The organism is Fundidesulfovibrio sp. (genome assembly GCF_058402725.1).
In genome coordinates this window covers 1,134-58,598 of record NZ_JBZVFJ010000004.1, presented here as the reverse complement: position 1 = coordinate 58,598, position 57,465 = coordinate 1,134, and the positions used below count along the sequence as shown (strand labels likewise).

At 66.2% G+C, this 57,465-nt stretch carries 48 protein-coding genes and 1 riboswitch (1 of these 49 cut by a window edge); of the genes, 12 read left to right on the top strand and 36 right to left on the bottom strand.

The genetic code is table 11. The annotated features are described in order from the left end of the window. Positions 1-1,963, bottom strand: the 5' portion of a protein-coding gene (tssH, locus tag ACV4UX_RS01385; RefSeq protein WP_491591545.1) for a type VI secretion system ATPase TssH. Its footprint begins 662 nt before the window's first position; 1,963 of the gene's 2,625 nt are visible here — the first part of the coding sequence; it begins with the start codon at positions 1,961-1,963; its stop codon lies beyond the left edge, outside the window. Positions 1,964-2,196: 233 nt separating this feature from the next. Here tssH and ACV4UX_RS01380 point away from each other — a divergent pair, with 233 nt between their 5' ends. Beyond that, a complete protein-coding gene (locus ACV4UX_RS01380; protein WP_491591544.1) occupies positions 2,197-4,146 on the top strand; it encodes a methyl-accepting chemotaxis protein in 1,950 nt (649 codons plus the stop codon). Between the two features lie 3 nt (positions 4,147-4,149). Then, positions 4,150-4,746, top strand: coding sequence for a CBS domain-containing protein (locus ACV4UX_RS01375; RefSeq protein ID WP_491591543.1), 597 nt, complete (start codon positions 4,150-4,152; stop codon positions 4,744-4,746). A gap of 18 nt (positions 4,747-4,764) precedes the next feature. Here the strand turns inward: ACV4UX_RS01375 and tssG are convergent, their stop codons facing one another. From tssG to rsmI, 18 genes are all read right to left on the bottom strand, one after another. Further along, the gene (gene tssG / locus ACV4UX_RS01370; RefSeq protein WP_491591542.1) at positions 4,765-5,766 is read right to left on the bottom strand and encodes a type VI secretion system baseplate subunit TssG; all 1,002 of its coding nucleotides are present in this window, start codon (positions 5,764-5,766) and stop codon (positions 4,765-4,767) included. Beyond that, positions 5,763-7,496 carry a type VI secretion system baseplate subunit TssF gene (gene tssF / locus ACV4UX_RS01365; protein ID WP_491591541.1) on the bottom strand — a complete coding sequence of 578 codons (1,734 nt, stop codon included), beginning with the start codon at positions 7,494-7,496 and terminating at the stop codon, positions 5,763-5,765. The genes tssG and tssF overlap by 4 nt, the downstream gene beginning before the upstream one ends. A 3-nt stretch (positions 7,497-7,499) precedes the next feature. Further along, on the bottom strand, positions 7,500-7,916 hold the full coding sequence (gene tssE / locus ACV4UX_RS01360) for a type VI secretion system baseplate subunit TssE (RefSeq protein ID WP_173085469.1): 417 nt from the start codon (positions 7,914-7,916) through the stop codon (positions 7,500-7,502). A gap of 62 nt (positions 7,917-7,978) precedes the next feature. Beyond that, positions 7,979-8,209: a hypothetical protein gene (locus ACV4UX_RS01355; RefSeq protein WP_491591540.1), complete on the bottom strand. Its 231-nt coding sequence runs from the start codon at positions 8,207-8,209 to the stop codon at positions 7,979-7,981. A 162-nt stretch (positions 8,210-8,371) separates the two neighbouring features. Further along, entirely contained in the window at positions 8,372-8,551 is a 180-nt protein-coding gene (locus tag ACV4UX_RS01350; protein WP_491591539.1) for a hypothetical protein, read from the bottom strand. Between the two features lie 367 nt (positions 8,552-8,918). Further along, complete coding sequence (gene tssD, locus ACV4UX_RS01345; RefSeq protein WP_173085459.1) at positions 8,919-9,404, bottom strand: type VI secretion system tube protein TssD; 486 nt, start codon at positions 9,402-9,404, stop codon at positions 8,919-8,921. Positions 9,405-9,430: 26 nt separating this feature from the next. Beyond that, the gene (tssC, locus tag ACV4UX_RS01340; RefSeq protein WP_173085457.1) at positions 9,431-10,924 is read right to left on the bottom strand and encodes a type VI secretion system contractile sheath large subunit; all 1,494 of its coding nucleotides are present in this window, start codon (positions 10,922-10,924) and stop codon (positions 9,431-9,433) included. Positions 10,925-10,990: 66 nt separating this feature from the next. Further along, complete coding sequence (tssB, locus tag ACV4UX_RS01335) at positions 10,991-11,476, bottom strand: type VI secretion system contractile sheath small subunit (protein WP_491591538.1); 486 nt, start codon at positions 11,474-11,476, stop codon at positions 10,991-10,993. A 654-nt stretch (positions 11,477-12,130) separates the two neighbouring features. After that, positions 12,131-12,412 (bottom strand): late competence development ComFB family protein, encoded by a 282-nt coding sequence (locus ACV4UX_RS01330; RefSeq protein ID WP_491591537.1) that lies wholly within the window; start codon positions 12,410-12,412, stop codon positions 12,131-12,133. A gap of 1,503 nt (positions 12,413-13,915) precedes the next feature. Further along, positions 13,916-14,893: a UDP-glucose 4-epimerase GalE gene (galE, locus tag ACV4UX_RS01325; protein WP_491591536.1), complete on the bottom strand. Its 978-nt coding sequence runs from the start codon at positions 14,891-14,893 to the stop codon at positions 13,916-13,918. After that, positions 14,890-16,842 (bottom strand): hypothetical protein, encoded by a 1,953-nt coding sequence (locus tag ACV4UX_RS01320; RefSeq protein WP_491591535.1) that lies wholly within the window; start codon positions 16,840-16,842, stop codon positions 14,890-14,892. The genes galE and ACV4UX_RS01320 overlap by 4 nt, the downstream gene beginning before the upstream one ends. 276 nt (positions 16,843-17,118) lie before the next feature. Further along, a complete protein-coding gene (locus tag ACV4UX_RS01315) occupies positions 17,119-18,300 on the bottom strand; it encodes a glycosyltransferase (RefSeq protein WP_491591534.1) in 1,182 nt (393 codons plus the stop codon). After that, a complete protein-coding gene (locus ACV4UX_RS01310) occupies positions 18,297-18,929 on the bottom strand; it encodes a hypothetical protein (protein ID WP_491591533.1) in 633 nt (210 codons plus the stop codon). Before ACV4UX_RS01310 ends, ACV4UX_RS01315 begins: the two co-directional genes overlap by 4 nt. A 10-nt stretch (positions 18,930-18,939) precedes the next feature. Continuing rightward, complete coding sequence (locus ACV4UX_RS01305; RefSeq protein WP_491591532.1) at positions 18,940-20,763, bottom strand: ABC transporter ATP-binding protein; 1,824 nt, start codon at positions 20,761-20,763, stop codon at positions 18,940-18,942. A gap of 101 nt (positions 20,764-20,864) precedes the next feature. Next, entirely contained in the window at positions 20,865-23,651 is a 2,787-nt protein-coding gene (locus tag ACV4UX_RS01300; RefSeq protein WP_491591531.1) for a glycosyltransferase, read from the bottom strand. A 253-nt stretch (positions 23,652-23,904) separates the two neighbouring features. Beyond that, positions 23,905-24,255, bottom strand: a complete 351-nt coding sequence (locus tag ACV4UX_RS01295; RefSeq protein WP_491591530.1) for an Hpt domain-containing protein — start codon at positions 24,253-24,255, stop codon at positions 23,905-23,907. Between the two features lie 275 nt (positions 24,256-24,530). Next, positions 24,531-26,039: a two-component system sensor histidine kinase NtrB gene (locus tag ACV4UX_RS01290; protein ID WP_491591529.1), complete on the bottom strand. Its 1,509-nt coding sequence runs from the start codon at positions 26,037-26,039 to the stop codon at positions 24,531-24,533. Beyond that, positions 26,029-26,892, bottom strand: coding sequence for a 16S rRNA (cytidine(1402)-2'-O)-methyltransferase (rsmI, locus tag ACV4UX_RS01285; protein ID WP_491591528.1), 864 nt, complete (start codon positions 26,890-26,892; stop codon positions 26,029-26,031). Before rsmI ends, ACV4UX_RS01290 begins: the two co-directional genes overlap by 11 nt. A gap of 95 nt (positions 26,893-26,987) precedes the next feature. Between rsmI and ACV4UX_RS01280 the strand changes: the two genes are divergently transcribed. The 3 genes from ACV4UX_RS01280 (at position 26,988) to ACV4UX_RS01270 (ending at position 29,581) form a co-directional block, all read left to right on the top strand. Beyond that, positions 26,988-27,191, top strand: a complete 204-nt coding sequence (locus ACV4UX_RS01280; RefSeq protein ID WP_173085430.1) for a hypothetical protein — start codon at positions 26,988-26,990, stop codon at positions 27,189-27,191. Between the two features lie 46 nt (positions 27,192-27,237). Then, positions 27,238-27,828: an O-methyltransferase gene (locus tag ACV4UX_RS01275; RefSeq protein WP_491591527.1), complete on the top strand. Its 591-nt coding sequence runs from the start codon at positions 27,238-27,240 to the stop codon at positions 27,826-27,828. A gap of 475 nt (positions 27,829-28,303) precedes the next feature. Beyond that, complete coding sequence (locus tag ACV4UX_RS01270; protein ID WP_491591526.1) at positions 28,304-29,581, top strand: AAA family ATPase; 1,278 nt, start codon at positions 28,304-28,306, stop codon at positions 29,579-29,581. An 84-nt stretch (positions 29,582-29,665) separates the two neighbouring features. On the opposite strand, the gene ACV4UX_RS01265 is transcribed toward ACV4UX_RS01270, so the two are convergent. The 11 genes from ACV4UX_RS01265 to ACV4UX_RS01215 all read right to left on the bottom strand — a co-directional run bounded on the left by ACV4UX_RS01265 (position 29,666) and on the right by ACV4UX_RS01215 (position 38,919). Then, positions 29,666-30,067, bottom strand: coding sequence for a YraN family protein (locus ACV4UX_RS01265; protein ID WP_491591525.1), 402 nt, complete (start codon positions 30,065-30,067; stop codon positions 29,666-29,668). Between the two features lie 7 nt (positions 30,068-30,074). Continuing rightward, positions 30,075-30,704 carry a ribonuclease HII gene (gene rnhB, locus ACV4UX_RS01260; protein ID WP_491591524.1) on the bottom strand — a complete coding sequence of 210 codons (630 nt, stop codon included), beginning with the start codon at positions 30,702-30,704 and terminating at the stop codon, positions 30,075-30,077. Positions 30,705-30,839: 135 nt separating this feature from the next. Next, positions 30,840-31,193 carry a 50S ribosomal protein L19 gene (gene rplS, locus ACV4UX_RS01255; protein WP_173085422.1) on the bottom strand — a complete coding sequence of 118 codons (354 nt, stop codon included), beginning with the start codon at positions 31,191-31,193 and terminating at the stop codon, positions 30,840-30,842. A 36-nt stretch (positions 31,194-31,229) separates the two neighbouring features. Beyond that, positions 31,230-32,507: a tRNA (guanosine(37)-N1)-methyltransferase TrmD gene (gene trmD, locus ACV4UX_RS01250; RefSeq protein ID WP_491591523.1), complete on the bottom strand. Its 1,278-nt coding sequence runs from the start codon at positions 32,505-32,507 to the stop codon at positions 31,230-31,232. A 141-nt stretch (positions 32,508-32,648) separates the two neighbouring features. Further along, positions 32,649-33,170, bottom strand: a complete 522-nt coding sequence (gene rimM, locus ACV4UX_RS01245; protein WP_491591522.1) for a ribosome maturation factor RimM — start codon at positions 33,168-33,170, stop codon at positions 32,649-32,651. A 17-nt stretch (positions 33,171-33,187) separates the two neighbouring features. Then, entirely contained in the window at positions 33,188-33,421 is a 234-nt protein-coding gene (locus tag ACV4UX_RS01240; protein WP_173085415.1) for a KH domain-containing protein, read from the bottom strand. 61 nt (positions 33,422-33,482) lie between these two features. Next, positions 33,483-33,728, bottom strand: a complete 246-nt coding sequence (gene rpsP / locus ACV4UX_RS01235) for a 30S ribosomal protein S16 (RefSeq protein WP_491591521.1) — start codon at positions 33,726-33,728, stop codon at positions 33,483-33,485. 72 nt (positions 33,729-33,800) lie between these two features. Continuing rightward, on the bottom strand, positions 33,801-35,264 hold the full coding sequence (ffh, locus tag ACV4UX_RS01230) for a signal recognition particle protein (RefSeq protein WP_491591520.1): 1,464 nt from the start codon (positions 35,262-35,264) through the stop codon (positions 33,801-33,803). Positions 35,265-35,449: 185 nt separating this feature from the next. Next, positions 35,450-36,295, bottom strand: coding sequence for a hypothetical protein (locus tag ACV4UX_RS01225; protein ID WP_491591519.1), 846 nt, complete (start codon positions 36,293-36,295; stop codon positions 35,450-35,452). Positions 36,296-36,437: 142 nt separating this feature from the next. Further along, positions 36,438-37,571, bottom strand: coding sequence for a hypothetical protein (locus tag ACV4UX_RS01220; protein ID WP_491591518.1), 1,134 nt, complete (start codon positions 37,569-37,571; stop codon positions 36,438-36,440). A gap of 184 nt (positions 37,572-37,755) precedes the next feature. Continuing rightward, the gene (locus ACV4UX_RS01215) at positions 37,756-38,919 is read right to left on the bottom strand and encodes a diguanylate cyclase domain-containing protein (protein WP_491591517.1); all 1,164 of its coding nucleotides are present in this window, start codon (positions 38,917-38,919) and stop codon (positions 37,756-37,758) included. Between the two features lie 62 nt (positions 38,920-38,981). Next, positions 38,982-39,061, bottom strand: a riboswitch (cyclic di-GMP riboswitch). A gap of 168 nt (positions 39,062-39,229) precedes the next feature. On the opposite strand from ACV4UX_RS01215, the gene ACV4UX_RS01210 reads away from it, so the two are divergent. Beyond that, a complete protein-coding gene (locus tag ACV4UX_RS01210; protein ID WP_491591516.1) occupies positions 39,230-39,781 on the top strand; it encodes a hypothetical protein in 552 nt (183 codons plus the stop codon). A gap of 112 nt (positions 39,782-39,893) precedes the next feature. Here ACV4UX_RS01210 and ACV4UX_RS01205 read toward each other — a convergent pair whose 3' ends face one another. Continuing rightward, complete coding sequence (locus ACV4UX_RS01205; protein ID WP_491591515.1) at positions 39,894-41,090, bottom strand: pyridoxal phosphate-dependent aminotransferase; 1,197 nt, start codon at positions 41,088-41,090, stop codon at positions 39,894-39,896. Positions 41,091-41,203: 113 nt separating this feature from the next. On the opposite strand from ACV4UX_RS01205, the gene ACV4UX_RS01200 reads away from it, so the two are divergent. Then, on the top strand, positions 41,204-42,223 hold the full coding sequence (locus tag ACV4UX_RS01200) for a hypothetical protein (protein ID WP_491591514.1): 1,020 nt from the start codon (positions 41,204-41,206) through the stop codon (positions 42,221-42,223). Positions 42,224-42,229: 6 nt separating this feature from the next. Here ACV4UX_RS01200 and ACV4UX_RS01195 read toward each other — a convergent pair whose 3' ends face one another. Continuing rightward, a complete protein-coding gene (locus ACV4UX_RS01195) occupies positions 42,230-43,066 on the bottom strand; it encodes a hypothetical protein (protein ID WP_491591513.1) in 837 nt (278 codons plus the stop codon). Positions 43,067-43,357: 291 nt separating this feature from the next. On the opposite strand from ACV4UX_RS01195, the gene ACV4UX_RS01190 reads away from it, so the two are divergent. The 3 genes from ACV4UX_RS01190 (at position 43,358) to ACV4UX_RS01180 (ending at position 49,868) form a co-directional block, all read left to right on the top strand. After that, complete coding sequence (locus ACV4UX_RS01190; RefSeq protein WP_491591512.1) at positions 43,358-45,337, top strand: peptidase U32 family protein; 1,980 nt, start codon at positions 43,358-43,360, stop codon at positions 45,335-45,337. A 740-nt stretch (positions 45,338-46,077) separates the two neighbouring features. Continuing rightward, positions 46,078-49,128: a formate dehydrogenase-N subunit alpha gene (fdnG, locus tag ACV4UX_RS01185; RefSeq protein ID WP_491591550.1), complete on the top strand. Its 3,051-nt coding sequence runs from the start codon at positions 46,078-46,080 to the stop codon at positions 49,126-49,128. Positions 49,129-49,142: 14 nt separating this feature from the next. After that, on the top strand, positions 49,143-49,868 hold the full coding sequence (locus ACV4UX_RS01180) for a 4Fe-4S dicluster domain-containing protein (protein ID WP_491591511.1): 726 nt from the start codon (positions 49,143-49,145) through the stop codon (positions 49,866-49,868). A gap of 230 nt (positions 49,869-50,098) precedes the next feature. Here the strand turns inward: ACV4UX_RS01180 and ACV4UX_RS01175 are convergent, their stop codons facing one another. The 3 genes from ACV4UX_RS01175 to ACV4UX_RS01165 form a co-directional block, all read right to left on the bottom strand. Beyond that, complete coding sequence (locus ACV4UX_RS01175) at positions 50,099-51,268, bottom strand: methyltransferase (protein WP_491591510.1); 1,170 nt, start codon at positions 51,266-51,268, stop codon at positions 50,099-50,101. 112 nt (positions 51,269-51,380) lie between these two features. After that, positions 51,381-51,623, bottom strand: a complete 243-nt coding sequence (locus tag ACV4UX_RS01170) for a hypothetical protein (protein ID WP_235957049.1) — start codon at positions 51,621-51,623, stop codon at positions 51,381-51,383. Then, positions 51,620-52,396 carry a glutaminyl-peptide cyclotransferase gene (locus tag ACV4UX_RS01165; RefSeq protein WP_491591509.1) on the bottom strand — a complete coding sequence of 259 codons (777 nt, stop codon included), beginning with the start codon at positions 52,394-52,396 and terminating at the stop codon, positions 51,620-51,622. The genes ACV4UX_RS01170 and ACV4UX_RS01165 overlap by 4 nt, the downstream gene beginning before the upstream one ends. Positions 52,397-52,635: 239 nt before the next feature. Here ACV4UX_RS01165 and ACV4UX_RS01160 point away from each other — a divergent pair, with 239 nt between their 5' ends. Then, a complete protein-coding gene (locus tag ACV4UX_RS01160) occupies positions 52,636-53,205 on the top strand; it encodes a hypothetical protein (RefSeq protein WP_491591508.1) in 570 nt (189 codons plus the stop codon). Between the two features lie 161 nt (positions 53,206-53,366). Continuing rightward, the gene (locus ACV4UX_RS01155) at positions 53,367-55,658 is read left to right on the top strand and encodes a DEAD/DEAH box helicase (RefSeq protein WP_491591507.1); all 2,292 of its coding nucleotides are present in this window, start codon (positions 53,367-53,369) and stop codon (positions 55,656-55,658) included. Positions 55,659-55,711: 53 nt separating this feature from the next. Here the strand turns inward: ACV4UX_RS01155 and ACV4UX_RS01150 are convergent. Further along, the coding region (locus ACV4UX_RS01150) for a methyl-accepting chemotaxis protein (protein WP_491591506.1) at positions 55,712-57,465 on the bottom strand (1,754 nt) is incomplete at its 5' end.

Sequence of the window (57,465 nt, the reverse complement as noted above, 5' to 3'; positions counted from 1 at the left end):
GCGACACCGTGTGCTTTTCCTGGAATTCGCTCATGTTGATGGAGACCACGTTGCGCTCGCTGCCGAAGAGGATGTCGGCCAGGGTCAGGGCGGTCTCGGTCTTGCCGGTGCCCGAGGGACCCACCAGCAGGAACACGCCCATGGGCTGGTCGGGGTTCTTGATGCCGGACTTGGCGGCCTTGATCACCTGGGTCACCACGTCCAGGGCCATGTCCTGGCCCTTGATGCGCTTCTTGATGCGGTCTTCCAGGTTGGCGATGGTGGCGGCCTGGTCGCGGGCCACCTTGCCCATGGGGATGCCGGTCCAGTCCGAGACCACCTGGGCCACCAGGTCGGGGTTCACCTCGATCTGGATCATGGGCGTTTCGCCCTGGAGGGCCTTGAGGGCCGCGTCGGCCTCGTCGAGCTCCTTTTCCAGGGCGGCCTTGTCGTCGCCCTGGGCCTCGTGGACCTTGGCGCGGATCTCCAGCACCTTGTGGGCGGCCTCCTTCTCCTTCTCCCAGGCGACGGTGAGGTCGGCGGCCTTCCTGGTGTTCTCCTCGATGAGGGCCGTCACCTGGGCCAGGCGCTCCTCGTCCACGGGGATGCGGTTGTCCTTGTCGCGCTCGATGGCCTTTTTCTCGCGCTCCAGGGCCTGGATGGAGCGCTCGGCGTCCTCCAGCACGGCGGGCTTGGCCGTGAGGTCCACCTTCACGCGGGCGCAGGAGGTGTCCAGCAGGTCGATGGCCTTGTCGGGCAGGAAGCGCGCGGCGATGTAGCGGTCGGCGTACTCGGCGCAGATCTTGATGGCGTCGTCGCGGATCACCACGTTATGGCTCTTCTCGTAGCTGTCGCGCAGGCCGCGCAGGATGAGCGTGGCGGACTCCACGCTGGGCTCGTCGAGCTTCACCATCTGGAAGCGCCGGGCCAGGGCGGGGTCCTTCTCGAAATATTTCTTGTATTCGCTCCAGGTGGTGGCGGCGCAGGTTTTCAGCTCGCCGCGCGCCAGGGCGGGCTTGAGCAGGTTGGCCGCATCGGAGCCGCCCGCCTGCCCCCCCGCGCCCACCAGGGTGTGGGCCTCGTCGATGAACATGATGATGGGCTTCTCGCTGGCCTTCACCTCGCTGATGACGCCGCGCAGCCTGTTCTCGAACTCGCCCTTCATGCCCGCGCCCGCTTCCAGCAGGCCCATGTCCAGGTTGATGAGCGTGACGTTCGCAAGCGACTCGGGCACGTCGCCCAGGGCGATGCGCAGCGCAAGGCCCTCGATGACGGCGGTCTTGCCCACGCCGGGGTCGCCCACGAGGATGGGGTTGTTCTTGCGCCGCCGGGCCAGGATGTCCACGATCTGGCGGATTTCTCCGTCGCGGCCGAACACGGGGTCGATGCCCCCGGCCTTGGCCTTGGCGGTGAAATCCTGGCAGAAGCGGGCGATGAAGGAGCCCTCGCCCGAGGGGGCCGCGCCGGGCGCTCCCGCCGGGGCCATGGGGCCTGCCGTGGCCTGGGCCGCCTCGGAGGAGGCCTTGGTGGCGTTCCAGAAGTCCTTGAGCAGGGTCTCGCGGTTCAGGGTGGACAAAAGGTCCAGGTAGGGGCCGGAGCCGTAGAAGTTGGGCCGGGCCAGGAAGGCCAGGAGCAGCGCGCCGGAGCGCACGCGCGAATCGCCCAGGTCCACGGAGCCCACCACCCAGGCGTCCTCGATGAGTTCGATGAGGAGCGGCGAGAAGGTGGGCTTTCCGGCGTTGCCGGTCTTCAGATCCTCCAGGGAGTCCGTGAGCCCGGCCGCGAGGCGTCCGCCGTCCACGCCGCCCGCGCGCAGGATCACTGGGATGTCGGAGCCCGTGTCCTCCAGGCACTTGAGCAGGAAGTGCTCGACCGTCACCTCGTACTGCGCGCGCGAAACCGTGAGCCCGGCGGCGTTGTGCAGCGTGCTGGTGCAGAAGGCGTTGAGCTTGGACAACAGGGACTTCATGTTCACGTTGATCATGGGCTCGCTCCAGGCGGACGGATGGTTTTTTGATACTGGCCAGACACTACACAAACCCTCCCGGAATGGGAAGGAACCTCGCGGGGTTTCGCGGGAAAATCACGATTCCTCCGGGGTTGGAACGCTTCGCGACCCTATGGACTTTACGAGTCCTGCCGATTCCGACTATAAATTCCTGGTTGACCGCCAGCCGGTCCCGCGACCGCTCCTCAGCCGCACTTCAGGAGAGCGCCATGAAAAACGTGAAATTGCCGGTGAAGCTCATCGGCGGGTTCGTCTGCACCGCCCTTGTGGCCCTGGCCGTGGGGCTCGTCGCCCTGCGCCAGATCGGCAACGTCACGGACAACGCCATGGACCTGGGCTCGGTGCACCTGCCGGGCGCCGAAAACATCCTGCGCGCCATGAGCGAAGCCAATGCCGCGACGTGCGCGGTGCGCTCCCTGGCCAGTCCCTTCCTGGACAACGAGCGCCGCGAGACGATCCAGCGCGAAAGCCGGAACGGGCTGGACCAGATGCGCCGGAGCCTGGCCGCCTACGCGGGCCTGTCCAAAAGCCCCGGGGAAGAAGACATCTTCAAGGCCGTGGGCCCCCTGAGCGACGCCTTCGAGCGCCTGGCGGGCAAGGCCGTCTCCCTCTCGGGTTCGCTCATCCAGGTGGACGTGCCCAATCCCGACGCCCTCATGACCAGCATGCAGCTCTTCCGGGGCGACCATTACAACCTGGAATCCAAGACCACCCAGCTTATTCTGGAGAACACGCGCTTCGAGGGCGGCGAAGACCCCGCCGCCTGCAACTTCGGCAAGTGGCTCTCCGGCTATTCGACGCGCAACCCGAAGCTTGCGTCCATCCTCAACGAGGCCAGGCCCCACCACGACCGCTTCCACGCCGCCGTGGCCCGCATCAAGCAGGCCCAGGCCCGGGGCGAGACGGCCGAAGCCCGGGCCCTGCTGGTTCGGGAGATGATCCCCAGCGCCCAGAAGGTCTTCGACGCCTTCCGGGAGATGCGCGCCGAAGTGCAGCGCTCCGTGGACATCTTCGGAGAACTGGGCCGACTGACCTCCACCGAGTTCGAGGCGGCCCGGGGCAATCTGTTCGGCCAGATGGACAAGCTGGTCGAAGAAAACAGTAAAGAGGCGGCCCGGGCCGTCAAGGAGGCCGAGGCCTCCGCCTCCACCGCCCGCGCGGCCACCCTGGCCGGGTGCGCGGCGGGCGTGCTGGTGGCCCTGGCCCTGGGCGTCACGCTCTCGCGGGGCGTCACGGTCCCCGTGGCCCAGGGCGTGGCCTACGCCCGGCGCATGGCCCGGGGCGACCTGGCCAGCCGGCTCGACGTGCGCCAGCAGGACGAAATCGGACAACTGGCAGACGCCCTGCGCGACATGACCGGACGCCTCTCAGAGGTGATCGGCGAGGTGATCGAGAGCGCGAACAACGTGGCCTCGGGCTCGCAGCAGCTTTCGGCCACCTCGGAGTCGCTTTCCCAGGGAGCTTCCGAACAGGCGGCCAGCGTGGAAGAGGTCTCCTCCTCCATGGAACAGATGGCCGCCAACATCCAGCACAACGCCGAGAACGCCGCGCAGACCGAGGCCATGGCCCTCAAGGCGGCCCGGGAAGCCGAGACGGGAGGCCAGGCCGTGGCCCAGACCGTGGCCGCCATGCAGGCCATCGCCGGGAAGATCACCATCATCGAGGAGATCGCCCGACAGACCAACCTCCTGGCGCTCAACGCCGCCATCGAGGCCGCCCGCGCGGGCGAGCACGGCAAGGGCTTCGCCGTGGTGGCGGCCGAGGTGCGCAAGCTGGCCGAGCGCTCCGGCCAGGCCGCCTCGGAGATCTCCGTGCTCTCCAGCGACTCCGTGACCCTGGCCCGTCAGGCCGGGGAGATGCTCGCGGCCATCGTGCCCGACATCAGGAAGACCGCCGAACTGATCCAGGAGATCGCCGCGGCCTCCCGCGAGCAGAACGCCGGGGCAGGCCAGATCAACAAGGCCGTGCAGCAGCTCGACCAGGTGATCCAGCAGAACGCCTCGGCCTCGGAACAGATGGCCTCCACGTCCGGGGAGCTCTCCAGCCAGGCCGAACAGCTGCTCTCCGCCATCAGTTTCTTCAAGACCGCCCACGGCGAAGAATCCCGGGCGCGACGCCACTCGAAGCCCACCCTGCCCTCCCCCGCCAAACGGAGTTGATCCATGCCCGATCGCGACCTGCTCGAACCCAGCGAGGAAGACGTCCGGGAAGCCCTGCGCTCCATGGCCCCCTCGGCGTCCATCTCCCCAGCGGACGCCAAGGCGCTCTTCAAGGCCGCCCAGGTCCGCAGCCTGGCCCGGCTGCGCGCCGCCGTGCTTGTGCGGGACCTCATGTCCCGCGAAGTGACCGTGCTCGCCCCCGACACCCCGCTGGACCGCGCAGCCGCACTGCTGGCCCGGGCGGGTATTTCGGGAGCGCCGGTCTGCCAGGGGGCGCGGCTGGTGGGAGTGGTCTCTGTGAAGGATTTTCTTTGCGCCCTGGGCCTGCCCAAAGACGCGCCCCCCGTTGCCCTGGCCGCGCGGGTGCTCTCCGGCGGCGCGGCCGTGCCCGCCTCCCTGCCCGGCGGACCCGTGAGCCGCATCATGACCGCGCCCGCCCTGAGCGTGTCCCCGGAGCTGCCCGCAGCCGACGCCGCCGGGCTCATGGCCCGCGAGGGCGTGCGCCGCCTGCCCGTGGTGGAGGGCGAACGCCTCGTGGGCATCATCACCCGGACGGACCTTTTGGAGGCCTTCGGCAATCTTCTGGGCGAGATGGCCTGAAGCCCCCCCCCGCGCCCCCTACGCCGGCACGCCGCTGGCCCCCTGGAAGGTGGCTTCGGCCGCGCCGTCGTAGCCGTCGTTCAAAAGCCAGGTGTCGTAGCCCAGGCGCGACCACAGGGAGCCCCCCAGCTGGGCGCGGCGCACCTCGCCCGGCCTGAGCTTCAGGCGCAGGTCGTGCTCCACGGGCTCCACCAGGTACATGCCGATGAGGCTTTCCACATGGTAGTTGAGCTCCCTGCCGGGCAGCAGCTCGTGGAAGCGGTCGGCCTCCAGGTCGGCGAATTCCACCACCACCTTGCCCATGCGGTCTTCCACCAGGTGTCCCACCCAGCAGTCTTCGCCCAGGGCGCAGTTGGCCAGGCCCACCACGTTGCGCTGGTCCTCGGGAATGGGCACCCAGCGGTGCACGCACTGCTCCACGCTGACGCGCGAACCCTCCACGGCGTCGGCCAGCATGGTGCGCAGCCCCAGGGCCGAACGCGGATACTGCGTGAAGAGCCCGATGTAGCGCAAAGCCGCCGATGGGCGCGACAGCCGGGAGCGCAGCTCCTCGTGGCCCAGGCCCAGCAGGCAGTAGAGGCGGTCCAGGTAGTCCGGGTCCGCCTCCTCGAGGGTCTTCACCATGAGCCGGTACTTGGACCAGACCCTGTAGAAGTGGACGTAGGAGCGGTCGCCCAGGATATCGAGGAAATCCCTGGAGACGCTCTTGTCGTCGGAGCGTTCTTCGAGCAGCTCCTCGGTGTAGAAGGTGGGCAGGGGCGAGCCCGTGCCGTAGAGCCCCAGGAAGGTTGCGGTGATTTCCACGCGCGGCTCTCCGCCCTCCTCCTCCGGGGGCGAGATGACCACGTCGGTCATGTCCGTGGCGGGGAACGAGAGCGAGAGGTAGGGGCGCACGCGCAGGGCGGCGTCGTAGAACTCCTCGGCGTCGTCCCGGGAGGTTTTGCCCGCCCAGAGCTTGAGGAGCCTGACGGCCTGGAAGTAGGAGAAAACCTGGGGCTTGGCCTCCAGGGTTTCGATCACAGCAGGTAGCGTTCCCCGATCCGGGCCGGCCATTCGTAGCGCTCCTTCTTGAAGACGTCCTCCACGGCCAGGCGCGTGAAGCAGTTCACGGCCGCGTATCCAGCCAGGAAGCAATCCAGCACGGAACCGAAGAGGTACATGTCGCCCATGCTGGCGAAGCCCGTGGGGTCGAGTCGCATCTCGATGAGCTGCCCGCGCATCATGATGCCGCCCACGAGGCGGTTGGTGGTTTCCACTTTGAGATCGTTGACTGCCTCGGCGCGCTTGATGCCCGCGAGCACCCCGGCGCGGTCCTTGGTTTCCGGAAAGATGTAGAGCTTGACCAGGGCCTTGAGGTTCTCGGTGTCGGCCATGGGCAGGTAGTTGAGGTAGAGGTGCGAAAGGAGCCGCCAGAGGCTTTCCTTGCCGATGGGGGGCTGGCGCGTGGCCGTGGGCGGGCGCAGGTTGGAGAAGTCCGCCAGCACGGGCGAGGTCTCGGTGGGTTTGGAGATGTCGCCGATCTGGAGGTTCTCGGGCAGCGTGGCGTTGGTGCAGCGGATGGAGAGCGAGAGGGTCTCGGTCTGCGGGTCGCCCGCGCCCTTGGGGTAGGCCACGGAAAGGAAGAGGTCGGTGCGCTCGGTCAGCGCGCTCTGGCGGTGGTTGAGCGAGTAGACGGGGCGGGCCTCGCTCATGGGGTTGAACATCTCGAAGGGGTAGTACTCGCGCTGGCCCACGGAGCCCTGCATGAAGCCGATCACCTTGTCCACGGAGTAGACCTGGTAGTGCCCCGAGGACTCGCCCGCCGGGATCACCCGGTATTCGGGCATGCGGTGGTCCAGGAGCACGGGGTCGGCCTCGTGGGGGAAGAGGTTGATGGCGGGGGTGGCGAAGAGGGCCAGGCTGTCCTTGGCGAAGGCCGGGGGATCGGTCACGGGCTTGTCGAACTCGAAGACGATCTCGAAGGTCTGCCCGGTGCCGCGGTCCTGCCAGGCGTCGAGGCCCGTCACGTCGAAAAAGAGGAACTTCTCTGGCAGGGTGAAGTATTCCTGCAGGATGCGGTAGCCCGGGTAGGACTGGCGCGGATAGGGGATGGCCGCCTCGTTCTCGCCGAAGCCCACGGGGACCAGATTCCTGCGCCCAAGCACCACCTGGCCGCCGCCCTCCTTGGCGCGCACCACGATGCGCGCGGTGCGGCGCATGAGCAGCAGGAAACGGTCGGCCGCGTGGCCGTAGTCTCCGGCCAGGTGGAAGCGCAGCGCGGGCGGCTGCCACTTGGAGAGCTGCATGCCGCTCATCTCCAGGGAGACGCGCAGGGCGGAGGAGCGTCCGGCAGAGGTGACCAGGGCCGTGTCGGTGATGACCAGGGGGTAGAGGTCCACGTCGTAGCAGGTGGTGAAGGTGCAGCTGGTGCCCTCCACGGGGATGGACGCGGCGTGGGACCCGGCCTGCACGGTCAGGGGCTCCATGAGCGAGCGCTTGGGCGTGTACTTGAGGATGGTCATGGAGGGCACGGGGCTCAGGTAGTGCGGGAAGACGAGACGCATGAGCCCGTGGATGATCTCGGGAAACTCGTCGTCGAGCTTCTGGGCCAGCAGGCCCGAGAGGAAGGCGGAGCCCTCCAGGAGGCGTTCCACGTCCGGGTCCTGGGAGGGGCCGGAGAGCATGGGGGCCAGGGCGGGGTGCTTCTTGGAGAACTCGACGGCCAGGGTGCGCAGGTTGGCCAGTTCGCGCTGGTAGTAGCGGTTGATCACGGGCTATTCCTTCACGCTTACCTTGCCGTCGGGGTCGATGACGGTTTCGAAGACCACGGGCACCTCGCGGGATTCGGTCTGGATGGTGGCTTCGAGCTTGAAGGCCACCTGGAGCACGTCGTCGCTCTGGGGGATGTAGGTGACGTTGACGTTTTTCAGGCGCGGCTCGTACTTGCGCACCACGTCGGCGATGGAGCGCTGGATGTCGGGGATGGTGTCCTGGCCGAAGGTGGAGCCCAGGTTGGTGAAGTCGGGCACGCCGAAGTCGTCGTCGATGGGCGCTGTGCCCTGCTTGGTGTTGAGGATCATGCGCAGGTGGCGCATCACCGAGGCCACCACCACCTCGGGGTCGGGGTTGCCGCGCAGCTCCGGGTGCTTTTCCATCTCCCGGATGCGTTCGAGGAGGCGCTGCTGGTACATGGAGAGTCCTTCTTCGCCCAGGAGTTAGAGCAAGCGCGGCATCGCGTCAACGCGGGGCCCGTTCAGGAGGGATCGTCAGGGTCCGGGTCTCCCCCCGGGTTGCCGGAAGCGCGCACGCGCCAGTCGTCCCCCGGCTTCATGCCGATGGACTCCCAGAACATGACGGCCACGTCGCGCCCGGCGGGCGGGGTGACCAGGTCGGGCCGGGCCTCGTCGGAGCGCGGGGGCGGGGTCTCGTGGTGCACCGCGCCGCGCTTGCGCGCGTTCTCTTCCTGGATGTCGTCGCCTCGCATGGGGCGACCTTGGCCCGATCGGGGGCGCGAGGTCAAGGCCGGACGGGAGATGCCGGGTGACGTTCGGAGACGCGCGGGGGCTTGGGCCGCCCGGAAAACAACGCGCGTGCGCGGTCGGCCCGGCTCTTGCCGGGGGCGCGGAGCGCGTGCGTTGGGATCGGTTCAGCCTTTGGGGGCCTGGGCCGCGTCCTGCCCGGGCTGCGCCTCCGCTCCGGGCGCGCAGGCGTCCGGGAGGTCCGGGCCAGGGGGCGCGTAGACGGGATCGCGCAGGGGGTCTTGCGGCAGCTGGTAGAGGCTGTCGTTTGGCTCCACGTCGTTGAAGAAAGATGCGCTCTCGGCCATGGGACACCTCGTGTGGGGTGTGGGGGGGGGTGGGGCTGTGTGGCGCCCCCGCTCCCGGGTGAGCTTCTATTCCTCGGGGAGCCCGGTGATGGGGTCCACGAGGGGGTTGACGATGGGGTCCTTGAGGGGATCCTGGAGGGGGTCTTTCAGCGGGGCCAGATCGGCAGCGTCGTCGTTCATGGGGCCTCCCGGTGGGACGGTCCGGCTCCGGCGGCCCGCCTGGGCCGCCGGTCCGGGAAGCGCTTGCGCGCCCTGCATGTTGTCGGACCCCGCAGCAGGGGTCCTTGGGGGTCGCTGGCGGGCGGCGAGGCCGCCCTGCCCTGGCTACGGGGCGCCCGCACGGGGGGATGCCCTCGCAGCGCCGCGCCTACGCGCCCTTCCAGTCGTCGGTGTATTCGATGTTGCCGTCGTTGTAGGTCCAGGTGATCTTGGAATAGGTGAAGCTGAATTCTTCCATGTCGTGGAAGGGCTTGTTGTCGGGCAGGAAGGTCATGGGGGTGTATTCCCGCATGGTGACGATGATGGCGTCTTCCATCTTCACGGTGTAGTAGTTCTCTTCCTTTCCGTCGGGCTTGATGCGGAAGTAGTTGATTTCCACGGTGCACTGTTCGCCCTTGCAGCAGGCCTGGGCCATCTTGGGCGAGCCGGGGTTCTTGTGCACGGTCACGGTGAAGGGATGGTGGATGCGCTGGCCGGTGGGCAGACCGGTGTGGGTGTCCTTGGGGATTTCCACGTTGTGGTTGGTCTGGTAGACCAGCATGGTGTCCTTCTTCTTGGAGTCGGACTGGTCGCAGTCGCCCTTGATCTGTCCCTGAGTCTTGCCCGTGACCTTCATGTAACCGGTAAGAGCCATGTCGAGACCTCCGTGTTGATGCAGGTTTATTTCTTATCGAGCTTGCCGACCAAGGACAGGGTGAACGAAGCGCCCATGTACTTGAAGTGCGGCCTTGCCAGCAGTGTGACGGAGTAGAAGCCGGGATCGCCTTCCACGTCGTGCACTTCGATCTTGGCCATGCGCAGCGGCCTGCGGGAACGCACGCTGGGGGCCGGGTTGTCCATTTCCGTCACGTACTGGCTGATCCACTTGTTCAGTTCGTCTTCCAGGTCGGAGCGTTCCTTCCAGGTGCCGATGTTTTCGCGCTGGATCACCTTGATGTAGTGTGCCAGGCGGTTCATGATGAACATGTAGGGCAGCTGGGTGGAGAGCTTGTAGTTGAGTTCGGCCTCCTTGCCTTCCTTGGAGATGCCGAAATACTTGGGCTTCTGCACGGAGTTGGCGGAGAAGAAGGCCGCGTTGTCGGAGTTCTTGCGCATGGTGAGGGCGATGAAGCCCTGCTCGGCCAGCTCGAACTCCCGGCGTTCGCTGATGAGCACCTGGGTGGGGATCTTGGTCTGGATCTCGCCCATGGCCTCGTACTGGTAAAGTGGCAGGTCTTCCACCGCGCCGCCGCCCTGGGGGCCGATGATGTTGGCGCACCAGCGGTACTTGGCGAAGGAGTCGGTGAGGCGCGAGGCGAAGGCGAAGGCCGCGTTGCCCCAGCAGAAGTCGTCATCGCCGCCGGAGGTGTCTTCCTTGAAGTTGAACGACTTGGTCGGCGCGGTGTCCGGCCCGAAGGGCAGGCGCAGCAGGAAGCGCGGCAGCGTGAGCCCCAGGTAGCGGGCGTCTTCCGATTCGCGCAGGGAGTTCCACTTGGTGTACTGGGGCATCTCGAAGATGGACTGGAGGTCCTTGAGGTTGGGCAGGTCCTCCCACTTCTCGATGCCGAACATCTGCGGCCCGGCGGCGGCGATGAAGGGCGCGTGGGCCATGGAGGCCACGGAGGCGCAGTATTGCAGGAGCTTCACGTCCTGCGGTCCCGCGCCGAACTCGTAGTTGGCGATCATGGCCCCGAAGGGCTGGCCGCCGAACTGGCCGTACTCGGCCGTGTAGACCTGCTTGTAGAGGCCGGACTTGACCACCTCGGGGGCGTCCTCGAAGTCCGAGAGCAGGTCCTCCTTGGTGGCGTTGATGAACTGCAGCCGGACGTTCTCGCGGAAGTCGGTGTGCATCACCAGGTATTTGAGGGAGCGCCAGGAGCTTTCGAGCTTGCGGAAGTCCTGGTTGTGCATGATCTCGTTGACCTGGCTGGAGAGCTTCTGGTCGAGCTGGGAGATCATGTCGTCCACGAGCGCGCCGGAGACGCGCGCGCCGGAGCGCTCGGGCTTGACCAGCTCCTCCAGGAAGGCCTGGAGGCCCTGCTTGGTGGTGGAAAAGGCGTCGTCCGAGGGTTTGAGCTTGGTCGCCTCGACGATATCGTCCAAGAGCGAGGAATCGGCCGCGGCCGCCTGAGCCTGGGCCGGCGCTTCCTGGGCCTGGGTCGCTTCGTCAGCCATCTGTGGTCCTCCTTGAAAGGCCTTGCCGGACGTCCGGCATGCAAAACGGCGGAGTGGTCCCCGCGCCTAGGCGTTGAATCCCAGTTCCTTGAGCAGCCTGTCGCGCAGGGCTGGGTCCTGCACCATCTCCTGCACCTTCTTGCGGAACTCGGGCACGTTGGAGAGGGGGCCTTTGAGGGCCTTCAGGGCCTCGCGCAGCTCCATGAGTTTTTGCAGCTCCGGCACCTTGGCCACGATGGCGTCGGGTTCGAAGTCTTTGAGCTTGTCGAATTTGAGCTTCACGCCCATCTCGTCGCCGTCCTTCCCCGAGACCTTGTTGGGCACGGAGATGTTCAGTTCGATGTTCTGGGCCTTGAGCACGTCGTCGAAGTTGTCCTTGTCGACGCTGATGGGGTCGCGGTTCTCCACGGTGCGGTCGTCGGGGCGATTGGTGAAATCGCCGAGCACGAGGAGCTTGAGCGGAAGTTCGACCTCTTCCTTGGCGTCGCCCGTGGCGGGCTTGTAGACGATGTTCACGCGCTCCTTGGGGGCGACGGACGCTTCCTGAGCCATTGGGACCCTCCTGAACGATAAGTGGGAGCTTCGGCTCTTTCTCTACCAGAATCAGTCTGAATTGAAAGCGTTATTTTCGTGGCAAGCAACTCGGCAGGCGGGGCCGGACCGACGTTTGGACCGGGTGAAGCCGATCGATGGACGCCCTTTCCGCCCCGAACGCGCTGCTCCGGCCCGTCGCGGCGGCCTGCGCGCCGCCCTGGAGCGTTCGGAGGGGGGCTTCGGGAGCTGCGGGAAGGATTTCGCGTCCCCCGCTTAGAGCCTGGGTGACGTCGGCTGGATCACGCCGGGCAGGCCGGACCCCAGCGGAACGGGCGGAACCCGGCGGGCCTTCGCCGGGCCTCGCCGGACCTGGGCGGGCTTGACCGGGCTAAGGCAGGACTTGACGGGTCATGCCGGGCTTGGCCGGGCCTTGCCTGGACCGGGCCGGGCCGGGTCGGGCCGGGTCGGGCCGCGCGGGACTTGCCGGGCCAGGGCCGGACCAGGGCCGGACCAGGTCGCCTCGTCCGTCCGAGCGGGTCGGGGCAAACCGGGCCAGGCCGGACAGGACTTGGCGGGGCTTCAACAGGTCTGATCAGGGCCTCGCGGAACCTGCCACTCTCCAGGCGTCGGAAGTCCTCACGGACCCGGGCGGGCCGGGTCGACGTCCGGCGCTTAGTGCCCGGGACGCTCCTTCACGGAGCGCATGGCCCGTCGGATGGCCGACTCGATGTGCGCGTCCTTGACCGGCTCCGAGAGCACGATGGAGCCCTGCTGGCGGTAGCGCGCGGGCAGGAGGTTCAGGGCCAGGGCGTAGATGTCCTGGATGTCCAGGGAGTCGAGGGGCTCGGCCTCCTCGCCCAGGATTTCCTCCAGGATTCTGGCCACCCTCCCCTCGTTCTTGTTGCGGATGCTGGAGAGGTCCACGCCGCGCGCGGCGAGCTTGTCGTCCTTCATGGGGGCCTCCGTCGACGGCGGTTGGACAGGGCTAAGAGACGAGTACTTTCTAGCAGAGAGCGCAGCTTCGTCAAAGGGGGATTTCCGGAAGGGGGAGGGGACGCGCGATCACCCCAAGAGCCGCATGCATTGAGAAAACGAGGACACAAACCTATCGTACACTACACAATATAGTATAGCTCAAGATATATTGCATAACATCTCCCCATGCCGTATGGTAGCTAACATATGCCCATGTGCGTTTCCAGGCAACCTGCTCAGACCGTATTGTCAGCTCGCATTGCCGCTACAATATCGTAGCAATGCGCACTTCCGCGCCAGAAGCGCTGTTGGCCATAACAGCTTAAACAACTAACGGAACCGACTTTACACTACCATGAAAAGAGAACACAACATCCACATCAATATTTATCCTGGACCTAACAGTAGCACCACATTTAAGACTCACCAGACGGATGACCACGAAGACTCACTCAAACCTGAAGACGCAAGAAAGCGCATCGAGAAGGAAGACGATCTTATCAACCACCGGATGACGTGGTGTGTTGCATCAAATTCATTCCTATTAGGTGCCCTTGTCCTAGCATCGAACGACGCAGTCAGCCACATATCAGGACGAATTGTTCGTATAATTATCCCATACGTAGGGGCACTTCTCTCATTCATTCTCCTTGCATCAATCATCGCCGCTTACAACGCGATTTGGACGTGGCGACTCAAATCCAAAGGTCATGGAAGCAAACTCGTTTTTTCCCAACTGACGATCGCACTGTGTGGCAGCTTTGGCTCGATACTAGCACCAGTGATCTTTATCGCCGTATGGTCAATAATGATCAACTTTCAGTTGTCGTGCCAAGCATTCTCGCCGGCCAAACTGGAGGACATCGGCAAGACAAGCATCCTACGATTCTGCGCACCAACCGTACTGTATTATACTACAATTGCATCTGCGCTTTGGGCTATATTTTTCACATACAAGGAAGTCGAGTATGTCACCATATCAAGCAGCTTCAAAAAATCAAAACTTAAGAAAAAACTTCCAAGTATCCGAAATGGCATTATATTTCAAGTAACAACACTTGCAGCGTTTATGGCTACCATGCCATTCTACACACAGCAATATTTCGAAAACACACATTACTTATTAAAAACCGAACTATTTCTGTTTCTTATAGCATCATGGGTTCAAATGCACACAGCAGATGGCGTCTCCAAACATCTGAATATGACGAGTGGAAAACCCTTGGAATATACAAGGCCACTCATCGCCTCAACATGCACCACAGCATTCATAGCGATAACGACTTTCACGCTAGCCATGTATGCCCTTCCAGACAAGATACAACCACCATGTAATGAACTTCTGTCTTTGGCCTCCAGGAATACGCCACAAGTCCATACCCCGTGTTTCATATGTCATTCAAGACGAGGGGCACTCATGTGCCCCTCATCTTGCCTGCTCTTCCCTCCGTATCACATCACTGAGTACTCCAACAAACCGCCCTACCCCTGCTTCTCGTGCCACTTCCAGGCGGTTCCGACGATGGTCTCCACGTCGCCGAATTGAGGCTTCCAGCCCAGCAGTTCGTAGGCCTTGTCGGCGCGGGCGTAGAGGCCCGGCGGGTCGCCGGGGCGGCGTCCGCCCTCTTTCACCGGCGTGGTCTTGCCCGAGACCTTCTCCACGGCCCTGATCACCTCGCGCACGGTCTGGCCGTTGCCGGTGCCAAGGTTCACGGTGAGGCTCTGGTCCTTGTCCTGGATGCGGCGCAGGGCCAGGATGTGCGCGTCGGCCAGGTCGGTGACGTGGATGTAGTCGCGCACGCAGGTGCCGTCGCGGGTGTCGTAGTCCGTGCCGTAGATCTCCACGTGGCCGCGCCTGCCCTGGGTGGCGTAGACCACCAGGGGGATCAGGTGGGTCTCGGGGTCGTGGTCCTCGCCGATCTCCCCGTCGGGGTCGGCCCCGGCGGCGTTGAAGTAGCGCAGGCTGGCGTGGCGGATGCCGTAGGCGTGGTCGAAGTCGGCCAGGGTCTGCTCCATCATGAGCTTGGTCCAGCCGTAGGGGTTGATGGGCTTCTGGGGATGGTCCTCGCGCAGGGGCAGCTCCTGGGGCACGCCGTAGGTGGCGCAGGTGCTGGAGAACACGATGTTGCGGCAGCTGGCCCGGCGCATGGCCGACAGAAGCGACAGCGTGCCCACCACGTTGTTGCGGTAGTACTTCTCCGGATCGGACACGGACTCGCCCACGTAGGCGAAGGCCGCGAAGTGCAGCACGGCCTGGGGCTCGTACTGGCGGAACACGGCGTCCAGCTTTTCGCCGTCCAGGATGTCGCCCTTGATCAGCGGCCCCCACTTCACGGCCCACTCGTGGCCGTAGACCATGCTGTCGAAGGTGACGGGGTTGTATCCCGCCGCCTTGAGGGCCTTGCAGGTGTGCGAGCCGATGTAGCCCGCCCCGCCCGTCACCAGGATGTTCGCGCTCATTGCTTTTCTCCGGCGTTGTCCAGGGCCTGTCCCAGGACGACGGTCCGTCCTGCCCAGGCCATGGTCAGTTCACGATAGAAGTTCTCGGCCTCCACGCCAAGGCGGATCTCCTGCCCGGGCCTGAGGGACTGCACGCCCAGCAGCCCGGCCGGGAGGAAGCCCTCCACCTGGATGTGGGGCAGGGGCTTGTCCAGGGCCTTCACCAGGTCCGGGGCCTCCACGCGCTCCGCAGGCTTGCCGTTCTCGTAGCGCCACAGCTGCGGGACCAGCTCGTAGCGTCCGGGCCACACCGAATGGGGCCTGGGGGCCAGGTGTACGCCGAAGGTGCGCGGCCCGGCCCCTGCGTCCACGGTGAAGCGCAGCTGGAAGGTCTCGGAGAGGGGGAAGTTCTCGGCGTCCATGAGCGAGAGGTCCACGTAGTTGCCCGCGATGGTGAAGAACGAAAGCCCTTCAGGCGACCAGGCCACGTGCACGTCGCCGAAGGGCGCGTAGGGCTTTGGGGCCTTGAAGCCAACCAGACGCGTCCCGGCCTTGTCCTTCCAGTCCAGGAGCGCGCCGTCCGTGGCCGAATGCCCGGGCGCGGCGCGCAGAAGCACGGGGGCCACGCCCTCGGCCGGGGCCGGGGTCCAGCGGCTGGCGGCGTGGATGGCCGGGGCCTGGGCGTTGGCCTGCGTGAGGGCCTGGGTGAGCAGTTCGTAGGGCTTGTCGTGGATGTCCACGAGGCCCATGTTGAAGTCCTCCCCGTCGCCGCGCCCGCCGGTGGGCTCGTCGTTGTACTGGAACCAGTGCACGCCCGCCACGTTGGGGAAGGCCGCGAAGTTGCGCACGGCGGCGGCAGCGCCCCGGGCGCGCTCGGCCTGGGTGGCCACGTGCATCAGGTGGCCGTTGTTGGTGTTGCCGCTGCGGTTCTCGTCGGCGGCGAAGAAGAACTCCGAGATGAGCACGGGCGCGGGCGAGAGCTCGCGCAGGCCCTCGAAGTAGTACGGGGCCACCCAGCCGTCCTCGCAGTCCACGTTGTAGTTGCTGGAGAGCACGTCCACGAAGCCCTTCTGGGCCAGGACGGCGTTCTGGTCGTAGTAGAGGGGCAGGCGGTCGCCCACCACCAGCAGCTCCGGCGCGGCCTTGCGCATGGCCCGGAAGACCAGCTCGTAGTAGCGTCCGGCGATGCGCCGCGTGAACTGCCCCACGGCCTGGATGCCCCGGCCGCCGGGACGCAGCTTGAGCGCGGCCCCGCCCTCCTTGAGCTTCTCGAAGGAATCGAGCCCCTCGGTGGCCGGGACGAAATCCGCCAGGAGTTTCTCCCACTTGCCCTCGTAGCGCTCGAAGAGCATGCGCCAGAGCACGCGCTTGGAGTGGATGGCCCAGGGCCGCTCCAGGTGCCAGGAGAAGAGCGGCGCGTTCCACCAGCCCACTTCGTTGTCGGTGAACACGCCCAGCACGCGCGGGTTGTTGCGTGTCCAGCCCATGATCTCGCGGGCCATGGCGTCGGCGTCGTCCTGCATGGAGGGGGCGAAGATGTCGTACCAGTGGAGCTTGGCGTTGCGGCCCAGGTCGATCTCGGGGATGAGCGGCAGACTCATGACCGCCGACGGCTCGGACCAGCCCCCGGCGGTGTTGAAGCCCCAGGCCGTCAGGCGCTCCTGGGCCTTGGCCCCCCAGGTGGCGAGGTCGGGGTAGAAGCGCGTGAAGTGGTAGGCGTGGTCGCCCTTCTCCAGGTCGAACCTGGAGCCGCCGTTGGTGGTGTTCACGCCCAGCGAGAAGAAGCGCTCGCCCTGGGGCGTTACGAGCCAGCGCGCGCCGTCGCCGGTTTCGACGGACCAGCCGCGCGCGAGGCACACGGCAGGCGCGAGCAGGAAGACCGCCAGAAGGAGAGCGGCCAGGGCGAGGAAACGCCGTGCGGCGTGGGGGCGTCCCGGACAGGGACTCGTCATGCGATGCGAAAGGCTCACGTCTGCGTCCTGTGATCTGTTGCTTGTTCCACGGTGGCCTGCGGGCGCGACGCCGTTGCCGGGAGACGGGGCCGGGGCCTGCCCTGCGGGAGCCGATCCTCCGACCGCACGGACCCGCACGGACCGGCATGAACCGGACCGGCGGGGACCGGATTTCTCCGGTCCTGCGCGCACCGGGCCTGACCTCTCTGGTCTCGCCCGGTGCGGCAAGGCCGACACGGGACAGGACCGCCGGTCAGCGCCGGTCCGCACGGCCTCCGCGCGGGACCCTCCGCCCTACTCCATCGCTTCCCTGAGCAGCTTCGAGAGCACCGCGTCGGAATCGAACCACTCTTTCGCGAACTTCTTCGCGGCCCGGGAATGCCTGTCCCAGTCGGCGCGCACGGCTTCGATACCAGCCAAAGCTTCGTCCTCCGTGGAGAAGGCCAGCACGCCCTCGCCCGTGGGCATGAAGTCGGAGAAGCCCGTGTCCTGCACCACGCAGGGCCGGCCGGCCGCCAGGTAGCAGGTGCTGCGGCAGGAGAACCACCCGGAGCGCGAGGCCACGTAGGCGTTCTTGGCCATGGAGAACTCCGCGAAACTGTCCTGGATGTAGTCGCGGTAGAGCCAGGGCGTGGTGGACTTGGCGAAGCCGTCTTCGAGTTTCCAGCCCTTCTCCTCCAGCATCTCGCGCGGGGGCCTGCCCTGGCCCAGGGCCAGCTCCAGGGTGGCGGAGGTCTTTTGGGGCAGGTCGATGAAACGCAGGAACTCCATGTTCTTGCCGCCGTACTGCACGCCGCCGATCACCGGGCCGGACTCCTTGGGCTGCCAGGAGAGCACCGTGGTGAAGGCTTCGGAGGCGGGCTTGCGGGGGGTGTCCCAGCACTCCAGGACCATGGGCTGCCGGGTGGGCCGCCAGTCGAAGACGCCCCGGGGGATCAGGCAGCCGGGCTTGCCGAAGTTCTCGGCGAAGCTGAAGAAGCGGTCGTGCAGCTTCATGTGCTCGATGTTCTTCACGTCCTTCTCGGAGGCCGTGCCCGCCAGATAATCGGGGATGCCCGCCTGGGTGTACATGGGGTCGGAGTCGATGAGCACCTTCACGGGGATGCCCTGGTACTCCTCGCGCAGCCAGAGGGTGGTGGAGATGTTGAACACCACGTCGGCGCGCTGCACCACGTCCGTGAGCTGTTCGCGCGAGAGGCCGTGGAAGTTGTCGGCCGGGTCGCGCACGCAGAAGCGCCTGGCCAGGTCCGGGTCCAGGGCCGCGAGGTAGTCCGTGAGGTACTTGATGTGGTAGGAATAGTCTTCCGTGAAGGTGACGTTGAAGGGGTCGTAGGCCCAGCCGCCGGTGTCCTCCAGGTAGTAGACGTCGTGCCCCAGCTTGTGGAAGCCGTGCAGGTACTGGATGTAGTCCCAGGCCACGCCACCCAGGGGGTAGGTGCAGGCCAGTCCGGAGACGATGATGGTGCGTTTGTTCATGGCCTCGGGCCTTTTGAAGGTTTGGGGGCCGGTTTCACGGGCCGGATGGTGAAGTCGGAATCAACTTCCACGGACACGTCGCCGCTCTTGCCCGCGTATTCGGCGATGGCCGCCGCGAAGTAGGGCATGGACTTCTCCATGCCGGAGGTGGGCCCGGTGGAGATCACGTGCATGCGCCAGACAACGTTCCTGGGGAGGTTGGCCTTGAAGCGGGCCATGTCCACGGCCTCCACGGAGAGTTCCCGGGTGTAGTCCAGGAAGGCCAGCAGGCGGGCATTGTGGCCCGCGAAGCCCTGGGGCATGGATTCGGCCGGGATGTGGCGGTTCTCGGTGACGTTCCAGGCCAGGTAGACCACCAGGTCGGCCTCCTCCAGGGAGGCCGCCCGGGTGTAGCCCTTGGGCTCCAGGGCCTTGGCGAGCATGTCCGCGCAGGCCAGGAAAGTCTTGTCGTCGGGCGCGATGTCCATGAACCCGGGGCGCACCACGAAGCGTTTGCCGTAGGGCACGTGCTCTGCGTAGGCGTCCAGGCGCATGGTGTAGAGACCCGAGGCGCCGAAGCAGCCCGTGCAGAGGGCGGCCAGCAGAAGGGCCGCAAACAGCGCCGGAAGTCTGGTGAAGCGGCTTGGCATGGACGCCTCCTTACGGTGCCTCGGCCACGATCTCCTGCCCCTGGGCGTCGCGGGGGCGGCGCTCCTTGAGGGGCGCGAACTGGAGGGCGTGGAGACGGGCGAACTCGCCTCCCTTGTCCAGAAGCTCCTGGAACGTGCCCATCTCGCTCACGGTCTTGTCCTTGATCACCAGGATCAGGTCGGCCCGGCGCATCATGGACATGCGGTGGGCGATCACGAAGGTGGTGCGGTTCTCCATGAGCCGGTCGAGGCCTTCCATGATCAGGGCCTCGGTGCCCGCGTCCAGGGCCGAGGTGGGCTCGTCCAGGATGAGCAGGGGCGCGTCCTTCAGGAGCGCCCGGGCGATGGAGAGGCGCTGGCGCTGTCCGCCCGAGAGGTTGGAGCCGCGCTCGTCGAGCACCGAGTCGTAGCCCTGGGGCATGGCCTCGATGAACTCGTGGGCGTTGGCCAGTGTGGCTGCGGCCACAACTTCCTCGCGGGTGGCGGTGCGTTTGCCGTAGGCGATGTTGTCGTGCACGCTCATGGGGAAGAGGTGCGTGTCCTGGAGCACGATGGCCACCTGCTGGCGCACGCTCTTCAGCGTGACGTTGCGCAGGTCCTGCCCGTCGATGGTGATGGAGCCCTTCTGGGGGTCGTAGAAGCGCAGGAGCAGGCTGATGAGCGAGGTCTTGCCCGCGCCGGTCTGGCCCACCACGGCCACGGTGGCCCCGCCCCGGGCCTTGAAGCTCACGCCGCCGAGCACCGGGCGCGCGGGGTCGTATCCGAAGGTGACGCCGGAGAACTCCACCGCGCCCTTGGTGATTTCCAGGGGCTTGGCGTCGGGGGCCTCGGGCACGGCCTTGTCCTCGGCGAGCACGTCGAGCACGCGCCGGGCCTGGGCCAGCGAGCCCCTGATGGCCCCCATGGTGTTGGCGATGTTGTTCAAGGGCGTGTAGAGCGAGGCCAGGTAGCCCAGGAAGATGAGCAGGTCGCCCGTGGAGAGGTCGCCATCGAGCACGTGGCGCGCGCCCACGTAGAGCACGTAGGCCGTTCCGGCGGCCGTGATGGCCCCCACCAGCCAGCCGTAGGCCGTCTGCACCGAATAGAGCGTGAGCTTGCGGTCGAAGCTGTGCTGGCTTTCGGTCACGAAGCGCCTGCGTTCCTCGTCCTCGCGGGCGAAGGCCTGCACCAGGGAGATGGAGTTGAAGATGTTCTCCACCGTGGAATAGACCTTGGACTCCTTCATGTGGGTCTCGTAGGTCAGGTTGCCGATCTTCTTGGTCACGCTGGCGATGGCCAGGATCAGGAGCGGCACCACGGCCATGGCGTAGAGCGTCAGCTCCCAGTCGATGCCCAGGAGCACGAAGAACATGCCCATGAGGAGCACGATGCTCGTGAGCGTGGTGAACACCCCGTTCATGAGCAGCGTCTGCACCGAGTAGGTGTCGCCCATGAGCCGGTAGAGCAGGTCTCCGGTGGGGCGGGTCTGGTGGAAGAGCAGGGACTGGCGCTGCAGGTGGTCGAAGAGTTCGCAGCGGAAGTCCTGCACCATGTCCTGGCCCATGCGGATGGTCAGGTAGTTGTTGGCCAGTTGGACGAAGCCCGAGAGGAAGTGCACGGCCACCAGGGAGAGGGCCACGATGGCAAGCTCCGTCCCGGTGGAGAACACGTTGGCGGGCAGGGTCCACCCCCAGAACTCCAGGGGCTGGCGGGCGATGATCTGGTCCACGCAGAGCTTGAGCGGCCAGGGCTTGAGCAGTTCCAGGGCGCTTTGCACCCCCACCAGGCCCAGACAGAAGGCAAAGAGGAGTGCATAGGGCCGCAGGTAGCCGAGGAGCTTGAGGAAAACTGCCATGGTATCCGGGTGGTTGGATGGTTGACCGCAAGCGGGCCGGGAGGGCAGGGCTGCCCCCCCGGCCCGGTCCGGGTCTTACGCGATGGCGTCTGTGATGTCGACTACTGAAGGGGCGCGTCCACGGCGGCGCGGGCGGCCTCGGCCTTTCCGGCCTCCAGGGGCTCGTCCTCTTCGGCCGGGGCTTCGGCCGGGGCGTTCACGGGCTTCACGGCGATGGCCTGATCTTCCCTGGCGGCCTTGGCGGCTTCCTTGGCGGCCTTCTTGGGGTCCTCGGGTTCGGTGAGGGAGCTGCCGTGCTTGCAGGTCATCAGGTGCTGGGCCAGCTTGGTGACCATGGCCGCCGAGGAGGACATGCCCTTGGCCGTCCAGAGCACGGCCGTCAGGGCCACGCCGCCGCAGGCGGCGGCCGGGATCAGCCCGCCCAGGGCCAGGCAGCCCAGGCCCGCGGCCAGGGAGAGGCCGGTGAGGGCCACGGCCAGGCCGGTGGGGGCCACGGAGCCCGCCAGGCGCACGAAGCGCTTGTCCCCGCCGTGGTGTTCCACGGTGACGCGCAGCATCAGGGCGCTCATGAGCCCGGGCTGGATGCGCAGGTCCCAGGGCGCCGCGTTGGAGGAGGGGGCGTAGCCGGTGCCTGCGGTGTGGCTCACGCCCAGGGTGCGCAGCACGCGCAGGATGTGGTCGAGCACGTCCTCGCGCTCCAGGGACGCGCCGTTCCAGAAGAAACGGTGGAACTTGAGGCCCCTGCGGAAGATGGAGCAGGTGTCCTTCACGCGGGTCCAGAGGGTGTACTTGGGCAGGTTGGCTTCCTCGGGCAGGCCCAGCACGGCCAGGCTGCCGCTCTTGAGGCCCCTGCGACCCTGGCGGCGCAGGTCCATGAGGGTCTGGTAGCGGGCCTTGCCGCGGATCCAGGGCTGGGCCAGGGTGAGCAGGAAGATGGTCAGCCGGGCCAGGAAGGTGTCGTGGGCCTTGGGGAGCTTGGCCTGGGCGGCGCGGTGCCCCACGAAGGCGAAGGTGACGCCCAGCATGGCCGCGCCCAGGGCGAAGAGGGGCGCGAAGGCGAAGCCGGAGGCCAGCACGGCCACGGCGGCCAGCATCCATTCGAAGCTCATGGGCAGGTAGGCGGTCAGGCTGCCCTTGGGCTCGTAGAGGGTCTGGAAGAGGCCGGAACCGAAGACGCCGTGGTAGATCACCGGGCGCGTGGAGAGCAGCGCCCCGGAGATGTCGCCGTAGATGCGCCCGGCCCAGCGGGAGTTGCCCAGCACGTTGAAGCGCTGCGGGTGCTTGGGCATGAGCAGGGCCTCGGCGCGGCCGTAGCCCTTCTGCTGCTTCAGGTACGCCTTCACGGTGTTGCGGCGGTGGTGCCAGACCATCATGCCCGCGTGGAAGCCGATGGTGTGGCCCATGTCCATGAGCCTCCAGCAGAGGTCCACGTCGTCGCCGGCGGCGCGGTAGGTCACGTCGAAGCCGCCGGTGGCAAGGAGGTGTTCGCGGCGGTAGGCCATGTTGCAGCCCGGGATGTGCTCGGCGATCTCGTCGGTGACGAGCACATGGGTGGGCGCGCCGGGGGAGACGGCCACGCAGGCGGCGGTGCGGTTGTCTTCGGGCGGGGGCAGGTTGGGTCCGCCCACGGCGGCGAAGCGCTGGTCGCGGAAGGCCCAGGCCATGTAGGTGAGCCAGTGGGGGTCCACGTAGCAGTCGGAGTCGGTGTAGGCGATGATCTCGCCCTGGGCGGCGTGCATGCCCACGTTGCGCGCGGCGGAGAGGCCCAGGTTGGGCTGGTGGATCACGTGGATGAAGGGGAACTTGGCCGCGTAGCGGTCGGAGATTTCCCCGGTCTTGTCGGTGGAGCCGTCGTCCACCACGATCACTTCGAAGTTGGGGTATTCCACGTGCTCGAAGCTGGCCAGGCAGCCTTCCATGGTGGAGTCGGCGTTGAAGGCGCAGACGATCACGGAGATCATGGGCGCGTGGGGCGGCAGGGGCGGCAGGGGATTGGCGTAGGCCTTGGCCACGGCGTGGAAGGCGGCCTTGGGCTGGCGCTCGGCGTCGACGATGCCGAACTTCCAGTCTTCGATGAGGTGGCCGCCGGTGTACCACTCGTCGGTCCAGGCGAAGACCATGGTGCCCGAGACGCCCTCCTCGAAGGCGGCGCGCACCTGCCACTCCAGGAACCTGGCCTGGGCGTCGTCGCCGTGGCGCAGGGAGTCCATGCCGAACTCGGAGAGCACGAGCGGGAGGTCGCCGGCCACGTTCTGGAGGCGCTTGACGTAGGCGCGGAAGCTCGTTTCCTCGTGCAGGTAGACGTTGACGCACAGGAAATCGAGGAAGGGGAGCTTCAGGTACTCGGTGGAGGGGTAGTTGGCGTAGGTCACCAAGCCCGTGGGGTCTTCCCGGCGGACGATGGAGGCCAGCTTGGCCAGGAACTTCTCCACCTTCTTGGCCCCGGACCAGCGCACGATGTGGCTGGGGATCTCGTTGCCGATCAGGTAGGCCAGCAGGGCCGGGTGCCCGGCGCAGGCGCGGGCGGCCTCGCGCATGGCGTCCTTGATGGCCTCCTTCACTTCCCACTGGTCGAGGAAGCACAGGTGCTGGGGCCAGGGGATGCCCACCATCACGTGGATGCCGTGGGTTGCGGCGGCGTCCAGGAACCACTTGGGCGGCACGTAGTAGACGCGGATGGTGTTCACGCCGATGGAGCGCATGAGGCGGAAGTCTTCGGCCACGCGCTCGGGTTCGGGCAGGGGTTCGCCGTTTTCGTTCTCGGGGAACGGGCCGTAGGTGACGCCCTTGATGAAGAACTTCCTGTCGCCCAGGAAGAGGAAGCGTCCGTGGACGCGGGGGCGCTCGAAGATGGCCGGGGAGGCGCTGCCGCCTTCTAACTGGAACATGATGCCCTCACCTTTTCCGGCGCTTGGCCGGTTGATCGCGCTTGGTGATCTCCCGGAGCGGGCCGCGTGCCCGGCCGGGGGAGGCGCCTGACGGCGCGGGCGGGAGAAAGCAAGGCCTGTGCCATGCCCCGACGCGGCCGGGAAGCCGCGCCGGGCATGCATGTGAAATGCGTGACGCGTCCCGGTTACGAAAACTGCGCACGCGGCGGTTACGATAATTTCCCTTGACGGACTTTGACGGAACCGCGCGGGTTCACGCCTCCTGCCTGCGATACGCCGCCATCCAGGCGGCGGTCTTTTCCAGCAGTTCCAGCACGGGCGGCGTCAGCGCCGCCAACCGGTCCGAGTCGGCGGCGCGGGCGGCGTGCTCCAGCTCGAAGCAGGCCTGGCGCAGGGGTTCGCAGTGCAGGGTGCCGCTCGCGCCCTTGAGCGAATGGGCCAGCATGACCATGGCCTGCACGTCCTGGCCCGCCAGGGCGGCCTGGAACTTCACGCGCCGCGCCGGGGCTTCCTCCACGAACATGTCGAAGACCTCGTTGATGAGGTCCTGGTCCCCTTCCATGCGCTCCACCAGCTTGGCCATGTCCACCAGGTTCGCGTCCATTCCCTCTTCCTCATGTTTGCTTGTCCGGCCCGCTGCGGTCGGCCCCTGGAAGGGCCTCGGCGGCGGGATGAACGGCGACTTCGCGGACGGTTGACGCGCCACGGCCGGCTGCCGGGAACGAACCTGGCAGTCCGTTGAAAAAGTCGATTCATGCAGCCTGTTCAAAAAACTCGCTGGCAAGGCGCAGGGAAAAAGCCAAGCCCGAAGCGTATTTCTCATACGTGAGGGTTTGGCTTTTTCCCTGGAACGCAGCCAGCGAGGATTTTCACAGGCTGCTAGGGCAGGGCCAGGGCGGGCGGCAGCACCAGCGACACCGTGGTGCCCGCACCTTCGCGGCTGGCCACTTCCACCCGGCCTCCCCAGTCCTCCACGGCCTTGCGGATGAGCGCCAGGCCCAGGCCGTAGCCCTTGCCCTTGCCCAGCCCCTTGCCCGTGAAGAACGGGCTGAACACCCTCTCCAGCGTCTCCTGCGACATGCCCCGGCCCGTGTCGCGCACGGAGAGCACCACGTTCCCGCCCGAGAGCCCGGCCGACACCTCCACGAGGCCCGGTCCGTCCATGGCCTCCAGGGCGTTGGTCACCAGGTGCATCACGGCGCGGCGGAGCGTCTCCTCGTGGGCCTTCACCCGGGGCAGGGCCTCACCCAGGCGCAGGGCGATCTCCACCCCGGCGGGCAGGAAGCCGGCGCGCAGCACCTCCACGGCCTCGCGGGCCACGTGCGCGGCGTCCACCTCCCCGGGCTGTTCCGAGCCGGGCCGGGAGAACCCTATCATCTCCTTGAGGATGCGGTCCAGCTTGGCCGTCTCCTCCAGGATGATGCGCACCTTCTCGCGCTCGCGCTCGCTCAGGTTGGGCGATTTGAGCAGGGAGTTGGTGAATCCGCCGATGGCGAAGAGCGGATTGCGGATCTCGTGGGCCATGTAGGCCGAGAGACGCTCCACCACGCCCACCTTCTCGGTCTGCTGGGCGCGCTTCTCGGACTCGGTGCGCGAGGTGATGTCGCGGCGCATGACCAGCACGTGGGAGATGCCACGGGAGGCGTCCAGGATGGGATAGGCGTACTCGCGGAAATAGAGGAGCCTGCCCTCCTTGCTCACCCTGGTCTCCAGGGATTCGGCCTTGCGGCCGGTGCGCAGGGCCTGGTGGAAGGGGCAGTCCCTGGTTTCGGGATGGCAGAAGGGCATGTCGTCGCGCACGGCCTGCACGTCCCAGCATGGCTTGCCCAGGAGTTCCTCCTTGGGAACGCCCCGGCGAAGGGCCACGTTGCGGTTCACGTCCACCACGCGGCCCTGGCGGTCCAGGAGCAGGATGTCCTCGGGCACCTCGTCCAGCACGGCCTGCACGAGCACCCGCTGGTTGTCCAGGTTGAGCTGGCAGCGCGCGCTGATGGCCGCGAACTTGTTGAGGGCGCACAGGAAGAAGGAGGCCGTGTGGTCGATGAAGCTCACGTGGCCCGGCAGCCCGGCAACGATGGACTTCACCTTGTGGCGCTTGCCCACCAGTTCGATGAGCAGGTTGATGTCCGGGTGCGCCTGGAGCATCTCCTGGTGGGTTTCGTAGACCGGCAGGCCCTCCACGCGGGGGTCGCGCAGCTTCTCGCGCTCCGGGCCGGGCTCGGCCAGGGCGGCCAGGGTCATGGGCGGCAGGAAATCGGCCACCGCCGGATTGAAAACGATGTCCAGGATGGAGAGAAAACCCGGCCCCGTGCCCATGATGCCCACGCAAAAGGCGCTGTCCTCCAGCTCCCACAGGCAGTATCCCTCTGGCAGGCGATCAGGCGCCATGCTCTCCTCCCCTTCCCTGGCCCAGGAGCGCGTAGAGCTCCTTGGCCGTGCGTCCCGGCAGCCTGGCGGCCGCGCGTCGGGCCACCTCGCGCGGCCTGCCCCCGGCGCGGGCCTCCTCCTCCAGCACGCGGCGCACCAGGTCGGGGTCCGCCGCCGCCTGCTCCAGGGCGGGGCCCAGCACCACGGTGATCTCGCCCAGGAGTTCTCGCTCCAGGACGGCCATCTCCGAGAGCCTGCCGCGCAGGAATTCCTCATGGGTTTTCGTGAGCTCCCTGGCCACCACGCAGTCGCGCTCGCCCAGCACCTCCAGGGCCAGGGCCAGGGTCTTGGCCAGGCGGTCCTTGCGCTCGAAGAACACCAGGGTGCACCCGGCGGGGGCGAAGCGGGCCAGAGCCTGGCGCACGTCGCCGGACTTGCGCGGCAGGAAGCCCAGGAAGACGAAGGGTTGGGGCGCAAGGCCCGAGACGCACAGCGCGGCCATGACGGCCGAGGGTCCGGGGGCCGGGCGCACGCGGAGCCCCGCCTCCAGGCAGGCGCGCACCAGGAGGTATCCGGGGTCGGAGAGCACGGGCGTGCCCGCGTCGGAGACGAGCGCGGCCTCGCCGCCCTGCTCCAGGTGGGCCAGCACCTGGGGGATGCGCCCCTCCTCGTTGTGGTCGAAGAGGGAGAGCATGCGCCGCCCCTCCGGGGGCTGGACGATGCCCTGATCGGCCAGGAGCCGGATCGCGCGGCGGGTGTCCTCGCAGAGCAGCAGCCCCGCACGCCCGAGAATGTCGCGCGCGCGCTGGGTCAGGTCCCCCGCGTTGCCCAGGGGCGTGGCCACCACCCACAGCGTTCCCGGCTCACCCTGCATGGAAGGGCTATCCCATGGCCCCGGGCCGAATGCAAGCGGGGCCGAAGGGCGAGCGGGCCATTGACAGGCCGGGACGCCGGGCATACGTCTCAATCATGGCTGATCCCGCTTACGACGTGGGCTCCAACGGCCCCATCTCCATGGCCAACTCCAACGGCCTCATCACCTTCGACCCGCAGCAGGTCGCCGTGGAGAAGTTCGCCCAGCGCCCCGCCGAGCCGCCGGTCTCCGTGAACGCATGGACCGGCGTCTACGACCACGCCGAAAAGGGCCGCATCATCGGCAACGTGGTCATCTAGGCCGCATCCGCCCCCGCATCCCCCCCGTTTTATCCAGGAGGTCGCGGTGTTCCACAGCATTCCCGAGGCCGTGACCGAGCGCATGGCCCTGCTCGCCGCCCTGCACGAGGCCGACAAGACCGACGGCACCCCCCGCTTCGACCGCCTGCGCCAGATCCCCCCCGAGACGGGCAAGTTCCTCTGCCTGCTGGCGGCCAACGCGCCCGAGGGCGAATGGCTGGAGGTGGGCACGTCGGGCGGCTACTCGGCCCTCTGGCTGGCCCAGGCCGCCGGGCTGCGCTCCACGCGGCTCACCACCTACGAGATAAGCCCCCGCAAGGCCGCCCTGGCCCGGGAGAGCTTCGCCGCCGCCGGGGCGGAAGACCGCGTGCGCCTCGTGGAGGCCGACGCCGTGCCCCTGCTGGCGGGCCACGGCCCCCTGGCCTTCTGCTTCCTGGACGCCGAGCGCGCCATCCTGCGCGCCTGCTACGACGTGATCGTGCCCAAGCTCGTGCCCGGCGGCCTGCTGGTGGTGGACAACGCCGTCAGCCACGCCCACGAGATGGCCGAGTTCCTGGAATACGTCCCCACGGACCCGCGCGTGGATTCGCTGGTGGCGCCCATCGGCTCCGGCGAACTGGTCTGCAGGAAGCTGTAAACTTCGCTCTCGTTATTTTCTTGTTTTAATTCCAGCCCCCTACCAGAGGCACAGTTGGTGCGAGCCATAGAACCTTGAGAATCATTCACTTCAGCATTGCTCCCTCTGTATTACATGAATAATTTCGGCATGCTACGACACAAACTCATGTCTCGTTCAACAAACTCGACTGTTTTCATAGTGGCAACATATTTCCGGGTGTCGCGAGATGAGGCTAGACCCTGCCTCAAAGCACCATGGCAAAGCCTATTGCGCCATCTGCAAGCTTAGCATAGGATGAGTATATTATCTGCGGGCTTGACAACAGCTAGACATTGCCCCCGAGGGTTTTCTTGGCTGCCCCACCCTCAGGACGTCGAACATATAGATGTGTTCGCAACAGCACCAGACCTTCACGAAAAATTGCTGCAACGAGCCACAAGAACAATCTAATCCAACACATCACGACACAAGACGAATCCACAAGGATTGACTCATGAATACTAACACAACTGAAAACAAACTAAAACTACTGAGCACATACCTTTCACCTGAGAGGCCCATTAGAAACTTGGAACACCTCCGTGGACGAACCAAAGAATTCGACACGCTAAAATACGAACTATCCGTCTACAACTCTATCCCCTTTATATATGGGAACAGAGGAGTTGGGAAAACCAGCCTAGCCCGGACTGTTGCCCAGATGACAACAGCATCGGACCGCGAACACATCTATGCGGCCTGTTCTCCTGACTCCAACTTCCTATCCTTGTTTCGATACATATCTCAAGATCTGCTAGATTTAGCTGTCAATTTAAATATGATTGATTTTGACAAGCTAAAAAAGACAGAACTAAACTTCTCCTTGCGCCCAAGCGTGAGACTGACATTTGAGCATGACCGTCCACGGATAGCTCCATTTGAAGACATTGACGACGCCATTAGATCATTTAGAGACATCGACAAACTTTTTGCAGGCGACGACAAGACAGTAATCATCGTAGATGAACTCGAGGAACTCAAGGAGTCAGACCGCAAATACTTAGCCCACCTAGTAAAACAATATGGAGACCAAGAATTCAACACAAAGCTAATGCTTGTAGGCATTGCAAACAGTGTACACGAGTTAATTGGGGTGCACGCTTCAATCCCACGGTACATCCGCGAGGTATGCCTCAATCCGCTGGTTGCCCAAGACTTAATGGACATTGTTCAAGAGGCTGCGAAGGAACTGAACATTAGCGTCCCGAGAGACATTTTAATTCGAATTGCAATCATTGGCAGTGGATACCCACACTTCGCGCACCTCATCGGAAAGGCCCTCCTCCACGAAGCAATAATAAGCGACTCTTCTGAAATCACGAACGAAATTTACTCAGATGCCATAAAAAGTGCTGTCGACGGCAGCATCGAAGAACTAATGAACGACTACCTAACAGCAACACAGCGTGACGATGATGTTTATAGAAACTTAATTTGGTCAATGGCAGATCTAGACTGTGTTGACGTTAGATATGACGATTTATTTGATCACTACAAACTACTTGGAGCCAAATACGGTTGGGACCAACCTGACAATGAGATTCTTTCAAAAAGATTGCAACGACTTGGCACGGCCACCTATGGAAAAATAATAGTCAACACTCCGAAGCGCGGTGGCTCAAATGAAATTCGCTACCGCTACAAACGGTTTGCAAAAAACCTGATGCGTGGTCATGTACGGCTAGTCGCAGAGAATAGTGGAATACGTCTCGGAAGTGCTCCAAGCCTATAAGAGTATCGCAACAAATAAACCACTGGCAAAACCATTGGAGTCTTACCATAGTAACAAGTCTAACATAGTATAAACAAAGACACATCACCAGGGCTGCCAGCCCCGCCCGCCCGAGCGCTCGAACTCGGCCCGGAAGGCGTCCTCCAGGTGCTCCACGCGCAGGGATGCGCCGTGGCGGACCACGCTCACAACGTCGAAGCGGCAGGGCCTGGCCCACAAGTCACCGGCCGAGAGGTATTCGGCCGCCGCGCGCAAAAGCCGGGAGCGCTTGCGGCCGTGCACCGCGTCGGTTCCGGCCGCCAGGCTCCCCTGCCCCCGCGTCTTCACCTCCACGAACACCAGGGTGTCCCCGTGGCGGCAGATCAGGTCCACCTCGCCGCGCGGCGTGCGCCAGTTGCGCTCCAGGACCTCGTAGCCGCTCGACGCGAGATGGGCGGCCGCCGCGTCCTCGCCCTCGCGGCCCAGGAGGAGATGGTCGGCGGTCATGGAGCCCTCACAACAGCGACCCCTGGATTGCCCGCACGGTCCTGGGCTCCGGCAGCACGCCCCGGAACGTCAGGCGGTGCAGCCGACAAGGCCCGAGCCGGACCAGGGCGTCCAGATGGTCCGCCGTGCCGTAGCCCTTGTGACCGGCCAGGCCGTAGCCGGGGTACTTGCGGTCGAGGTGTTCCATGAGCCGGTCGCGGAAGGTCTTGGCCAGGATGGAGGCGGCCGAGATGGCCGGGACGAGGGCGTCGCCCCCCACCACCGCCCGCTGGGAGAGTCCCGGCAGGGCCAGCAGGTGCGGGGGGATCGTCTTGTTGCCGTCCACCTCCAGGCCCGAGGGGACGGCGCGCAGGGCCGCCACGGCCCGGGCCATGGCCCGGTAGGTGGCCTGCAGGATGTTGATGCGGTCGATCTCGGCGGCCCAGACCACGCCCAGGCCCCAGGCTGCGGCCTGGGCCTTGATGGCCCCTTCGAGCCGCGCGCGCCGGGCGGGCGTGAGCTTCTTGGAGTCGGTGAGACCGGGCAGATCGAAGGAGGCGGGCAGGATCACCGCCCCGGCCACCACGGGACCGGCCAGGCATCCGCGCCCGGCCTCGTCAACGCCAGCCAGCACGGGGGCCTCCCGGATGCGCCGCAAGGCCGCGCCGCAGGCGCGCGGCGAACACGACAAGCCGCCGACGCCCGCGCGCCTCCCCCGCTCCGCGCCGGACGGCACGGGAGCGGAGGGATGCGCTGGCGTCGGCGGCCCGAAACGGCATCGCCGGGAAACGGACTAGTTGTTCCAGTCGTTCTTGGACTTGATGCGGGAGGCCTTGCCGCGCAGCTTGCGCAGGTAGTACAGGCGCGAGCGGCGCACCTTGCCCTCGGTGATCACCTCCACGCGCTCGATGAAAGGCGAGTACATGGGGAACACGCGCTCCACGCCCACGCCGTCGGAGACCTTGCGCACGGTGAAGGTGCTGTTGGTGGTGCCCTTGCGCAGGCGCAGCACCGCGCCCTGGAACACCTGGATGCGCTCCTTCTCGCCCTCGAGGATGCGGAAGTGCACCTTCACGGTGTCGCCGGGCTTGAACTGGGGCATGTCCAGGCGGATGTGCTCGTTTTCGATCTGACGGATGATGTCCATGGCCTGTCTCCTTATGTCTGGCTTCGCCGGGAAGCCTCAAAAAATGTCGCCCAGGATGCGGTCCGCGAGGATGGCGAAGGCGGCGCGCACCGGCAGGTGGTTGTAGGCGCCGAAGGGCCTCACGGGGGCCAGTTGGCCGTGCGTGAGGGCCAGCGCCTCGGGGGCCAGCCCCGAACCCGTGCCCAGCGCCAGGAGCACCGGGCGCTCCCGCAGCGTTTCGCGCACCGCGCCGGGGGTCACCCCGCCGTCGGGCCGGGCGCTGGTGGCCAGCACCCAGGGGTCCTGCCCCGCATGTTCCCTCGCCTGGGAGACGGCCTCTTCGAGAGTGGCCGCCACCCGGACCATCCCCATCGCCTCGGCCCTGTCGGGGTTGGCCCGGCCGCCCGCGCCCAGGGTCCAGTGGCCCAGGAGCGTGCGCGCCAGGGCCTGCTGGTCCTCCAGGGGAGTGACCGCGAAAAACCCTGCAAGCCCGTACGTTCGGGAAATGCGGGCTATATCGTGCAGATCGAGGTTGGTCAAGGACACAGTGACCGTGTGCCCCTTTTTGTTGAGCACCGGCCCGTGCACCAGGGCCACGTAGAGTGCGCGCCCCAGGAGCGTGCGCGGCCTGCGGGCCAGGAAGCGCCTGTCCGGCCCCGTGAGAGGGGCCTCGCCCAAGAGGTCGGGCCTCCGGGCCAGGGTCTGGCTCAGGGATTCCTCGCGCCGCCAGGCGGCCACCTTGGCGTGGTCGCCGCCCAGCAGCACCTCGGGAACCGGGAGCCCCTCGTAGACCTCCGGGCGCGTGTACTGGGGGTATTCCAGCAGCCCGGCGGAGAAGCTCTCCTCCTCGCCGGACTCCTCCTTGCCCATGAATCCGGGCACGAGCCGGGCCACGGCCTCCACCAGGCACATGGCGGCCGATTCGCCGCCCGAGAGCACGAAGTCCCCGGCCGAGACGAGCTCCACGGGGAAGAGGTCCAGCAGGCGCTCGTCGATGCCCTCGTAGCGCCCGCAAAGGATGGTCACGGCGGGTCCGGCGGCCAGTTCCCGGGCCAGGGCCTGGGTGAGGGGCTTCCCGCGCGGGCTCATGAGCAGGATGCGCCCGGGGTCCTCCAGGGAGCGCAGGGCGCGCGCCAGCGGGTCCAGGGCCATGACCATGCCCGGACCGCCGCCGTAGGGGCGGTCGTCCACGGAGCGGTGCTTGTTGAAGGCGAAGTCGCGCGGGTTGACCAGGTTGAAGTCCACAACGCCCTGCTCGCGGGCCTTGCCCATGAGCGCACAGGAGAGCGGGGACTCGAAGAATTCGGGAAACAGCGTGAGGAGGTTGAAGCGCATGGTCAGCTCCACAGGGCCGTGACGGGCACGGCCCAAAGGCGGTAGCCGAAGGGGGGTGAAACCGTGACGCGCAGAGATGGTAAAAATTTTACCATGTCATGGTGAAAATTCCACCACGGCCTGGCAGGACAACGACATCCGCTAAAGCTCCAACAGCCCCGGCGGCGGGTCGATCACGATCCGCCGCTGCTCCTCGTCGATCGCCACCACCGATTCGTCATGGGCGGGGAAGAGGATTTCGCGGCCGTCGGCGGCGCGGATCACCCAGAGGTCCTGCCCGGGGGAATCCATGAAGCCTTCCAGCCCGCCCACGGGCGTGCCGTCGGGGAGCACGCAGGCGAAGCCCACGATCTCGTGCAGGTAGATTTCGTCGTCGGGCAGATCCGGCAGGGCCTCTGGGGGCACCACCACCTCCAGCCCGCGCAGGGCGTCGGCGGCGTCGCGGTCCTCCACGCCCTCGATGGTGAGCAGGAGCCGCCCCTGGTGCGGGCGGCACGAGCGCACCGTGACGAAGCGCTCCGGGCGGTGTTTCCCCCGCAGCCCGAGGCGCGCCCCGACGGCGAACAGCCGGGGGGAGTCCGCGTGGCTCTCCACGCAGAACTCCCCCCGGATACCGTGAGGTTTGACCACCTCGCCGATGACGACCAGCTTGGACTTCTCCAATCTCCGGCCCTCCCGGCCTATTCGAGGATCTCCAGCACCGAGCGCTTGCGCGCCTTGGTGGAGGCCGCGCCAAGGATGGTGCGCATGGCCCTTGCCGTGCGCCCCTGCTTGCCGATGACCTTGCCCAGGTCCTCTTTGGCGACCTTGAGCTCGATCACGGACGTCTGCTCGCCCTCGACCTCCTTCACCTGTACGGCGTCGGGATTGTCGACCAGCGACCTGGCCACGTATTCGATGAGGTCTTTCAACATCTGGCGCCTCCGTGTGTCGGGCACGTTGCAGGGCGCCGCATCGAGCCGGCCGGCATCCAGACTAGCTGCTCTTGCCGGCCTTGCGCAGGAGCGCCGCCACGGTGTCGGTGGGCTGCGCGCCGCGTTCGATCCACTGGGCCACCTTCTCGGCGTCCACCACCACCTCGGCGGGGTTCGCCATGGGGTTGTAGTGCCCGATGTAGTCCAGGGCGCGTCCGTCGCGGCGGGTGGCGCTGTCCATGGCGACGATGCGGTAGAAGGGACGCTTCTTGCAGCCCATACGAGTGAGTCTCAGTTTGACGGCCATAATCGTTCACCCCCAGTGAGGATAAGTAACGTGTTTTCTTCCGCTGGCAAGCCCGGTGGGGCTTGGCCGCGCTCAGCGCTTCTTGTTGCGCTTCTTGCGCTTGTCCTTCTTCTTCTTGGTGGACCCGGCCTTGGCCCCCATGGCGCCGGCCAGTCCGGCCATGCCGGGCATACCGGGCATGCCCGGCATTCCGGCGGGCATGCGCCCTCCGGGCATGGACGGCATCTTGGGCATTTTGCCCCCGCCCATCATGCGCTGCATCATCATGCGCATCTGCTCGAAATTTTTCAACAGCGCCGTCACGTCGCCCACCTGGACGCCCGAGCCCTTGGCGATGCGGCGCTTGCGGGAATCGTTGATGATCTTGGGCTCCAGACGCTCGTTCTTGGTCATGGAGCCGATGATGGCCTCCAGGCGGGCCATCTCCTTTTCGGGCATCTGCACCTCGCCAAGCTGCTTGGTGATCTTGCCCATGCCCGGGATCATCTTGAGGATCGACTCCAGCGAACCCAGCTTCTTCACACGGCGCATCTGGGTGCGGAAGTCATCCAGGGTGAACTGGGCCTGGCGGAGCTTGCGCTCCATCTCGGCGGCTTCGGTGGCGTCGAATTCCTCCTGGGCCTTCTCGATGAGCGAGAGGATGTCGCCCATGCCCAGGATGCGCGAGGCCGCGCGGTCCGGGTGGAAGATCTCCAGGTCCGAGGCCTTTTCGCCCATGCCCACGAACTTGATGGGCTTGCCCGTGACCTCCTTGATGGAGAGGGCCGCGCCGCCTCGGGCGTCGCCGTCCATCTTGGTGAGCACAACGCCGGTGATGTCCAGGCGCTCGTTGAAGCTGCCCGCCACGGTCACGGCGTCCTGGCCGGTCATGGCGTCGGCCACGAAGAGGATCTCGTGGGGGTTCACCGCGGCCTTGATGGCCTTGAGCTCCTCCATGAGGGGCTCGTCGATGTGCAGGCGTCCGGCGGTGTCGAGGATGACCACGTCGCAGCCCTGGCGGGCGGCCTCTTCCACGGCCTCGCGGCAGATGTCCACGGGGTTCTGGCCGGTGGTGGAGGGGTGCGCGGGGAAATCGAGCTGGGAGGCCAGCTTGTGCAGCTGCTCGATGGCTGCGGGGCGGTAGACGTCGGCGGGCACCAGGTAGGGCTTGCGCTTGTGGTGGCGGCGCAGCCAGAGGGCCAGCTTGGAGGTGGTGGTGGTCTTGCCGGAGCCCTGGAGGCCGGTCATCATCACGATGAGGGGCTTCTGGCGGAAGTCCAGCGTCTGGGCCTCGCCGCCCAGGAGCGAAAGGACCTCCTCGTGGACGATCTTCACCACCATCTGGCCCGGCGTGAGGGACTTCAGGACGTCCTGGCCCAGGGCGCGTTCGCGCACGCGCTCCGTGAAGGCCTTGACCACCTTGAAGTTCACGTCGGCTTCCAGGAGCGCCAGGCGCACCTCGCGCAGGGCCTCCTGGACGTTGGCCTCGTCCAGGCGGGCGTGGCCGCGAATCTTCTTGAATACGCCTTCGAGGCGGTCTTGCAGGCTTTCGAACATGGTCCCTTCTTTAGGCTTCGTGAAAAAAGAAGCCCTCCCCCTTAGCCAGGGAGGGCCGTCAAGTCAAGGGGTGCCGGGTCGTGGGGAGAGAGGAACGGGCGCGTGCGGGAGATTGGCGTGGCGATTGTGCTTGGTCCAACGCGCTTCAGGCGAACGTCGAGACCTGAGCAGCCTCCACCACGACATCACACCCTCAGCCCGCCGACCCAACCCACCAGCCGCGGGAGGTAGCGGCAGAGGAGCGCCACGATCACGGCGTTTACGTGCGTCCAGAGGAGCATCGACCAGAGCGCGCCAAACGCCACGAACCTCCACGCATCATACATATTTACATTTTCGACAGCACGCCCCCAAAAATACTTCTCTGTATTAATCAAGTACCAGCCTACCTCGACAGCGATACCGACAAATGATGAGACCATGACAACAACCGCCAGCCTCTCCTTACGGACAAAATTGTAGCCCAAATACGCCACTACCCAGAGAGCTATAAAATAAAAAACACCTCGGCATACCAGGTCTGACATTCGCCAATAGCGGAAATAAAAGAGCCCTCTGAGTGGCGTGACCAACATGATGCACGCCCCCAACGCGGTGGCGAGACCGCTCACACAGAGCCTTTTCAGCCGAGTTTCACGCCTTTCGTCGTATCCATCCACAGACAGTACCGTTCCACTCCCAGCCTGGTCCAGCAGAGTGATATGACAGAATTGACCTTCATTTGTTCCATTGACCAGCGCACCAAGATTTTGAAACAATCCCGGGAGTGAGCGATGCACTAGGGCGAGCAGCATGGCATAGCCAAATGCTGCTTTTGCAAACGAATACTCTACTAAAATCAACAGATCCCTCGACCCCGATTCGTACATATACCGTGGGTATTCCCACGGCATGAGCGTATTGGCATAATACAGCACCTCCGCCCCATAGGACGTCCCCATCCCCAAAAACCACATCCCGATCATCACCACCCACAGCCTGCCCTCCCGGATGGGGCGATCGAACAGATACAGCCCGGCCAGCATGAGCACGAAATACGTCCCTGCGACCTCCCAACATTCCGAAACCGGCCGGTAACTCTTAAACAACAACTCCCGCGTGGGCGCGGCAAGCCAGACGCCCGCCGCGACCAACGTCGCGGCGGTGGACCTGCCTAGCCGATTCAGGGGGGATTCATTCATTGCGCCTAGCCCTTTTTGCTTGACCCTGCAATTCTCTCGGTAAGTCTGTGTTGGTAATCCCACAGATTCCAGCAAGTGCCTCTGAAACATACCTAGCGCAGTATGGCCCGGCCGGGTCTCGCATGCTCTCCACTCTCTTGATGATCAGATCTTCTTCACTGAGCGTTGTAGGAATCTTGTCCTGATCAACCCAACCCGTCTTGTTGTGGTACTTGAGGTAGTCCTGTAGGCTCGGAAAATCCTCGTCGCCCTCGTAGAACCACCCTCCAGTTCCCCGTATCCGTTGGTTGTAGGTCCCTGCCGGATCGTAGAGAAAGCCTTTTCCTGGAATGTACAGCGCACTGTGCCCTACTCGCCCAACCCCTTGTTCGTAGGCCGTCAGAAGGATCGTCCCTCCCGGACTCGGGGCTTCCTTGGGCTTTTCTTCCTCCTGATCAGTGCCGCCGCTCTCCTGCCAGCCTTCCGGCGCCCCCTGCCGATCCCACGGCGATGGGACCGTATCGCCCCAAAGCGTGCCGGTCTGGCCGGGTTGCCCCGGTTGTTGCGTTGCAGCGGCCCACCCGAGGAGACCATGCCCGGGCGCAGCCCCTTGCGGCGCTGCCCAGCCCGGGGAGTCCCCCTGGCTGCCCACCGGGATTCCGAGCAATCCCGCAGCGCCTGTATAAACGTTCTGATCGACTGGCGCAACGCCGAACCCAGCACCGCCGCCTGGGGACATGCCCGCCAGCGTCGCCTGCCCGGGACTCTCCGCCGGGCCGCCCGGCATGCCGGAAGAGCCGGTCGGCAGCCATGGAACACCCTGGCCCGGCCAGTTGCCCCCAGCCAATCCAGGCACGTCGTATGACGGCCCCGTGCCCGCGACGCCAGGCAGCAAGCCGCCCTGGGAGCCCCACACGACTCCGCCCGGGGTGGTCGTCCGCCCGGTACTGGAGAGCAATCCGCCGATGCCGGGAGTTGTTGTCGCGGTGTTGTTCGTCCGGCTTGCCTGTCCAGGCCCGGGCTCATCCAGCATGAGCTTCATTCCGTTGGGGTCGATCTGCGAGGGGTCGATCCCCAATTGCCGGGCGTAGGCCCGTCGGGTCTGTTCCGGGGTGAGCGGCGGACGGCCGAAGGGATAGTTCTCCAACGGTCCCGGATCGTCCGGGTGGGGAGTCGAGAAGGTTCGCGACGTGCCGAAACAACACGGCCTCCTTGCTCCGCGCCGGAAAGGCGGGACCGTGGAGGCCGACATGTCCGCGCTTCCCGGGCAGACCGGGACGCCGGACGAGGAACTCTCTCGAACCTGCGCGAATCGGGGCTGTCGCGCCGCTCTACTGCACCGCCGCCCCGGCGCGGTGGATGTCCTTCTGCACGTACATGTTGCGGTCGGCCACGGTGAGCAGGGCGTCCACGTCCTCGCCGTCGTGGGGGAACACGCCCGCGCCCATGCTGGCCGAGAGGCTCAAGGGCAGGCCGTCCACCTCGCGCACGCGGGCCAGGGCCTCCTGGAGCTTGCGCGCCACCTTCTCGCAGGAGGAGCGCTTCTCCACCGCGTTCAGGATCACCGCGAACTCGTCGCCGCCCAGGCGCGCCAGCACGTCGGATTCGCGCAGGCACTCCGAGGCGATCTTCGTGAACGCCTTGAGCACCGCGTCGCCGAACTCGTGGCCGTAGGTGTCGTTGCAGCGCTTGAAGTCGTTGAGGTCGATATAGAGCACGCCGAAGCCGCCGCCGTAGCGTCTGCCGCGCTTGCAGGCGTCGGCGAGCTTTTCGGTGAAGAGCCTGCGGTTGGGCAGCCCCGTGAGGAAGTCGTGGTAGGAGAGGTAGGCGATGCGCTCTTCGTCGCGGCGGCGCTCCGTGATGTCTCGCAGCACGGCCACATGCCCGCGCGCCTCCGTTCCGGCGCCCACGCGCGAAAGCGACATCTGCATCCAGCGCGTCCCGCCGGGCGTCGCCACCGCGAACTCGGACTCGGTCGCCCCGGCCTCCGGGCGGTTGCGGTCCATGGCGCGCAGCAACTCCTCGCAGACCCCGCAGCCCCCTTGCGAGAGATTGCAGACGCTCTTGCCCACCACCTCTTCGCGCGTGCGGCCCATCATCTCCAGGAAGCCCCGGTTGGCGCGCCGCACCGTGAGGGATTCGTCGGCGAAGAGCACGCCGACGAGGGAGTTGTCGAAGATGGCGTCCAACTCGGCCGCAGCGCGCCGGTGGGCGCGGCTGATGCGGTTGATCTTGCGGATCACCCGGCGCATGTTCTTCACCATGCGCGATCGCGCCACCGAGTGGCGGTGCAGCAGGAAGGAGAGGAACAGGGCCGTGCAGGCCGAGAAGGCCAGGCCCTTGAGCATGGAGATGTCCTTGATGGCCTCGGGCGGCCACGCCCCGAACATCTGCCAGGCGATGGCGTCGGAGCCCAGCACCCAGAGCATGGCCAGGAAGAAGTAGATGGCCGGGACAAGGAACAGTTTGCCGTCCGATGCGGAAGGGGTCTTCATGGTCGGTCCGTCTTCTCCCGGGCGAAAAAAGAAAAGCCGGCGCTCCCCCCGTTGGAAGGGAACCCGGCGGCCCGGCTGTCTCAGGTTGGGAGATCCGCGGCTTTCCGTCTCCCGCCTCGCGGCGGGGTTGGCTTTGCGAGTCGGCATAGGCGCTACCGCAGTCCGGCCCCGGGGTCAACCGGCAAGGCGGTTCTTGGCGTCACGGATATCGGTCGGCTCAGGCCGTCACGGCGCATCGCCATCGTTTCTGCAGCCGCGCGCCGCCGCCTCCCACGTTGCGGGAAGGCGCGCGGGGTGGTAGACGAAGGGCATGAGCCGCGTCACCAAGGCAGACCTCGCGGGCGACCACCAGCTCATCGGCTACCGCCTGAGGGGCTTTCCCCTGCGCTGGCTCAAGATCCTGCACGTGTGCTTCGCCGCGCTCTGGGCCGGGGCCACCGTGTGCCTCACCCTGGTGCAGTACGGCTTCGACCCGGCCAACGGCGCGCAGATGCACGCCTACCGCGCCATCGTCTGGATCATCGACCGCGACGTGGTGGCCCCTTCGGCCCTGCTCTGCATGGTCACGGGCTTCTTCTATTCGGCCATGACCCCCTACGGCTTCATGAAATACTGGTGGGTGATCCTCAAATGGGTCGTCACCGTGTGCTACAACCTCGCGGGATTCCTCGTGCTCTCCCCCTGGCTGGAGCGCATGGCCCGCCTGAGCTGGTTCATGGACCCGGCCGGACCGGTGCCGCCCGGCTCCATCCTGCTCTCGGCCCTGCAGGGCGTGGTGGCCGCCGCCCAGCTGGGAGTGGTGGCCTTCATGGTGCTCGTCACGGTGTTCAAGCCGTGGGGGCACACCCGCTGGCACGTCTGAGACCTTGCGCATCGCCCTCCCCTGCCCGTTCCGACGGCCTTGCCCGGACGCGCCAAGGCCCCCGCGCGCCGAATGCTCGCGGGGGCCTTGCGGAAAGGGCGGGAGACCCGGGCTATTCCTTTTCGAAGTCCTGGATGGCGCGGGCGAAGCCTTCGGCGGCGTTCTCGATCACCTTGCGGTCCACGCAGAAGGTCAGGCGGAAGTAGCCGGGCATGCCGAAGCCGGAGCCGGGCACGGCCAGCACGCGCTGGTCGCGCAGCTTGCCCACGAAGGCCACGTCGTCGCCGCCCGGGGCCTTGGGGAAGAAGTAGAACGCGCCCTCGGGCAGGTGGAACTCGTAGCCCGCGTCCGCGAGCACCCTGGCCATGGCGGCGCGGCGGTCCTCGTAGACGGAGGCGTCCACCTGGCTGCCCAGGGCCTTGAGCAGGATGGCCTGCCCGATGGCCGGGGCGTTCACGTAGCCCAGGATGCGGTTGGCGAACACGACGCCCGCCATGAGCTCCTCCTTGCCCGGCATGGTGGGGCACACGGCCACGTAGCCGATGCGCTCGCCCGCCAGGGAGAGGTTCTTGGAGAAGGAGCTGGCCACCACGGTGTAGGGGTAGATGCGCGGCAGCGAGGGCACCGTGGCCCCGCCGTAGGCCAGGAACCGGTACGGCTCGTCGGCCAGAATCAGGATGGGCTTCTCGCGCCTGGCGTTGAGCGCCTTGAGGCCCCGGGCCAGCTCCGTGAGGGCCTCCTCGGAGTAGATGCGGCCCGTGGGGTTGTTGGGCGAGTTGAGCAGGATCACCCGGGTGCGCTCCGTGACGGCCGCCAGCATGGCGGGCACGTCCAGATCGAACGAGGGCAGCTTGGCGGGCGCGGTGACGAGCCTGCCGCCGTGGTTGCCCGCGTAGAAGCCGTATTCCACGAAGTAGGGCCTGGGGCAGAGCACCTCGTCGCCCGGGGTGAGCACGGCCCGGAAGAAGGCGTTGATGCCGCCCGCCGCGCCGCAGGTGAGCAGCAGGTCGTCGGCGGTGAAGGCCATGCCCTGCTCGCGCGAGACCTGTTCGGCCAGGGCCTCGCGCACGTGGGGGTAGCCCGCGTTGGGCATGTAGCCGAAGGCGAAGGGCTCCTGGGCGCGCTGGGCCATCTCGGCCAGGCACTGGCCCACCACGGGGGGCGAGGGCAGGTCGGGGTTGCCCAGGCTGAAGTCGTAGACGCGGTCCGCGCCGTGGAGCTTCTTCATCTCCGCGCCCATCTCGAAAATCCTGCGGATCCAGGAGCCCTTGGACAAGGCGTCCGCGATCTCGGCCGAAAGCAAGGTCATGTGCGTCTCCTTCAGCGTGATGAAAGTCGGCTTCTACCCTGCCGGGGCGCGCACTTCAAGCGTGCGGGAGACGCCTTGACACTTCGGGCGCATCCATCCATAGATTCGCACATATGCTTCGCATCACCGAAACATCAGAGATGCTCGCACGCTGCCTGCGCCCGTTCGCCGCCGCGCTGGCCGTTCTGGCCGTTCTGGCCGCGCCTTGCCGGGCCGGAGGAGCGCCGGACGACCTGCAGCGTCTCATCGGGGAATTGGAGCAGGCGCAACAGGGGTTCTTCCTTGCCTTCCCGGAGAAATTCAGGCGCACGATCCTTGCCAGATTGGCCGAGGTCAAGCCCGGGCCCGGCTGGCTTGATTGGAACGAATCCGACCTTCCATCCTTCAGGCAGAACGATGCAGTGCTGGAACTGCTGCGGGCAGCGGTGGCCCTTGGCTTCGCAGGTCGGGATGATCCTACAGCGCGCCTGGTATTCGCTTCGATCGCAGGACGCCTTCGCGACACTGAGGATTCGGACAGACTCTGGATCGACGCTGCTCGGCGCGGAGTGGGCTCTGTCGCGAAGACGCCTGAGGCGCAAGACATGTTCCGCAATTTCGAAGACCAGAGCCAAACACTCCGGCAACTCCTGACGCAAGCTCGACATATCCTGGCTGTCCGGGCCAATGACGGCGGACCGCCCCCGGGCGGACCGCCGCTATTGGCCGAGCGCTGGCCAGCCTATGAACGGCTGATCCGCGAGGTCGCTACGTTGACCGCCCAGGCCCTTCGGATGGAGACTACGTACGGCCCCCGCATATCCAGAAACTGGCCAGCGCGCCTGCGAACTGTTCACGCCTGGGCAACGTGGCGTGGCGACATTCTTGGCATGGCCTTGGCAGCCAGGCTAACACCCGCAAGCCCGAATCAGGCCTTGGTCTTCGTCGAGTCGTTCACCGGAGAGGCCGGATGGGCGCTGGAAACCGTTCTGCACGACACCTGCTGGGATGACTATGGACACAAGCCGTTCCCACCAGCGGAGCAGTGGATTGCAAAACGCCTCCAACGGATGATTGATCGCTACCACGGAGCCCTGGACAAGCAGAACCATGCCCTCAACAGCGCGGTCTTCCACTGGCTTCATGATCGATGACCAGCGTCATTTGGTGCTGCCATCCCATTGCCCGGGAAACATCTCCTGGACGTACCGCCGGGCTGTTTCCGTCCATGCGTCTCCTCTCTTGATGCCATACGGCCCCTGGTTGTATCCTGCCTCTGACTTGAAAGGATTTCCTTTCTCGACATTGAAGGACATCCTTGAATACATTGAAGAAACCATGCTATTGAAACCTGGGTCCTCCATGGCTTTCCGGAAAGTTTGCACATGTTCCTGCGACCTGAGGTTCCCGTATTTGTCTCGAGGACCAAAGTCGAACCCCGCGTCGTAGGCTGCGTTGGGCCGAACCTGACCTAGCCCTGCCGCCTGAGAGCCAGACACCCAGGCGTCCGCCTTGCCCTTGGACTCCACGGACACCTTGTTGGCGGCGTACTGGTCCGGGAAGCCGAAGTAGCGCGCCCAGTATTCCGCCGCGTCCTTGTCCGACCCTTTGGGCGGGCCGTAGTTGCTTGAGGGGGGCTTCATGTTCTCGTAGACGTCCTTCACCGCCTTGGGCGCCGTCGAGGGGTTCAGCGGATACTTCCTGTTGAAGTCCGTCAGAAAACCCGAGAGCTTCCCCGGGTCTTTCACCCAGCCAAGGTGGTCGGGCAGGATCGGCCCCTTTCCCGCGTCCTGCGGCCCCCTGCCGGACGCGGCGGACTCCTCGCCGCCTCCCTCCAATTGATCCGCGCCGGGGCCTTGCGCTCCTCCGGACCTGTCATACACATGCTCCGCGAAGCTGAAGCCCTCCGGGTTCATGGATGTTCCGTTGGTGGGGTCCTCCCCTCCCTGCCCCTGCCCGGCGGCCTGGCTTCCGTCGTCCAAAGCCCATTCGCTCATGTCGTTTCTCCTTTTGCTTGGTGTGCGTTCCGTTCGGCCTCCCAAGGTCGGCAGCCAGGAACCGAACCGGGGAGATCGTGAAGATTGTATGCACAAAAGAATTTATGTCAACACAATATCTTAAAAGGAATACACACCCTGCCAATTCCCCCTTGCCATCCCGCGCCCGAGGCGCTATAGGCCCTGCGCCTTGATTGAAAACCGCGCCCGTCGGGCGTCCATCATGCGTTGCCGGCCCCGCCGCCTTCGGCGGATTGACGATCGAACCCGCTTCCCAAGCGAGACCAGTCCATGAACCACGTTCCTGAAATTCTCTCCCCAGCCGGCGACGCCCACAGCCTCCTTGCCGCCCTCTCCGCCGGGGCCGACGCCGTATACCTCGGCCTCAAGCACTTCTCCGCCCGCATGCAGGCGGAAAACTTCTCCGTGGGCGAACTGGCCCGCCTGGTGGCCCTGGCCCGCTCCATGGACCGCAAGGTCTATGTGGCCATGAACACCTTCCTCAAGCCCGGAGAGGAAGTGAAGGCCGGTCGCCTCATGGACCGCCTGGCCCGCTCCGTGAAGCCCCACGCCCTGATCATCCAGGACCTGGGCGCGGCCGACGTGGCCCGCCAGGCCGGGTTCGAGGGCGAGCTGCACCTCTCCACCCTGGCCAACGTCTCCTCGCCCACGGCCCTGGCGATGATGCCCTCGCTGGGCATCAGCCGCGTGGTGCTCCCGCGCGAGCTCAACGTGGACGAGATGCGCCAGATGGCCGAGGCCTGCCCCGAGGGCGTTTCCCTGGAGACCTTCGTGCACGGCGCGCTGTGCCACAACGTCTCGGGCCGCTGCTGGTGGTCGAGCTTCCTGGGCGGCAAGAGCGGCCTGCGCGGGCGCTGCGTGCAGCCCTGCCGCCGCGTGTTCGCCCGCAAGGGCATGCCCGGGCGCTACTTCTCCTGCCAGGACCTCTCCCTGGACGTGCTGGCCAAGGCCCTGCTGACCATGCCCCAGGTGAAGGCCTGGAAGATCGAGGGCCGCAAGAAAGGCCCCCACTACGTCTACTACGTCACCACGGCCTACCGCATCCTGCGCGACGCCCCCGACGACCCCCACGCCAAGAAGGCCGCCATGGACTACCTGGGCCAGGCCCTGGGCAGGCCCGCCACCCACTACACCTTCCTGCCCCAGAAGCCGCGCAACCCCGTGGACGCCCTCTCCCAGACCGGCTCCGGCCAGATGGTGGGACGCCTCTCCATGAGCGCCGCCCGCAAATACTTCGTGAACCCTCGCCAGGAACTGCTCCCCGGCGACCTGCTGCGCCTGGGCTACGAGGACGAGCCCGGACACCAGGTGGTGCGCATCTCGCGCCACACCCCCAAGAGCGGCCGCTACGACCTCACCCTGGCCGGAAAGGGCAGGGAGCGCCCCCGCGCGGGCATGAGCGTCTTCCTCATCGACCGCCGCGAGCCCGAGCTGATGCGCCGCATCCAGGGCCTGGAGGACAAGCTGCGCAAGCTCCCCGACGCGCCCGCGCCGGAATCGACCTTCGAGCCCGTGATGCCCAAGCCCTTCAAGCTGGCCCGGGGCGTGAAGCCCGAGGGCGTGCACATCTGGCGGCAGCCCCCCAAGGGACCGGCCAAGGGCGCGGCGGGCGTGTGGGTGTCGGCCACCAAGACCCAGCATCTGCCCCTGGGGCGCGCGGCCTCCACGTGGTGGTGGCTGCCCCCCGTGGTGTGGCCCAACGAGGAAAAGGACTTCCTGGACATCCTGGAGATCATCCTCAAGCGGGGGGGCAAGCGCTTCGTGCTCAACGCCCCCTGGCAGCTGGGGCTCATGGGCCGCAAGCGCCGCGAGATGCTCCTGTGGAGCGGCCCCTTCGCCAACGTGACCAACGTCCTGGCCCTGGGCAAGTTGCGCGACATGGGCTTCGACGGGGCCGTGGTCTCGCCGGAGCTCTCCGGCGCGGAGCTGCTGGCGCTGCCGAAACAGAGCCCCCTGCCCCTGGGCATCGTGACCCACGGCCTCTGGCCCCTGGGCGTGAGCCGCACCATGACCCAGGACGTGAAGTCCTGCGAGCCCATCGTGAGCCCCAAGGGCGAGATCTGCTTCGTGACCCGCTACGGCCAGAACTTCTGGATCTACCCCAACTGGGAGATGGACCTGCGCGACAAGGAAGAGGAACTGGCCCGCGCGGGCTACGTGCAGCTGATCCACCTGCGCGAGCCCATGCCCGCCAGCATCGAGCGCAAGGAGCGCGGCGGCGTGTTCAACTGGGAGATCGGGGTGTTGTAGAGCCCCTCTTCAAACACAAGCCTGCCAGGGAGGTACCGCCTTCCCGGCAGGCCTCCTCACGCGGCCCGCCGGGAAACCGACTCTTGCGGTCCGTTCATCATCCCGCCGACACGGCGCAGTAAAAGTCAAGCCTACACGTATTTGCCATGCGTGGAGGCTTGTTTTTTTCCTGCGGCGCAGCTCGAAAGACATATCAGATCGAGAGGGCCACGATCCTCAGGGGCTGTGCGTGAGCGGCCCGGGCCAGCTGCCAAATCTCGCGCAAGCATCCATCTGTTGCACCAATGCATCGCATTGATACAATCTATGCCCTATGTGTGAATAGGCATAGCCGAACGAAAGGGGGGGGTGATCGCATGCACCGTCATTTCTGAAACCAGTTCGTCTCCGTGACCCCGACGCTTTGATCGGGGCCTGATCGTGCCGTGTACCGGCATGAACCACTGATTGACGAAACCAGAGGGCGCGCCCTCTTCTTCCGTTTTTGCTGGAGGTCCTGCACATGCAGGCAGCAAACGTGTTTGCGTTGCCGTTCTCCGGGTTGGGATTCGACCTGAACCGCCTCCATGCTGCGGCAAGCCGCATGGTCCTTCATGGCGGGCGTCCGCCCGCTGTTTCTTCCCTAGAAAGCATCTTGTCCGATCCTCCCACGCTTCCATACGGCTTCGAATTACACGTACGCCTCTCCAGGGAGACGCGAGGGAGATGACCCGCCTGCATCCGCCACAAGGAGAAGCATGATGGGAATCTGCCGTCGTGATTTCATGAAGATCGCCGCAGCCAGCGGCGCGGTAGCCGCCTTCGGCGGACTGGGGCTCGACCTGAGCCCGGTCCATGCGGCAGCCGAACTGACGAAACTCAAGGGGACCAAGCAGTCCACCACGATCTGCTGCTACTGCTCGGTAGGCTGCGGCCTGATCGTGAGCACCGCACTGGACGGGAAGGGGCGCGCCGTCAACATCGAGGGCGACCCGGACCACCCGATCAACGAGGGTTCACTGTGCGCCAAGGGCGCGAGCCTCTTCCAGCTCACCGAGAACGACCGGCGCATCCAAAAGGTGCTTTACCGGGCGCCCAACAGCGACAAGTGGCAGGAGAAATCCTGGGACTGGGCGCTCACGGAGATCGCCAAGCGCATCAAGGCCACCCGCGACGCAACCTTCAAGGAGAAGAACGCCAAGGGGCAGACCGTCAACCGCTGCGAGGGCATCGCCTCAGTGGGATCGGCCGCCCTGGACAACGAGGAGTGCTGGATTTACCAGACCTTCCTGCGCTCCCTCGGTCTGACCTACATCGAACATCAGGCCCGCATCTGCCACAGCTCCACCGTACCCGCCCTGGCCGAGTCCTTCGGACGCGGGGCCATGACCAACCACTACATCGACATCAAGAACAGCGACTGCGTGCTCATCATGGGCGGCAACTCCGCCGAGACGCACCCCGTTTGCTTCAAGTGGGTCACCAAGGCCATGCGCAAAGGCGCGCCGCTCATCCACGTGGATCCCAGGTTCACCAGGACCTCCTCCAAGGCGGACCTCTACGCGCCCCTGCGCTCCGGCACGGACATCCCCTTCCTGGGCGGCATGATCAAGTACATCCTGGAGAACAAGCTCTTCTTCGAGGAGTACGTCCGCGAGTACACCAACGCCTCCTTCATCGTCTCGCCGGACTTCGACTTCAAGGACGGTCTGTTCACCGGCTACGACGAGGCCGCCAGGAAGTACGACAAGTCCAAGTGGGCCTTCGTCATGGACGAGAAGGGCGTGCCCAAACGCGACATGACCCTCGCCGACCCACGCTGCGTGTTCCAATTGCTTAAAAAGCACTACGCTCGCTACGACCTGAAGACCGTCTCCGACGTCACCGGCACGCCGCAGGAGAAACTGACCGAAGTCTACAAGACCTACACGCAGACCGGAAAGCCCGAAAAATCTGGCACCATCCTCTACGCCATGGGCTGGACCCAGCACACGGTGGGAGTGCAGAACATCCGCACCATGGCCATGATCCAGCTTCTCCTGGGCAACATGGGCGTGGCGGGCGGCGGCGTGAACGCCCTGCGCGGCGAGTCCAACGTCCAGGGCTCCACGGACCAGGGCCTGCTCTACCACATCATCCCTGGCTACCTTCCCACCCCAAGGGCCGCCAACAAGACCTTCGACGACTACAAGGCCCTGATCACTCCCAAGAGCAACGACCCCAAGAGCCTCAACTGGAAGCAGCACCAGCCCAAGTACATGGCCAGCCTGCTCAAGGCCATGTTCAAGCAAGCCGAACCCGCCCAATCCTACGACTGGCTCCCCAAACTGGACGACGGGCAGGACGCCTCCTGGCTGGTGCTTTTCGACCAGATGCTCAAGGGCCAGTTCAAGGGCTTCTTCGCCTGGGGCATGAACCCGGCGGCCAGCGGCGCCAACTCCAACAAGACCCGCGAGGCGCTCACCAAGCTCGACTGGATGGTCAACGTCAACCTCTTCGACAACGAGACCGGCTCCTTCTGGAAAGGTCCGGGCATGGACCCCAAGAAGATCAAGACCGAGGTCTTCTTCCTGCCCGCCGCCGTGTCCACGGAAAAAGAAGGCTCCATCACCAACTCGGGCCGCTGGATGCAGTGGCGCTACGCCGGTCCCAAGCCACTCGGCCAGTGCAAGCCCGACGGCGACATCATCTATGAGCTCTTCATGAAGGTCCGCGACCTCTACAAGAAGGGCAAGGGGGCTTTCCCCGCTCCCGTGCTCGGGGCCAATATCGAGGATTGGGGCGACGGCCACGCCTTCGACCCGCAGAAAGTGGCCCGGCTCATAAACGGCTACTACTTGAAGGATGTGAAGGCCAAGGCCCCGGACGGCACGGAGGTCGTCTACAAGGCCGGAACGCAGGTGGCCGCGTTCGCCAACCTGATGGACGACGGCTCCACCTGCTCTGGCGACTGGGTGTACTGCGGTTCCTACACCGACACGGACAAGGCCAAGGGCAACAAGGCAGCCAAACGTTCCAAGGAACAGACCCCGGAGCAGGAGAAGATCGGCCTGTTCCCCAACTGGTCGTGGGCCTGGCCGGTCAACCGCCGGATCATCTACAACCGCGCCTCGGTCAACGCCCAGGGCGTGCCCTATCAGCCGGACAAGCCCGTCCTGGCCTGGGACGCCGCCGGAAAGAAGTGGAACATCGACGTGGTGGACGGCGGGGGCGATCCCGGCACGCGCCACCCGTTCATCATGCAGCAGCACGGCATGGGCGCGCTCTTCGGGCCGGGCCTCAACGACGGTCCTTTCCCAGAACACTACGAGCCCATGGAGTGCCCCATCAAGGAGCATCCTTTCTCCAAAAGGCTCAACAACCCCGCCGCGCTCATCTTCGCGGGCGAGGAGGCCAAGCGCGCCGTCTGCGATCCACGCTATCCTTTCGTGTGCACGTCCATCCGCGTCACGGAGCACTGGCAGACCGGCCTGATGACCCGCTGGACACCCTGGCTCATCGAGGCCGAGCCCCAGATGTTCTGCGAAATGAGCCGCGAACTGGCCGCATTGCGCGGCATCAAGAACGGCGACAAGGTCATCCTGGAAAACCTCCGGGGCCAGACCTGGGCCATCGCCATGGTCACCGACCGCATCAAGCCCCTGACGGTCATGGGCAACAAGACCCACCTGGTGAGCATCCCCTGGCACTACGGCTGGGTATGGCCCAAGGAGGGGGGCGACTCCGCCAACCTGCTCACCCCGTCCGTGGGCGACGCCAACACCGGCATCCCGGAAACCAAGGCCTTCATGGTCAACGTGAAAAAGGCCTAGGGAGGTAGAATCACATGCCAGGCAAGACGTTTTTCGTCGATCTCTCAGCGTGCACGGCCTGCCGGGGCTGCCAGGTGGCCTGCAAACAATGGAAGAACCTTCCCGCCGAGCCCACCAGGCAGACGGGGTCGCACCAGAACCCGCCGGACCTCTCCGCTGTCACCCTGAAGGTGGTCCGGTTCAAGGAATCCGGCGACGGCGCGGACTTCAAGTGGCTGTTCATGCCCGACCAATGCCGCCACTGCGTGCTGCCGCCGTGCAAGGACGCCGCCGATTCCGTGATCAAGGACGCCATCGCCCTGGACAACGCCACCGGGGCTGTGACCTTCACCGATAAAACCAAAGGGCTGCCCTTCGACGTGGTCAAAGGAGCCTGCCCCTACGACATACCCAGGCAGGACCCCAAGACCAAGATCATGACCAAGTGCGACATGTGCAATGACCGCGTGATCGCCGGGCTTCTGCCCTCCTGCGTCAAAAGCTGCCCCACCGGAGCCATGAACTTCGGGGAGCGCGAGGATATGCTGGCCCTGGGCAAGGCGCGGCTTGAGGAACTCAAAAAGACCAAGCCCAAGGCCGTGCTCGTGGACTGGGATTCCGTCCGGGTGGTGTTCCTGACGGAATATGATCCGCGCGCCTATCATGGTACGCTGATGGCCGACGGCGGAGAGCCCAGAATGTACTCCCGGCTCGCGGCCATGGACCTGCTGCTTGGCCCCCTGCGGCAGGCGCGGGGGTAGATGAAGACCTGAACGCCGCACCCCGGTCGCCTCAGCGGCGACCGGGGCAACGCCCCCACCGTGCGGCGGGACGGTCAGAGGTATAATACTAGTGAAGGCGGGCCGTTACGACCGGAAACCGAAGGGAGCGGACCTCCCCTGAGGACCGGTGGAACGGTCCGCCAACATCGTTCGACGGGGACAGGTCCGAACGTCAAGCCTGCCGACGGTCAATCGCCCGGCCCCCGCCCTCAGCCCGCCTTGACCAGGTGCACCAGCACCCGCTGGCCAACCACGTCGGAGCTGCGGTGGGACTTGAGCGAGCGCGCCCTCTTGAACCCGTGGCCCGCGCTCAGGGCGAAGAGCTCCGGCAGCTGCACCTCGCCCACCTCCACCACGGCCTCCGTGCACGAGGTGAAGATGTTCTCGCACACCGCCCGGAAGTTCGAGACGCGGTGCAGCACGTTGAGCGCGAACACCACGTCGAAGGTCTCGGTGAAGGGGTCCTCGGAGTTCACGGCCTGGAAGCGCGACTCGGAGCCGCGCACTCGGGCGATCTCCTTGGCCACGTCGATGGAGTGCGGGTCGATGTCCACGCCCAGGGGCGACGCCCCGGCCTCCTCCAGCTTGAACGTGTAGTAGCCGTGCATGCAGCCGATATCCAGGGCCTTTTTCCCGGCCAGGTCCACACCCATGGCGCGGATGTTGGCCCAGGACTTCTGGGAGTCCGTGAAGCCATGGATCACCACCGTGCCCTCCACCTCCACGCGCTGGTAGAAGGGGTTGTACGCGCCGGACTCCGCGATGAAGCGGATCAGGCCCTCGTATTTGACGGGCAGTTCCGGGTGCCTGGCGTTTTGCAACTCGCGCGCCCGGGCCATCACGGCCTCGGCGGAGTCCACCACGGCGAAGCCGGGCAGGGGCGGCTCCAGGAAGGCGCAGAAGCCCTTCTCGTACTCGTGCTTGAGCAGGCTCAGGGCCTGGGGGTCGCGGTATTTGGCGGCCTGCTTGGCCAACTGGGCCTGGCGCAGCAGGTACTGGCGCTGGCGCGTCACCTCGTCGGGGTTGAGGTAGAAGCACGAGAGGATCGCGTACTCGCCGTAGGCGCTGAACAGGGCGTGCCGGAAGGCCTCGAAGATGTGGGGGTGGCTGACGCGGCAGCCCTCCAGGAGCAGGTTCCCGTAGCGCAGCTCCCGCACCTGGCGCAGGAACACGTCCTTGAACGCGGCCGTCACGGCGGGCTGGGGCTGGCGCAGGTCCGGGACGGAGAGGCCCAGCCGCCCGGCCACCTCCACGTTGGCGGCGTCGAGGCTCAGGAGCGCGTAGCCCAGCTCGCCCTGCAGGCGCGCGGCCAGGGTGGATTTTCCCGCTGCCGGGGGACCGGCGATCACCAGGGCCTTGGGGGAGTGCTCGTAGCGCATGGGTCAACCCTCCGTCGGTGGGGGCCGGAGCGCGGCCCGTGCTGGCAAGGCCGCCCGGGGCGACCGGCCGTTGCCGGGGAGACGGGGGCCGTCCGCCCGGGGTGTCGCGCGGTCAATCCTTCTGGAGCGGGATCAGGGCGAACTCGCCGCACACGTCCTCGGCCTGGGTCTCGGGCCAGACGGCCACGAAGGACTTGCCCCGCAGGGACTCGATGTTTTCCACCAGGGGCCGGGGCGCGTGGCGCTTGCAGTAGCCCCACTCGCCCTTGGCCATCTCCTCGGGCGGACAGTAGCGGCGCTCGCTGGGGATGGGCCCTTTCCAGTAGCGGCAGTTCTTGCACTTGGTCTTTCTCATGGCGCGGGCCACTCCTCCAGCTTCAGTTGGAACACTGCGGGCCAGTTCTTGCCCGTCACATAGAGCCTTTTGGCCTCTGGATCCCAGGCGACGCCGTTCAAGTCCGACTCCCGGGGCAGGCCCGGCAGGCGCGCCCGCAGGGGCGCGCAGGCGATCCAGGCGGCCACCTTGCCCGTGGCGGGCGAGACGACGGCGATGCGATCATCGTGCCAGACGTTGGCAAGTATCCAGCCTTCGGCCCACTCCAGCTCGTTGAGCCGCTCCACGGGCCGGTTTCGGTCGGTGACGGTCACGCTGCGTCCGGGCTTGAAGGTCCGCGGATCGCGCCAGGTGAGCGTCGGTGTTCCGTCGCTGGTCACCAGTCCGAAGGGGGTGGCGGCAATGCCCCAGCCCTCGGTGTCCAGGGGCAGGGAGCCCCGGGGCTCCAGGGTCCCGGCGTCGTAGAGCAGCACGACGCGCTGTCGCCAGGTGAGCTGGTAGAGCACGTCGCCCAGCAGGGCCAGCCCCTCGCCGAAATGGTTCCGGTCCAGAGCGCGCCGGGCCAGCACCCTGCCGGTGTCCGGGTCCACGCGGCGCAGGGAGGACTGCCCGTAGAGCCCGGTGCTCTCGTAGAAATGCCCCCGCGCGAAAAGCAGGCCCTGGGTGAAGGCATCCTCGTCGTGGGGGAGCGTGGCCGTGACGGTGTAGGGCAGGTCGCGCGCGAAGGCCGGGGCCGCCGGAAGCAGAAGGAGCGCGGCGGCAAGGAGGATGGGAAGGATGCGGACGCCTTTCACGGCTGTGGATGCCTCGTGCGGGGGGAGTCGCCCGGCGACTTGGCGCGGACGCTCCACGGGGGTAGCGCATCCGGGCGTGTCCTTCAAGGACGCCCGCGCGGGGAAATGGCCTCCGGCGTCTTGACTGTTCCGCATTGATGAACATTCTTTCATGAACCGTACAGGTAACGGACAGGACTTCCAACGCGTCGTAGTGCATAGAGCGATGCGTCCGGAAGGCCCGGACAAAGGAGGACACCATGTACGCACTGCTGAAAAAGACCCTGTTCGCCGCCCTGGCCGCCGCGTTGTTGGCGAGCGCCGGGCTGGCCCAGGCGAAAACGTTGGATGCGGGCACGTTCTACCTTGAACCAAAGGTAGGCATCTACGGCAACTCCAACAGCCGCGTGAGCTCCATGTTCACCTACGGCGCGGAAGCCGGGTTCTTCGTCATCGATGGCCTGTCCCTCGGCGTGGAGGGCCTGGGCTACGTGATCACCCAGAAGCGCAACCCCTGGTGGAGCGGCAACGGCACCTACGAAACCGTGAACGCCTTCAGCCCCATCGCCATCGTGCGCTACCACTTCATCAACGAGGACCGGTTCAACGTGTTCGGCGGCATCGGCCTGGGCGGCTTTTTCTCCCAGGTTCCCGTGCCCAGAAACGGCTACTCCTCCAACCTCACGGAGATCGCGGAACTGGGCATGAACATGTTCCTAACCGACCACGTGAGCGTCCAACTGGCCGGACGCTGGCAGCACATCGGCCCCTACTCCAGCCAGGGCTCGGACAACTGGGGCGGCAACCTGGCCGTGAAGTACGCCTTCTAGCACCCCCCATCTCCTCCTCCGCACAGGGGCCGCCCGCCGCGAAGCGGCCCCCCTCCCTCCGAAGGCCCCCGCAAGGGGGCCTTTCGCTTTCACGCGAAAGGCGCTATAAGCACTGCGCCGCTTCGTGCGGTCTGCCCGGAAAACCCTCACAACGGCTGATCATGGACAACACCACAGACACTCCCCAGACCCCGGACGAATTCGAAACCCTCATCCAGCCCGAAGCGCAACTCCCCGAGATCACGCTGGAAGAGCTGCCTGAATCCTTGCGCGCCGCCATGACCCGGGCCGGATGGGAAAAGCTCATGCCCGTCCAGTCCAAGTCCCTGCCCTATCTTCTCCAGGGACAGGACCTCATGGTGCAGTCGCGCACGGGCAGCGGCAAGACCGGGGCGTTCCTCATGCCCATCTACCACCTGCTGGACCAGAACCTGGCCCAGACCCAGGCCCTGATCCTCTGCCCCACCCGCGAACTGGCCAAGCAGGTGGCCATGGACGCCGAGATGCTCTTCGGCGACACGCAGCTCAAGGTGGCCACGGTCTACGGCGGCGTGGGCTACGGCCCCCAGACCGACGCCCTGCGCGCCGGCGCGCACCTGGTGGTGGGCACCCCGGGGCGCATCCTGGACCACCTGCTGCGCCGCAACCTGACCCTGGACGGCATCCGCGTGCTCGTCTTCGACGAGGCCGACCGCATGCTCTCCATCGGGTTCTACCCGGACATGAAGGAGATCAAGCGCTACCTGCCCAAGCGGCGCGTCTCCACCTTCCTCTTCTCGGCCACCTACCCGCCCCACGTGCTGCGCCTGGCCGAAGAGTTCATGGACCACCCCAACTTCCTCTCGCTCTCGGCCAAGCAGGTGCACGTGGCCGACATCCTGCACCAGTACATCGAGGTGCCCGGCCTGGACAAAGACCGCACCCTCGTGCGCCTGATCGAGATCGAAAACCCCTCCTCGGCCATCATCTTCTCCAACACCAAGGCCAACGTCCACTACATCGCCGAGGTGCTCAAGGGCTTCGGCTACGACGCCGAGGAACTCTCCGCCGACCTCTCCCAGGCCATGCGCGAGCACGTGCTCCTGCGCCTGCGCAAGCGCACCCTGCGCTTCCTGGTGGCCACCGACGTGGCCGCTCGCGGCATCGACATCCCCGAGCTCTCCCACGTTTTCCAGTACGAGCCCCCCGAAGACCCCGAGTCCTACGTGCACCGCGCGGGCCGCACCGGACGCGCAGGAGCCTCCGGCACGGCCATCACCCTGGTGAACATCATGGAAGAGCTGGCCATGAAGCGCATCGGCCAGCGCTTCGGCATCGACCTCCTCAAGCGCCCCGTGCCCACCGACGAGGAAGTCTCCGCCGTGGTCTCCGAACGCCTCACGGCCCTGCTGGAGGCCGAACTGCGCGCCGTGCCGGCCCTCAAGAAGGTGCGCCTGCAGCGCTTCCTGCCCCTGGCCCAGGAGCTGGCCGCCTCCGAGGACGCCTCGCTCCTGGCCATGCTCCTGGACGAGCGCTACCAGTCGAGCCTGCACGCCATCCCCGAGACCCCCGAAGGCGCGCCCGTGGAGACCCACAGGGAACGCCCCCGCGACCGGGACAGGGACCGCGAAAGGGACAGAGACCGCGACAGGGACCGCCGGGACAGGGACAGGGACCGCGACAGGGACCGCCGCGAAAGGCCCCGCACCGAGGCCCGTACCGAACCCCGCGCCGAGGAACGGCCCCGCGCCCAGGTCCAGGAAGACGCCGTACAGGCCCAGGACCGCCTTCAGGACAAAGAGCAGGACGCCGCCGCCACCGACCAGGGCGACGGCGAGGCCCCGCGCCGCAAATCCCGCCGCCGCTCCCGGGGCGGACGCAAGCGCTCCGGCGGCGAAGGGGCCGTCCCCGAGGGCTCCGACGCGCCAGGCCAGGACAGCGCGCCCGCCGACGGCGCGCAAGCGGCTGCGGCCGAACCCGCGCCCTTCACCGCAGAATCCCTCTTCCCGGACGATCCCTTCTTCCAGTCCGCGCCCCTGCCCGTGGACGCTCCCACCCTTGAAGAGGCCCGGACCGACGCCGACGCCCCCGAAGGCCAGGAGCCCCAGGGCGAGGTGAAGAAGAAGCGCCGCAGGCGGCGCAGGAGCAGGAAGAAGCCCGCCGATGGCCAGGAGGCCCAGGCCGGCCAGGACGAGGCTCCGGAGGACTTCGACGACGACCCCGGGAACGAGCCCGCCACGCAGCCTGCCGACGCCGTCGGCGAGGCTCCCGCCCAGGAGGGCGGCGCGGAGGCGAAGCCTTCCCGCTCCCGGCGCGGACGCGGACGCGGCGCGCGACCCGAGCCCCGCGAGGAGGCCCAGCCGCAGGAACCCCGGCGCATCTCCAAGGCCGAGGCCCGCGAGGGCGCGCCCACGAAAAAAACCGTGGAAATCGAATACAAGCCCGACGAGTACAAGGGCATCGAGTGGGATTGACGCACACCTCCCCGCCGCGCCTCCCCTGAGGCGCGGCGGGTCTGGCGCGCGCATCAGGCCTTCGTCAGCTTCTCCATCAGCGCGCCCAGGGCGTCCGCCGCCTGGCGCAGGCGGCTCAGCACGCGGCGGGCCTTCTCCATGGCCTGGGCCGTCTCCTCGGCCATCCGGCTGATCTCCTCGAACGAACGCGACACCTCGGCGCCGGCCCCCCGGTGCTCGGCCATTGCCTCTCCGATGGAGCGGATGTTGGCCGAGGAGACCTGGCTGAGTTCCACGATGCCCTTGAGCGCGGTCCCGCCCGAGTCCACCTGCACGGCCACGCGGCTGATGGCCTCCACCGTCTCGTCCACGCCTTCTCCGCTGGCGGCTGTGCCCGCCTGGATGCCTCCGATGGCCTCCTCCACCTCGCGGGTGGCGGTCATGGTCTTTTCGGCCAGCTTGCGCACCTCGTCGGCCACCACGGCGAAGCCGCGCCCGGCCTCTCCGGCGCGGGCGGCCTCGATGGCCGCGTTGAGGGCCAGGAGGTTCGTCTGGTCGGCGATGTCGGAGATGACGGTCATGACCCTGCCTATCCCCCCCGCCTTGCTGGAGAGGTCGGCCATGCTGGCCTTGAGGGCCGAGGCCTGGGTCTGGATGTCGTGGATGGAGGTCACAACTCCGGCGATGACCTCCGCGCCTTCCCGGGCCTTCATGCGGGCGTCCTCGGCCGTGGCCTCGGCCTCCCCGGCGCAGCGGCCCGCATGGCTGCTGGCGGCCTCCACGTGCTCCATGGCCCCGGTGGTGGCCTCCACACGCTCGCGCTGGGCCTGGGAGTCGGCGCTGGCCCGGGTCACCTCGGCGTCGAGTTCGTGGAAGGCTTCCAGCAGACCGGCAACTATCTCCTCCAGCCTGCCCGCCGCCTCGCGCATGCCCTCGCTGCGCGCCTGCTCGGCCAGGGAACGGGCGTGCTGCGCCTCCCGCACCGCCTCCTCGGCCCTGGACGCCTGCTGGGCGGCCTCCCGCGTCTTGGCCTCCGAGAGGTCGATCTTCTCCTTGAGGGTCCTCACCATGGATTCGAGGCTGCCCTTGAGCTGCTCCAGTTCCGCGATGAAGCGCCCCTCGGCCCGCACGCCCAGGTTGCCCGCCGAAACCTCCCCGGCGAAGGCCACCAGAGCGGTAAGGGGCCTGCGGATGTTGCGCGTGATGAGAAAGCCCACCGCCGCCGCCACGCACACGGCGGCGCCGAGGGCCGCCAGGGCCGCCGCCTGGCCCGAGGCCATGGCCGCGCGAGCCTGGCCGATGCTCTGGGCAATGCGGGCGTCGTTGGCCGCGATGAGCGCGTCCAGGCTCGCCAGGAGCGCCTCCCCGGCGGTCTGCACGTCCACGGCCGCCAGGGCCAGCACCTCCACGGTGAGCAGCACGTCGGAGGTGTCCCGGCTCCACTCGTCCAGGGTTTCGTCCAGCTTCCGGGCCACCTTCAGGAAGGCGGCCTGGGCCTGGAGAAAACGTTCCCAGCCGGGATCGGAGGCGGCCCCGTAGCCCAGTTCCTTGAGCCGCGCCGTCGCCTTGCCCAGGTCAGCCGCGTTGGCCGCGTAGCCTGCCTTCTGGGCCAGGAGGAACTCCTGGCGCGCGGCCGGGATGAGCCGGGCGCGCAGGGCGGCCACAATCTCCCGCGCGGCGAAGCGGGCGTCCTTGAGAGCCGCGAGGCGGGCCATGTCCGGCCCGGCGATGCGCTCCAGTTCGCCGCCCAGGGTCGCGGCGTTGCGGTGGCCCGCGTACCAGACAAGGACGGACAGGGCCACGATCACCGCATACCCGGCGTAGACGC

Excerpts from the sequence above, each read along its gene's own strand:
- ACV4UX_RS01160 (WP_491591508.1), top strand. The coding sequence starts at position 52,636 with ATGTACGCACTGCTGAAAAAGACCCTGTTCGCCGCCCTGGCCGCCGCG.
- ACV4UX_RS01280 (WP_173085430.1), top strand. The coding sequence starts at position 26,988 with ATGGCTGATCCCGCTTACGACGTGGGCTCCAACGGCCCCATCTCCATG.
- ACV4UX_RS01200 (WP_491591514.1), top strand. The coding sequence starts at position 41,204 with ATGCTTCGCATCACCGAAACATCAGAGATGCTCGCACGCTGCCTGCGC.
- galE (WP_491591536.1), bottom strand. The coding sequence starts at position 14,893 with ATGAGCGCGAACATCCTGGTGACGGGCGGGGCGGGCTACATCGGCTCG.
- ACV4UX_RS01295 (WP_491591530.1), bottom strand. The coding sequence starts at position 24,255 with ATGGACGCGAACCTGGTGGACATGGCCAAGCTGGTGGAGCGCATGGAA.
- ACV4UX_RS01175 (WP_491591510.1), bottom strand. The coding sequence starts at position 51,268 with ATGCGCTACGAGCACTCCCCCAAGGCCCTGGTGATCGCCGGTCCCCCG.
- rplS (WP_173085422.1), bottom strand. The coding sequence starts at position 31,193 with ATGGACATCATCCGTCAGATCGAAAACGAGCACATCCGCCTGGACATG.
- tssB (WP_491591538.1), bottom strand. The coding sequence starts at position 11,476 with ATGGCTCAGGAAGCGTCCGTCGCCCCCAAGGAGCGCGTGAACATCGTC.
- trmD (WP_491591523.1), bottom strand. The coding sequence starts at position 32,507 with ATGCGCTTCAACCTCCTCACGCTGTTTCCCGAATTCTTCGAGTCCCCG.
- rsmI (WP_491591528.1), bottom strand. The coding sequence starts at position 26,892 with ATGCAGGGTGAGCCGGGAACGCTGTGGGTGGTGGCCACGCCCCTGGGC.
- rpsP (WP_491591521.1), bottom strand. The coding sequence starts at position 33,728 with ATGGCCGTCAAACTGAGACTCACTCGTATGGGCTGCAAGAAGCGTCCC.
- ACV4UX_RS01170 (WP_235957049.1), bottom strand. The coding sequence starts at position 51,623 with ATGAGAAAGACCAAGTGCAAGAACTGCCGCTACTGGAAAGGGCCCATC.
- fdnG (WP_491591550.1), top strand. The coding sequence starts at position 46,078 with ATGGGAATCTGCCGTCGTGATTTCATGAAGATCGCCGCAGCCAGCGGC.
- tssC (WP_173085457.1), bottom strand. The coding sequence starts at position 10,924 with ATGGCTGACGAAGCGACCCAGGCCCAGGAAGCGCCGGCCCAGGCTCAG.
- ACV4UX_RS01380 (WP_491591544.1), top strand. The coding sequence starts at position 2,197 with ATGAAAAACGTGAAATTGCCGGTGAAGCTCATCGGCGGGTTCGTCTGC.
- ACV4UX_RS01330 (WP_491591537.1), bottom strand. The coding sequence starts at position 12,412 with ATGAAGGACGACAAGCTCGCCGCGCGCGGCGTGGACCTCTCCAGCATC.
- ACV4UX_RS01290 (WP_491591529.1), bottom strand. The coding sequence starts at position 26,039 with ATGGCGCCTGATCGCCTGCCAGAGGGATACTGCCTGTGGGAGCTGGAG.
- ACV4UX_RS01210 (WP_491591516.1), top strand. The coding sequence starts at position 39,230 with ATGAGCCGCGTCACCAAGGCAGACCTCGCGGGCGACCACCAGCTCATC.
- ACV4UX_RS01180 (WP_491591511.1), top strand. The coding sequence starts at position 49,143 with ATGCCAGGCAAGACGTTTTTCGTCGATCTCTCAGCGTGCACGGCCTGC.
- ffh (WP_491591520.1), bottom strand. The coding sequence starts at position 35,264 with ATGTTCGAAAGCCTGCAAGACCGCCTCGAAGGCGTATTCAAGAAGATT.
- ACV4UX_RS01300 (WP_491591531.1), bottom strand. The coding sequence starts at position 23,651 with ATGTTCCAGTTAGAAGGCGGCAGCGCCTCCCCGGCCATCTTCGAGCGC.
- ACV4UX_RS01190 (WP_491591512.1), top strand. The coding sequence starts at position 43,358 with ATGAACCACGTTCCTGAAATTCTCTCCCCAGCCGGCGACGCCCACAGC.
- ACV4UX_RS01375 (WP_491591543.1), top strand. The coding sequence starts at position 4,150 with ATGCCCGATCGCGACCTGCTCGAACCCAGCGAGGAAGACGTCCGGGAA.
- ACV4UX_RS01265 (WP_491591525.1), bottom strand. The coding sequence starts at position 30,067 with ATGACCGCCGACCATCTCCTCCTGGGCCGCGAGGGCGAGGACGCGGCG.
- ACV4UX_RS01305 (WP_491591532.1), bottom strand. The coding sequence starts at position 20,763 with ATGGCAGTTTTCCTCAAGCTCCTCGGCTACCTGCGGCCCTATGCACTC.
- ACV4UX_RS01270 (WP_491591526.1), top strand. The coding sequence starts at position 28,304 with ATGAATACTAACACAACTGAAAACAAACTAAAACTACTGAGCACATAC.
- ACV4UX_RS01310 (WP_491591533.1), bottom strand. The coding sequence starts at position 18,929 with ATGCCAAGCCGCTTCACCAGACTTCCGGCGCTGTTTGCGGCCCTTCTG.
- ACV4UX_RS01350 (WP_491591539.1), bottom strand. The coding sequence starts at position 8,551 with ATGGCCGAGAGCGCATCTTTCTTCAACGACGTGGAGCCAAACGACAGC.
- ACV4UX_RS01155 (WP_491591507.1), top strand. The coding sequence starts at position 53,367 with ATGGACAACACCACAGACACTCCCCAGACCCCGGACGAATTCGAAACC.
- ACV4UX_RS01240 (WP_173085415.1), bottom strand. The coding sequence starts at position 33,421 with ATGTTGAAAGACCTCATCGAATACGTGGCCAGGTCGCTGGTCGACAAT.
- ACV4UX_RS01215 (WP_491591517.1), bottom strand. The coding sequence starts at position 38,919 with ATGAAGACCCCTTCCGCATCGGACGGCAAACTGTTCCTTGTCCCGGCC.
- ACV4UX_RS01315 (WP_491591534.1), bottom strand. The coding sequence starts at position 18,300 with ATGAACAAACGCACCATCATCGTCTCCGGACTGGCCTGCACCTACCCC.
- ACV4UX_RS01195 (WP_491591513.1), bottom strand. The coding sequence starts at position 43,066 with ATGAGCGAATGGGCTTTGGACGACGGAAGCCAGGCCGCCGGGCAGGGG.
- tssD (WP_173085459.1), bottom strand. The coding sequence starts at position 9,404 with ATGGCTCTTACCGGTTACATGAAGGTCACGGGCAAGACTCAGGGACAG.
- ACV4UX_RS01355 (WP_491591540.1), bottom strand. The coding sequence starts at position 8,209 with ATGCGAGGCGACGACATCCAGGAAGAGAACGCGCGCAAGCGCGGCGCG.
- ACV4UX_RS01205 (WP_491591515.1), bottom strand. The coding sequence starts at position 41,090 with ATGACCTTGCTTTCGGCCGAGATCGCGGACGCCTTGTCCAAGGGCTCC.
- tssE (WP_173085469.1), bottom strand. The coding sequence starts at position 7,916 with ATGTACCAGCAGCGCCTCCTCGAACGCATCCGGGAGATGGAAAAGCAC.